Source organism: Brevundimonas sp., assembly GCF_019636155.1.
Taxonomy (GTDB): domain Bacteria; phylum Pseudomonadota; class Alphaproteobacteria; order Caulobacterales; family Caulobacteraceae; genus Brevundimonas.
Genome location: NZ_JAHBYB010000007.1, coordinates 1 through 54,401, shown reverse-complemented (window position 1 = coordinate 54,401; position 54,401 = coordinate 1). Strand labels below are relative to the sequence as shown.

The 54,401-nt window shown below is 69.4% G+C and carries 62 protein-coding genes and 1 riboswitch (1 of these 63 running past the window's edge); of the genes, 31 read left to right on the top strand and 31 right to left on the bottom strand.

All coding sequences use genetic code 11. From position 1 onward, the window contains the following. The 4 genes from purD to KF910_RS09355 form a co-directional block, all read left to right on the top strand. Positions 1-237, top strand: the 3' end of a protein-coding gene (gene purD / locus KF910_RS09370) for a phosphoribosylamine--glycine ligase (protein WP_292261022.1). 1,053 nt of this gene lie to the left of the window's left edge; only the last 237 of its 1,290 coding nucleotides appear in the window; the start codon falls outside the window, past its left edge; the stop codon is at positions 235-237. Between the two features lie 73 nt (positions 238-310). Further along, positions 311-514 (top strand): DUF2093 domain-containing protein, encoded by a 204-nt coding sequence (locus KF910_RS09365; protein WP_292261019.1) that lies wholly within the window; start codon positions 311-313, stop codon positions 512-514. Beyond that, positions 511-1,383: a M23 family metallopeptidase gene (locus KF910_RS09360; protein WP_292261017.1), complete on the top strand. Its 873-nt coding sequence runs from the start codon at positions 511-513 to the stop codon at positions 1,381-1,383. Before KF910_RS09365 ends, KF910_RS09360 begins: the two co-directional genes overlap by 4 nt. Before the next feature lie 76 nt (positions 1,384-1,459). Continuing rightward, complete coding sequence (locus KF910_RS09355) at positions 1,460-1,978, top strand: response regulator (protein ID WP_292261015.1); 519 nt, start codon at positions 1,460-1,462, stop codon at positions 1,976-1,978. Here the strand turns inward: KF910_RS09355 and KF910_RS09350 are convergent. Continuing rightward, positions 1,942-2,850 (bottom strand): lysophospholipid acyltransferase family protein, encoded by a 909-nt coding sequence (locus tag KF910_RS09350; RefSeq protein ID WP_292261014.1) that lies wholly within the window; start codon positions 2,848-2,850, stop codon positions 1,942-1,944. The two genes, KF910_RS09355 and KF910_RS09350, sit on opposite strands and share 37 nt — an antisense overlap. 13 nt (positions 2,851-2,863) lie before the next feature. After that, on the bottom strand, positions 2,864-3,634 hold the full coding sequence (locus tag KF910_RS09345; protein ID WP_292261012.1) for an SDR family NAD(P)-dependent oxidoreductase: 771 nt from the start codon (positions 3,632-3,634) through the stop codon (positions 2,864-2,866). Positions 3,635-3,733: 99 nt separating this feature from the next. Between KF910_RS09345 and KF910_RS09340 the strand changes: the two genes are divergently transcribed. Then, a complete protein-coding gene (locus KF910_RS09340) occupies positions 3,734-5,008 on the top strand; it encodes an EAL domain-containing protein (protein WP_292261010.1) in 1,275 nt (424 codons plus the stop codon). A gap of 4 nt (positions 5,009-5,012) precedes the next feature. On the opposite strand, the gene KF910_RS09335 is transcribed toward KF910_RS09340, so the two are convergent. Then, on the bottom strand, positions 5,013-5,372 hold the full coding sequence (locus tag KF910_RS09335) for a glycine zipper domain-containing protein (protein WP_292261009.1): 360 nt from the start codon (positions 5,370-5,372) through the stop codon (positions 5,013-5,015). Positions 5,373-5,473: 101 nt separating this feature from the next. Here KF910_RS09335 and KF910_RS09330 point away from each other — a divergent pair, with 101 nt between their 5' ends. From KF910_RS09330 to KF910_RS09320, 3 genes are read left to right on the top strand one after another with little or no spacing between them, the layout of a single operon-like run. Continuing rightward, a complete protein-coding gene (locus tag KF910_RS09330) occupies positions 5,474-6,346 on the top strand; it encodes a TIGR01459 family HAD-type hydrolase (protein WP_292261008.1) in 873 nt (290 codons plus the stop codon). Between the two features lie 38 nt (positions 6,347-6,384). After that, the gene (locus tag KF910_RS09325; RefSeq protein ID WP_416354695.1) at positions 6,385-6,846 is read left to right on the top strand and encodes a MaoC family dehydratase; all 462 of its coding nucleotides are present in this window, start codon (positions 6,385-6,387) and stop codon (positions 6,844-6,846) included. 1 nt (position 6,847) lies between these two features. Beyond that, positions 6,848-7,786, top strand: coding sequence for a bifunctional riboflavin kinase/FAD synthetase (locus KF910_RS09320; protein WP_292261006.1), 939 nt, complete (start codon positions 6,848-6,850; stop codon positions 7,784-7,786). Here KF910_RS09320 and KF910_RS09315 read toward each other — a convergent pair. The 3 genes from KF910_RS09315 to KF910_RS09305 all read right to left on the bottom strand — a co-directional run bounded on the left by KF910_RS09315 (position 7,779) and on the right by KF910_RS09305 (position 9,136). After that, the gene (locus KF910_RS09315; protein WP_292261004.1) at positions 7,779-8,306 is read right to left on the bottom strand and encodes a DUF3828 domain-containing protein; all 528 of its coding nucleotides are present in this window, start codon (positions 8,304-8,306) and stop codon (positions 7,779-7,781) included. The genes KF910_RS09320 and KF910_RS09315 overlap by 8 nt on opposite strands. 54 nt (positions 8,307-8,360) lie before the next feature. Next, positions 8,361-8,915 carry a DUF3828 domain-containing protein gene (locus tag KF910_RS09310; protein WP_292261002.1) on the bottom strand — a complete coding sequence of 185 codons (555 nt, stop codon included), beginning with the start codon at positions 8,913-8,915 and terminating at the stop codon, positions 8,361-8,363. A gap of 98 nt (positions 8,916-9,013) precedes the next feature. Then, complete coding sequence (locus KF910_RS09305) at positions 9,014-9,136, bottom strand: hypothetical protein (RefSeq protein ID WP_292261000.1); 123 nt, start codon at positions 9,134-9,136, stop codon at positions 9,014-9,016. Positions 9,137-9,158: 22 nt separating this feature from the next. Between KF910_RS09305 and ileS the strand changes: the two genes are divergently transcribed. From ileS to KF910_RS09270, 7 genes are all read left to right on the top strand, one after another. Next, positions 9,159-12,086 carry an isoleucine--tRNA ligase gene (gene ileS, locus KF910_RS09300; RefSeq protein ID WP_292260998.1) on the top strand — a complete coding sequence of 976 codons (2,928 nt, stop codon included), beginning with the start codon at positions 9,159-9,161 and terminating at the stop codon, positions 12,084-12,086. Between the two features lie 96 nt (positions 12,087-12,182). Continuing rightward, positions 12,183-12,887 (top strand): MgtC/SapB family protein, encoded by a 705-nt coding sequence (locus KF910_RS09295; RefSeq protein ID WP_292260996.1) that lies wholly within the window; start codon positions 12,183-12,185, stop codon positions 12,885-12,887. A gap of 58 nt (positions 12,888-12,945) precedes the next feature. After that, complete coding sequence (lspA, locus tag KF910_RS09290) at positions 12,946-13,449, top strand: signal peptidase II (RefSeq protein WP_292260995.1); 504 nt, start codon at positions 12,946-12,948, stop codon at positions 13,447-13,449. Between the two features lie 61 nt (positions 13,450-13,510). Beyond that, the gene (locus tag KF910_RS09285; protein ID WP_292260993.1) at positions 13,511-14,074 is read left to right on the top strand and encodes a DUF3035 domain-containing protein; all 564 of its coding nucleotides are present in this window, start codon (positions 13,511-13,513) and stop codon (positions 14,072-14,074) included. Between the two features lie 110 nt (positions 14,075-14,184). Next, positions 14,185-14,859, top strand: a complete 675-nt coding sequence (locus KF910_RS09280) for a Tat pathway signal sequence domain protein (protein WP_292260991.1) — start codon at positions 14,185-14,187, stop codon at positions 14,857-14,859. Next, positions 14,856-16,658: an arginine--tRNA ligase gene (gene argS, locus KF910_RS09275; RefSeq protein WP_292260989.1), complete on the top strand. Its 1,803-nt coding sequence runs from the start codon at positions 14,856-14,858 to the stop codon at positions 16,656-16,658. Before KF910_RS09280 ends, argS begins: the two co-directional genes overlap by 4 nt. A gap of 187 nt (positions 16,659-16,845) precedes the next feature. Next, positions 16,846-17,850, top strand: a complete 1,005-nt coding sequence (locus KF910_RS09270; RefSeq protein WP_292260987.1) for an adenosine deaminase — start codon at positions 16,846-16,848, stop codon at positions 17,848-17,850. 51 nt (positions 17,851-17,901) lie between these two features. On the opposite strand, the gene KF910_RS09265 is transcribed toward KF910_RS09270, so the two are convergent. Together KF910_RS09265 and KF910_RS09260 are read right to left on the bottom strand one after the other, a co-directional pair. Continuing rightward, positions 17,902-18,618, bottom strand: a complete 717-nt coding sequence (locus KF910_RS09265) for a hypothetical protein (protein WP_292260985.1) — start codon at positions 18,616-18,618, stop codon at positions 17,902-17,904. A 139-nt stretch (positions 18,619-18,757) separates the two neighbouring features. After that, positions 18,758-19,162 carry a hypothetical protein gene (locus tag KF910_RS09260; protein WP_292260982.1) on the bottom strand — a complete coding sequence of 135 codons (405 nt, stop codon included), beginning with the start codon at positions 19,160-19,162 and terminating at the stop codon, positions 18,758-18,760. Positions 19,163-19,182: 20 nt separating this feature from the next. Between KF910_RS09260 and KF910_RS09255 the strand changes: the two genes are divergently transcribed. The 3 genes from KF910_RS09255 to KF910_RS09245 all read left to right on the top strand — a co-directional run bounded on the left by KF910_RS09255 (position 19,183) and on the right by KF910_RS09245 (position 22,347). After that, on the top strand, positions 19,183-19,365 hold the full coding sequence (locus tag KF910_RS09255) for a hypothetical protein (RefSeq protein WP_292260980.1): 183 nt from the start codon (positions 19,183-19,185) through the stop codon (positions 19,363-19,365). Positions 19,366-19,447: 82 nt separating this feature from the next. Continuing rightward, positions 19,448-19,909: a hypothetical protein gene (locus tag KF910_RS09250; protein WP_292260978.1), complete on the top strand. Its 462-nt coding sequence runs from the start codon at positions 19,448-19,450 to the stop codon at positions 19,907-19,909. 53 nt (positions 19,910-19,962) lie between these two features. Next, positions 19,963-22,347 carry a serine/threonine-protein kinase gene (locus KF910_RS09245; protein ID WP_292260975.1) on the top strand — a complete coding sequence of 795 codons (2,385 nt, stop codon included), beginning with the start codon at positions 19,963-19,965 and terminating at the stop codon, positions 22,345-22,347. On the opposite strand, the gene KF910_RS09240 is transcribed toward KF910_RS09245, so the two are convergent. The 9 genes from KF910_RS09240 to KF910_RS09200 form a co-directional block, all read right to left on the bottom strand. After that, positions 22,322-22,918, bottom strand: coding sequence for an ECF-type sigma factor (locus KF910_RS09240; RefSeq protein ID WP_292260972.1), 597 nt, complete (start codon positions 22,916-22,918; stop codon positions 22,322-22,324). The genes KF910_RS09245 and KF910_RS09240 overlap by 26 nt on opposite strands. Before the next feature lie 74 nt (positions 22,919-22,992). Further along, positions 22,993-23,505, bottom strand: a complete 513-nt coding sequence (locus KF910_RS09235) for a hypothetical protein (RefSeq protein WP_292260969.1) — start codon at positions 23,503-23,505, stop codon at positions 22,993-22,995. 55 nt (positions 23,506-23,560) lie between these two features. Further along, positions 23,561-24,097 carry a hypothetical protein gene (locus tag KF910_RS09230; RefSeq protein WP_292260966.1) on the bottom strand — a complete coding sequence of 179 codons (537 nt, stop codon included), beginning with the start codon at positions 24,095-24,097 and terminating at the stop codon, positions 23,561-23,563. Positions 24,098-24,162: 65 nt separating this feature from the next. After that, complete coding sequence (locus tag KF910_RS09225; RefSeq protein ID WP_292260963.1) at positions 24,163-26,712, bottom strand: hypothetical protein; 2,550 nt, start codon at positions 26,710-26,712, stop codon at positions 24,163-24,165. 134 nt (positions 26,713-26,846) lie between these two features. Beyond that, positions 26,847-27,416 (bottom strand): hypothetical protein, encoded by a 570-nt coding sequence (locus tag KF910_RS09220; RefSeq protein ID WP_292260961.1) that lies wholly within the window; start codon positions 27,414-27,416, stop codon positions 26,847-26,849. A 64-nt stretch (positions 27,417-27,480) separates the two neighbouring features. Continuing rightward, positions 27,481-28,500: a beta/gamma crystallin-related protein gene (locus tag KF910_RS09215; protein ID WP_292260958.1), complete on the bottom strand. Its 1,020-nt coding sequence runs from the start codon at positions 28,498-28,500 to the stop codon at positions 27,481-27,483. A 140-nt stretch (positions 28,501-28,640) separates the two neighbouring features. After that, positions 28,641-28,853 carry a hypothetical protein gene (locus tag KF910_RS09210; protein ID WP_292260956.1) on the bottom strand — a complete coding sequence of 71 codons (213 nt, stop codon included), beginning with the start codon at positions 28,851-28,853 and terminating at the stop codon, positions 28,641-28,643. Positions 28,854-28,886: 33 nt separating this feature from the next. After that, positions 28,887-29,156 carry a hypothetical protein gene (locus KF910_RS09205; protein WP_292260953.1) on the bottom strand — a complete coding sequence of 90 codons (270 nt, stop codon included), beginning with the start codon at positions 29,154-29,156 and terminating at the stop codon, positions 28,887-28,889. Further along, positions 29,153-29,341 (bottom strand): hypothetical protein, encoded by a 189-nt coding sequence (locus KF910_RS09200; RefSeq protein ID WP_292260951.1) that lies wholly within the window; start codon positions 29,339-29,341, stop codon positions 29,153-29,155. The genes KF910_RS09205 and KF910_RS09200 overlap by 4 nt, the downstream gene beginning before the upstream one ends. A 145-nt stretch (positions 29,342-29,486) precedes the next feature. After that, a riboswitch (glycine riboswitch) is annotated at positions 29,487-29,582 on the top strand. Positions 29,583-29,719: 137 nt separating this feature from the next. On the opposite strand from KF910_RS09200, the gene gcvT reads away from it, so the two are divergent. The 5 genes from gcvT to KF910_RS09175 all read left to right on the top strand — a co-directional run bounded on the left by gcvT (position 29,720) and on the right by KF910_RS09175 (position 35,032). Beyond that, complete coding sequence (gcvT, locus tag KF910_RS09195) at positions 29,720-30,835, top strand: glycine cleavage system aminomethyltransferase GcvT (protein ID WP_292260948.1); 1,116 nt, start codon at positions 29,720-29,722, stop codon at positions 30,833-30,835. A 12-nt stretch (positions 30,836-30,847) separates the two neighbouring features. Then, complete coding sequence (gene gcvH, locus KF910_RS09190) at positions 30,848-31,213, top strand: glycine cleavage system protein GcvH (protein WP_292260945.1); 366 nt, start codon at positions 30,848-30,850, stop codon at positions 31,211-31,213. Positions 31,214-31,342: 129 nt separating this feature from the next. Continuing rightward, complete coding sequence (gene gcvPA, locus KF910_RS09185; RefSeq protein ID WP_292260942.1) at positions 31,343-32,689, top strand: aminomethyl-transferring glycine dehydrogenase subunit GcvPA; 1,347 nt, start codon at positions 31,343-31,345, stop codon at positions 32,687-32,689. 187 nt (positions 32,690-32,876) lie between these two features. Beyond that, positions 32,877-34,445, top strand: a complete 1,569-nt coding sequence (gene gcvPB, locus KF910_RS09180) for an aminomethyl-transferring glycine dehydrogenase subunit GcvPB (RefSeq protein ID WP_416354694.1) — start codon at positions 32,877-32,879, stop codon at positions 34,443-34,445. 122 nt (positions 34,446-34,567) lie between these two features. Beyond that, entirely contained in the window at positions 34,568-35,032 is a 465-nt protein-coding gene (locus KF910_RS09175; RefSeq protein WP_323805627.1) for a DUF6789 family protein, read from the top strand. A gap of 110 nt (positions 35,033-35,142) precedes the next feature. Here KF910_RS09175 and KF910_RS09170 read toward each other — a convergent pair whose 3' ends face one another. The 5 genes from KF910_RS09170 to KF910_RS09150 form a co-directional block, all read right to left on the bottom strand. Then, positions 35,143-35,655 (bottom strand): F0F1 ATP synthase subunit B, encoded by a 513-nt coding sequence (locus tag KF910_RS09170; RefSeq protein ID WP_292260937.1) that lies wholly within the window; start codon positions 35,653-35,655, stop codon positions 35,143-35,145. Next, positions 35,655-36,248, bottom strand: a complete 594-nt coding sequence (locus KF910_RS09165) for a hypothetical protein (protein WP_292260934.1) — start codon at positions 36,246-36,248, stop codon at positions 35,655-35,657. Before KF910_RS09165 ends, KF910_RS09170 begins: the two co-directional genes overlap by 1 nt. 71 nt (positions 36,249-36,319) lie before the next feature. Then, a complete protein-coding gene (locus KF910_RS09160) occupies positions 36,320-36,544 on the bottom strand; it encodes a F0F1 ATP synthase subunit C (RefSeq protein ID WP_056619394.1) in 225 nt (74 codons plus the stop codon). Between the two features lie 50 nt (positions 36,545-36,594). Continuing rightward, positions 36,595-37,374, bottom strand: coding sequence for a F0F1 ATP synthase subunit A (locus KF910_RS09155; protein WP_292260931.1), 780 nt, complete (start codon positions 37,372-37,374; stop codon positions 36,595-36,597). A gap of 7 nt (positions 37,375-37,381) precedes the next feature. Further along, positions 37,382-37,741, bottom strand: a complete 360-nt coding sequence (locus KF910_RS09150) for an AtpZ/AtpI family protein (RefSeq protein WP_292260928.1) — start codon at positions 37,739-37,741, stop codon at positions 37,382-37,384. A gap of 195 nt (positions 37,742-37,936) precedes the next feature. Here KF910_RS09150 and ispH point away from each other — a divergent pair, with 195 nt between their 5' ends. Then, positions 37,937-38,908 carry a 4-hydroxy-3-methylbut-2-enyl diphosphate reductase gene (gene ispH / locus KF910_RS09145; protein ID WP_292261288.1) on the top strand — a complete coding sequence of 324 codons (972 nt, stop codon included), beginning with the start codon at positions 37,937-37,939 and terminating at the stop codon, positions 38,906-38,908. 145 nt (positions 38,909-39,053) lie between these two features. On the opposite strand, the gene scpB is transcribed toward ispH, so the two are convergent. The 5 genes from scpB to KF910_RS09120 form a co-directional block, all read right to left on the bottom strand. Further along, positions 39,054-39,719: an SMC-Scp complex subunit ScpB gene (scpB, locus tag KF910_RS09140; RefSeq protein WP_292260926.1), complete on the bottom strand. Its 666-nt coding sequence runs from the start codon at positions 39,717-39,719 to the stop codon at positions 39,054-39,056. Next, positions 39,716-40,549, bottom strand: coding sequence for a segregation and condensation protein A (locus KF910_RS09135; RefSeq protein WP_292260923.1), 834 nt, complete (start codon positions 40,547-40,549; stop codon positions 39,716-39,718). The genes scpB and KF910_RS09135 overlap by 4 nt, the downstream gene beginning before the upstream one ends. Positions 40,550-40,727: 178 nt before the next feature. After that, a complete protein-coding gene (gene nagZ / locus KF910_RS09130; protein ID WP_292260920.1) occupies positions 40,728-41,777 on the bottom strand; it encodes a beta-N-acetylhexosaminidase in 1,050 nt (349 codons plus the stop codon). Further along, positions 41,774-42,526 carry an SPOR domain-containing protein gene (locus tag KF910_RS09125; RefSeq protein WP_292260917.1) on the bottom strand — a complete coding sequence of 251 codons (753 nt, stop codon included), beginning with the start codon at positions 42,524-42,526 and terminating at the stop codon, positions 41,774-41,776. Before KF910_RS09125 ends, nagZ begins: the two co-directional genes overlap by 4 nt. 80 nt (positions 42,527-42,606) lie before the next feature. Continuing rightward, a complete protein-coding gene (locus KF910_RS09120; RefSeq protein WP_292260914.1) occupies positions 42,607-43,791 on the bottom strand; it encodes a deoxyguanosinetriphosphate triphosphohydrolase in 1,185 nt (394 codons plus the stop codon). A 61-nt stretch (positions 43,792-43,852) separates the two neighbouring features. Here KF910_RS09120 and erpA point away from each other — a divergent pair, with 61 nt between their 5' ends. The 4 genes from erpA (at position 43,853) to KF910_RS09100 (ending at position 46,346) form a co-directional block, all read left to right on the top strand. Beyond that, on the top strand, positions 43,853-44,227 hold the full coding sequence (gene erpA / locus KF910_RS09115; protein WP_292260911.1) for an iron-sulfur cluster insertion protein ErpA: 375 nt from the start codon (positions 43,853-43,855) through the stop codon (positions 44,225-44,227). A gap of 196 nt (positions 44,228-44,423) precedes the next feature. Further along, entirely contained in the window at positions 44,424-44,714 is a 291-nt protein-coding gene (locus KF910_RS09110) for a metalloregulator ArsR/SmtB family transcription factor (RefSeq protein ID WP_292260908.1), read from the top strand. Further along, positions 44,711-45,376, top strand: coding sequence for an SdpI family protein (locus KF910_RS09105; RefSeq protein WP_292260906.1), 666 nt, complete (start codon positions 44,711-44,713; stop codon positions 45,374-45,376). The genes KF910_RS09110 and KF910_RS09105 overlap by 4 nt, the downstream gene beginning before the upstream one ends. Before the next feature lie 22 nt (positions 45,377-45,398). Next, complete coding sequence (locus KF910_RS09100) at positions 45,399-46,346, top strand: alpha/beta hydrolase (protein WP_292260904.1); 948 nt, start codon at positions 45,399-45,401, stop codon at positions 46,344-46,346. 15 nt (positions 46,347-46,361) lie between these two features. Here KF910_RS09100 and KF910_RS09095 read toward each other — a convergent pair whose 3' ends face one another. The 4 genes from KF910_RS09095 to KF910_RS09080 form a co-directional block, all read right to left on the bottom strand. After that, entirely contained in the window at positions 46,362-47,690 is a 1,329-nt protein-coding gene (locus KF910_RS09095; protein ID WP_292260902.1) for a dihydroorotase, read from the bottom strand. Between the two features lie 149 nt (positions 47,691-47,839). Next, positions 47,840-48,799 (bottom strand): glycosyltransferase family 9 protein, encoded by a 960-nt coding sequence (locus KF910_RS09090; RefSeq protein ID WP_292260899.1) that lies wholly within the window; start codon positions 48,797-48,799, stop codon positions 47,840-47,842. Positions 48,800-48,865: 66 nt separating this feature from the next. Continuing rightward, positions 48,866-50,674 carry a class I poly(R)-hydroxyalkanoic acid synthase gene (gene phaC / locus KF910_RS09085; RefSeq protein WP_292260896.1) on the bottom strand — a complete coding sequence of 603 codons (1,809 nt, stop codon included), beginning with the start codon at positions 50,672-50,674 and terminating at the stop codon, positions 48,866-48,868. 170 nt (positions 50,675-50,844) lie between these two features. Further along, on the bottom strand, positions 50,845-51,030 hold the full coding sequence (locus tag KF910_RS09080) for a hypothetical protein (RefSeq protein WP_292260893.1): 186 nt from the start codon (positions 51,028-51,030) through the stop codon (positions 50,845-50,847). A gap of 49 nt (positions 51,031-51,079) precedes the next feature. On the opposite strand from KF910_RS09080, the gene KF910_RS09075 reads away from it, so the two are divergent. From KF910_RS09075 to pyk, 3 genes are all read left to right on the top strand, one after another. Further along, positions 51,080-52,048 carry a LysR family transcriptional regulator gene (locus tag KF910_RS09075; RefSeq protein ID WP_292260891.1) on the top strand — a complete coding sequence of 323 codons (969 nt, stop codon included), beginning with the start codon at positions 51,080-51,082 and terminating at the stop codon, positions 52,046-52,048. A 101-nt stretch (positions 52,049-52,149) separates the two neighbouring features. After that, complete coding sequence (locus KF910_RS09070; protein WP_292260889.1) at positions 52,150-52,806, top strand: DedA family protein; 657 nt, start codon at positions 52,150-52,152, stop codon at positions 52,804-52,806. Between the two features lie 113 nt (positions 52,807-52,919). Further along, positions 52,920-54,356, top strand: coding sequence for a pyruvate kinase (pyk, locus tag KF910_RS09065; protein WP_292260887.1), 1,437 nt, complete (start codon positions 52,920-52,922; stop codon positions 54,354-54,356). Positions 54,357-54,401: the final 45 nt, after the last annotated feature.

The window sequence follows — 54,401 nt, the reverse complement described above, 5'->3', positions numbered from 1 at the left end:
TCGCAGGATTTCGGGCCGGATGTGCAGGTCTTCCACGCCGGGACGACGCGGCGAAAGGACGGCCAGCTGTGCGCCGCAGGGGGACGGGTGCTGAATGTCTGCGCGCGGGGCGACGACATCCGCCAGGCGCGCGAACGAGCCTATGCCGCCATCCGCAGGATCGACTGGCCCGGCGGTTTCCACCGCACCGACATCGGCTGGCGCGCGGTGGAGCGGGAGACGGCGGAGGAAGCGTAGCCTTCTTCCCCATCATCTCCCGTCAGGGGCGCAAGGCTTGGCGGGACCGACCCGTCGCCGTTATCGTGAGGCCATGACCGACACCCCCCCTTCCGGCCAGGCGACCGTCCATTATGGCGACGGCGAGTTCGTGGTCCTGAAACCCGGCCGCTACGTCACCTGCGCCGTGACGGAAAAGCCCATTCCGCTGGAGACCCTGCGCTATTGGAACCCCGACCGGCAGGAGGCCTATGTCGGCCCTCTGGAGGCGCTCAGCCGCATGGGGCCGATCGATTGAGCCTGGGTCGACGCCGCCTTCTGCTGGGCGCGGGCGCGGCCCTGGCCGCCGGGTCGGCGCGCGCCCTGCCGGTCCAGTCGAGCCCCGGCCTGACCCTCGGCGGCGAATGGCGACAGGGCGGCTTCGCCTTCGGCCGCACCTGGCCCCGCGCCCTGGTCTTCGTCGACGGAGAGGCCCTGACGGCGGCGTCGGAGGCGGGCCTGTTCGTCGTGGGGTTCGACCGCGACGCCCCCGGCTCGACCCGGATCGAGGCGCGCGCCCCGGACGGCCGGACGGCGGCCCGGACCCTGACCATCGCCCCCGGGCGCTTCCCTTCCACCGTCGTCAACGGCCTGCCCCCGGCCACGGTGACCCCGACCGACCCCGAGCTTCTGGCCCGCATCCAGCGCGAGGTGGCGCTGAAGACCGAGGGGTTCGCCAGCCGCGCGCCCGGCGACGCCTTCCGTGACGGCATGGCCTGGCCCCTGGACGCCTACCGGATCACCAGCGCCTGGGGCTCACAGAGGGTGCTGAACGGCACGCCGGCGCGGCCCCATTACGGCGTCGACCTGGCCGCGCCCCAGGGAACCGCGATCAAGGCGCCGGCCGACGGACGGGTGGCCCTGGCCCGCACCGGCCTGCATTTCGAGGGCGGCCTGACCCTGATCGACCACGGCCAGGGGCTGATCACCGCCTATCTGCACCAGTCGCGCATCGACGTCGAAACGGGCCAGAGGGTCGCGCGGGGCCAGGCCATCGGCCGCGTCGGCATGACCGGGCGCGCCACCGGCCCGCACCTGTGCTGGCGCATGAAATGGCGCGACCGCAACCTGAATCCCGCCCTGATGGTCGGCCGCTCGGCGCCGGGCCTGTTGTCCGGACAGGACTGAAATCACACTAAAATAACGATTGCAGTCTAGAGATTGACCTGACCGTCGATGCGTCGACCTTCTTTCCACGGCCCCAATGGCGTCCCTCGGCAACCTCAACATCCTGCTGGTCGATGACAACCAGCACATGCGCGCCATCACCTCGGCCATCCTGCAGTCCGCGGGCGTCCGACGGCTGAAGGAGGCGCCGGACGGCGCCGCCGCCCTGGAGGCCCTACGCAACCATCCGGTCGATCTGGCGATCGTCGACTTCAACATGTACCCGCTGGACGGGGTCGAATTCACCCGCCTGGTCCGCAACAGCCCCGACAGCGCCAATCCCTATCTGCCGATCATCATGATGACCGGCCATTCGGAAAAGAGCCGGGTGACCGAGGCGCGCGACGCCGGGGTCACCGAATTCGTCGTCAAGCCGATCACCGCCAAGGCGATCCTGGAGCGGATGCAGGCGGTGATCCTGCGGCCTCGGGCCTTCGTCAAGGCCGAGACCTATTTCGGCCCCGACCGGCGCCGGCGCGTCGCCGAAGGCTACCGGGGCCCGTTCCGCCGCGCGACCGATCAGGCCCGGTCGGATGCGGGGGCCAGCCCGGCGTAGACCGCATCGGGCCACCGCTTGTGGACCCAGAACCAGTCGATCGGATGTTCGCGCACCCGGTCTTCGACGAAAGTAGTCACCGCCTGGACGCCGCGGGCGATGTCGGCGGACTTGTCGCCGGTCGCGCGAAGGGCGATCGGCTCATGCACCGTCAGGCGGAACCGCACCCCCGGCAGGCGGGTCACCGACATCGGCTGCAGCACCGTGCCAAAGCGGAGGGCCAGGCGGCTGGGCCCCGGGGCGGCGTTCACCGGCTGGCCGAAGAAGGTCACTTCCGGCCCTTCGGAGAATTTCTGGTCGTTCATCAGGGCGACCGACTCGCCCCGCTGCAGGCCCGCCAGAAGTTCGCGCGCGCCGTCGCCCCCCTTGGGCGCGAACAGCTTGACCCCATAGCGGGCCCGGTTGGCGCGGATCATGGCGTCGACATAGGGGTTGTTGGCGGCGCGATAGGTCACCTGACACGGAATCCCGGCCGCCAGGATCACCGCCGGCATCAGTTCGAAATTGGCCAGGTGGCCCGAGACGAAGACCACCGGCCGGCCGCCGTCGCGGATGGCGTCCAGCCGTTCGCCGCCGACGATCTCGATCCGGCCCGAGGCGGGCGTCAGCCGGTCCATCATGGTCAGTTCGGCGAAGGTGCGGCCGGTCTGGTCCCACTGGTCCCGCGCCAGGCGCCGGCGCTGGGCCTCGTCCATGTCCGGAAAGGCGATGCGCAGGTTCCGCATCACCGTGCGCTGGGTCCCCGTGCGCGGCCCCAGGGTCCGCAGCAGCCAGCCGCCGAAGGCCGAGGCCCGTTCGACCCCCATCAGCCTGAGGGCGGCGATCAGCACGGCGAACCCCGCCGCCTCGGCCCGCCAGGCGAGGTCCTGCATCAGGCCGGGACGGTCACCAGGCAATGGTGACGCCGCCGTCCACGACCAGGGTCTGGCCGGTCATATAGGCCGAGGCCGGCGCCGCCAGATAGACGGCCGCCCCGGCGATCTCGTCCGGCTGGCCGATCCGCTTCAGCGGCGCGGGATCGGTCACCTGCTTCAGCAGTTCGGGGTTCTCCCACAGGTATTTGGCGAAGTCGGTCTGGACCAGGCCCGGAGCGATGCAGTTGACCCGCACGTTCGACGGCCCCCACTCGACCGCCAGGTTGCGCGCCATCTGCATGTCGGCGGCCTTGGACACATTGTAGGCTCCGATCAGGGCGTTGCCGCGCAGGCCGCCGATGGACGACAGCAGGATGATCGACCCGTCCTTCCGCTCCAGCATCTGGGGCGCGATCATCTGGATCAGCCAGTGGTTCGAAATGACGTTGTTCTGAAGGATCTTCTCGAACTGCTCGTCCGAGATGCCGGCCATCGGCCCGGCGTAGGGGTTGCTGGCGGCGTTGCAGACCAGGATGTCGATATGGCCCCAGGCGGCCATGGTCTGGTCGACCAGCCGCTGCAGATCCTCCTTGGAGCCGATGTTGGCGGGCACGGCCATGGCGCGGCCGGCGCCATATCGGGCGTTGATGGCGTCGGCCGCCTCCTCGCACGGGCCGGCCTTGCGCGACGAGATCACAACCTGGGCCCCGTGTTCGGCCAGCCGCTCGGCGATGGCCAGGCCGATGCCGCGCGACGAACCGGTGATGACGGCGACTTTTCCGGACAGGTCGAACAGTTGCATGGGGATTTCCTTGGCGATTCGCGGGAGGAGCACTAGCGGTGCGCTCCTGATACCCCGATACTCGGCCGATTCCATCCGGGAAGGCGTCGACGCGTCCCCATGCGCACCATCACCACCGCATTTCTGGCCTTTGCCTATCTGTTCCTGGCCCTGACGGTCGGGACCTTCATCTGGCGCGCGGGATTCGGCGCCGGTGCGGGCGCGGCCGGGGCCGTGGGCGCCCTGGCCCTGTTCAGCGCCGTCCACGGCCTGATCGCCCAGATGTCGGACCGCCGCGCCCTGAAGAAGGAGATCGACCAGGTGCGCGAGGCCCATCGCCTGCTGGCCGACGCCCTGGAAGAGACCCAGGGGGCCCTCAGCGGCCTGGCCAAGGCGGTCGAAAGCGGCGCCCTGGACCGCACCGAGGAACTGTCGGGCGAGGTGCGGATGCTGGAAGGCCTGGTCCAGCAGATGACCGAGACCCTGGAAGACCGGTTCCGCGCCGGCCCCGTGCCGGTCTCCGATCCCGTCGAGGCCCGCCGCCAGCAACAGTCCAACGCCCTGCTGCAGACGGTGCATGAGGCGCTAAGCGACAATCGCGTCGACCTGTATCTCCAGCCGGTGGTCTCCCTGCCCCAGCGCCGGACGATCTTCTACGAGAGCTTCACCCGCCTGCGCGACGCCTCGGGCCGGGTGATGATGCCGGCCGAATATCTGTCGGTGGCCGAGGGCGAGGGCCTGGCGCCGGTGATCGACAACCTGCTGCTGTTCCGCTGCGCCCAGATCGTGCGGCGGCTGGCGCGCCAGGACCGCAAGGTCGGGGTCTTCTGCAACATCGCCCTGACCAGCCTGGGGGACGAGACCTTCTTCCCGCAGTTCCTGGACTTCCTCAGCGAGAACCGCGACCTGAACCAGGCCCTGATCTTCGAACTGGGCCAGGCGGTGTTCGACGCCCGGGGCGCGGTCGAGGCGCGCAACATGGCCAAGCTGGCCGACCTGGGGTTCCGCTTCTCGATCGACAAGGTCCAGACCCTGGACCTGGACTTCGCCGACCTGCAGCGGTCGGACGTGAAATTCATGAAGGTGGCGGCCGATCTGCTGATCGAACAGCTGCTGGACCTGGACGGCGCGGCGCCCCTGCGCTCCATGCCCGATATCCAGGCGGCGGACTTCGCCGGCCTGACGCGCCGCTACGGCATCGAGCTGATCGCCGAAAAAGTCGAGAATGAGCGCCAGGTGGTCGACATCCTGGAACTGGACGTCGCCGCCGGCCAGGGCCATCTGTTCGGCGAGCCGCGCGCCATCAAGGAACAGGTCCTGGCCGAGACCGACCCGCCGCCGGAATTCCTGCGCTCGACCCTGCGCAGCGCCGAACAGCGCCGCCGCTTCGCCTGATCGGTCACCAGGGCCGGCGGCCGTCCCGCCAGTAGATCCGCTCGCGGCCATAGCGATGGTCGCGGTTGTAGCCGGCGAAGCCATAGCCGCAGGGGTCGTCCTCGGCCGACAGCTGGGCGCCCAGAAGGCCGCCGATGGCCGCCCCGATGGCGGCCCCGCGTTCCCGGTCGCCCGATCCCGCCAGGGCCGCCCCCGCCGCCGCGCCCAGCAGGGCGCCCGAGGCCGTCGCCTGCTGGCGGTTGCGCGCATAGTCGCGCTCGCACGCCGAGGCGTAGCCGTCCGTGGTGGCGCAGCCCGCCGCCGTCAGCCCCGCAAGGCCGCAGGCCGCCGCGACCGCCGTCAGCCGTCCCCAGTCCCGATCCATGTCCCGTCTCCTTCGCCGTCGATGCGGTCTGAACACGGCAGGGACGGCGCCTGTTCCGTCTTCGGCTTCTCGCGGCGCGGTTCAGCGGCTATCTCGGGCGCATGACCCTGCCCCATCCCCTGCCCCGCCTGTCGGCCGTCGCCGGCGATTACGATGTCCTGCTGTGCGACGTCTGGGGCGTGATCCACAACGGTCGCGAGGCCTGGGAGACGCCTTGCCGGGCCCTGGCCGCGTTCCGGGCCCGGGGCGGTTCGGTGGTGCTGATCTCCAACTCCCCGCGTCCCGCCGACGGAGTGATCGGCCAGATGGAGGGCCTGGGGGTCCCGCGCCAGGCCTGGGACGCCGTGGTCACCTCGGGCGACGCCACCCGCGCGGAACTGGCCCGGCGCGCGGCGTCCGGCCCCGCCTGGATCATCGGCCCGGACCGCGACCAGGCGCTTTATGAAGGCACGGGCCTCGTCCGCGCGTCGCGGCCCGAAGAGGCGGCCTTCATCTCCGTCACCGGACCCGAGAACGACGAAACCGAAACGCCAGAGGACTACCGCGACCGCTTCGTCCCCGCCGCAGCGCGCGATCTGGAGCTGATCTGCGCCAACCCCGACCGGGTGGTCCAGCGCGGCGATCGGCTGATCTACTGCGCCGGCGCCCTGGCGGACCTGTACGAAAGCCTGGGCGGGCGGGTGGTCATGGCCGGCAAGCCCTTCGGGCCGATCTACGAACTGGCCGTCGATGCGGCCGAACGCCTGCGTGGCGGGCCCATCGACCGGTCGCGCATCCTGTGCATCGGCGACGGAGTGGTGACCGACGTCATGGGCGCCAACCGCCAGGGTCTGGACTGCCTGTTCATCGCGCAAGGGATTCATGGCGACCAGGCGCGCGGCCCCGACGGCGCCCTGGACCCCGCCCACGCGGCCGATCTGCTGAAGGCCGAGACGACCTACGCCCGCTATGCGGCGCTGGAACTGGCGTGGTGACTGTGGCCAAGCGCCGCGGTCGGCGCTAACACCCGCCCATGAGCGATCTGGTCCAAGCCCATCCGTCCGGCGGCTATATCCTGGATGAACTGTTCGTCGGCATGACCGCCGAAAAGCGCGTCGAGATCACCGAGGCGCGCATCGTCCAGTTCGCCGAGGCGTCCGACGACTTCAACCCCGTGCACATGGACGAGGCCTATGCGGCCAAGACCGCCTATCGCGGGCGGATCGCCCACGGCCTGCTGTCGGCTTCGGTCGGTTCCGCGGTGGTCGGCACCATGCTGCCGGGCGCGGGGGCGATCTTCCTCAGCCAGACCCTGAGCTTCCACAAGCCGGTGCGGATCGGCGATGTCCTGATCGCGCGGGTGACGGTGGCCGAGGTCGATCCCGAAAGCGCCCGCGTGGTGCTGAAGGCGCAGGGCCTGGTCGGCGACGAGGTGGTGATGGACGGCGAGGCCCTGGTCCGGGTGCCGCGCCGCCGCCGGCCCGCGAAGGACTGACTTGGCCGCCCGGATCATCCCCGACTGGCGCGACCTGCCGTCCGACCTGAAGGGCGCCGCCGTGGCCGTGGGCGCCTTCGACGGGGTTCACCAGGGTCATCAGGCGGTCATCGCCGACGCGGCCCGCGCGGCCCGCGACCTGGACGCCCCCCTGGGCGTCGTCAGTTTCGCCCCGCATCCGCGCCGATTCTTCCAGCCCGACGCCGCCCCCTTCGGCCTGATGACGCCGGACCAGATGGCGGCGGCCCTGGGCGAGCTTGGGGTCGAGCGCCTGTATCTGCTGCCCTTCGACGCCGAGATGGCGGCCATGAGCGACCGGGATTTCGCCGAACAGGTCCTGGCCGACGGCCTGGGGGTGCGCCATGCGGCGGTCGGCTTCGACTTCACCTTCGGCAAGGGGCGGTCCGGTTCGCCCGAGGCCCTGCGCGCCTATGGCGCCGAGCTGGGCTTTTCGGTCTCGATGACCCCGCGGATCGACGATCCGGACGGGCTGAAACTGTCGTCCAGCGCGGTGCGAGAGGCGCTGAAGGCGGGGGACATGGACCGCGCCGCCGCCATCCTGGGCCGCCCCTTCGCCATCGCCGGCGAGGTGGTGCACGGCGACAAGCGCGGCCGGACCCTCGGCGTCCCCACCGCCAACGTGACCCTGGGCGGCTATATGCGCCCGGCCTTCGGCGTCTATGCGACCCGCACCCGCCTGGCCGACGGCCGGGTGTTCGACGGGGTCGCCAGCCTGGGCGTCCGGCCGATGTGGCGCACGCCCGAGCCGATGCTGGAGGTCTGGCTGTTCGACTTCGACGGCGACCTGTACGGCCAGACCATCGAGACCCAGTTGATCGCCTTCCTGCGGCCCGAGATGACGTTCGACGGGCTTGAGGCCCTGAAAGCCCAGATCGAGGCCGACGCCGAACGGGCGCGACAGGTGCTGTCGACTATCTGAGGGTGGCGATGATCCGTTCGCGCAGCGAGGTCTCGCCCGCCGGGATCACGTCGGCGATCCGCCAGCTGGGGCCTTCCTGCTCCAGTTTCAGCACCTGGGACCGGGCCTGGCCGTCGACGGTGAAGGCGACCTGGGCGTCCGCCTTGAACCGTTCGGTCGGGATCACCGTGACCGAGGTCAGCCGCACCTGGCCGTCCTGGCAGCCGCAGACCGCATCGAAATTCAGGAAGGGGACCTGGCCCTGGTTCTGGCGGAAGTCCTCACCCATGGCGGCGTTGAAGATGCGGCCGTACAGCGGGTCGCGGCCGGGCGCCGGGGGCTCTCCGGCCGCATTGGCCTCATACATGGCGTAGAGCGCCCGGACGAAGGCTTCCGGCCCCTCGGTCGCGGCCTGATAGACGGCCGGCCGTCCGGGCGGCAGGGCCGCGGCGGCCGAGGCGTCGGCCGGTTCGGTCGCATCCGGGTCGGAACAGGCGGCCGCCGCCAGGGCGACGCCGATTAGCAGGACGAGATGGCGCATGGCGGGCTCCCTTTCGCCGCGACTATCCGCGCGCGCCGGCCGCCGGGCAAGCGGTCAGTCGCGGTCCAGCGCCTTTCGCCCCGCCTCGATCCGGGCGTTGGACTCCGCCAGGTTCTGGGCCAGGGACGGATGGCCGGGGTTCATAACGTCATCGACCCGCCAGCCGTCGGCCTCGCGTTTCAGCTTCAGCAGGGCCGTCTTGTCCTCGCCGCCGTTGACGAAGCGCACGGTCGCCTCGACCGAGCCGTCGGCGCCGACCGGCGACAGGGCCACCGCGCGCACCGCCAGCCGCTCCCAGTCCTGGCAGTCGCAGATCGGGTCGGCGTCCAGATAGGGCAGATCCTCGGTGGCCAGTTCGGCGTCGCGGCGCACCAGGGCGTTCATCCGCGCGGACCAGACCCGGTCGCCCGACCAGGGCCGGGCGTCGTCCCCGTCGGCATAGCTGGCGTAGAGGGCGCGCACGAAGGTCTCGGCCCCCGCCCCGTCCTCGGCCTGGGCCGCCGGCGCGGCCATGGCGATCAGGGTCGCGGTCTTGGGCGGCTGGGCCTCGGCCGCGCGGTCGCAGGCGGCCAAGCCCAGGAAGATCAGGGCGACGAGGGTCAGGCGCATGGTCATCCTCCGGCTGACGCCACCGTGCGGCCGCGACAGGCGCGCGCCAACCCTGCGGTTCCTGACGATCCGCGCTGGCGTCGCCCCCCCGGCCTCTGCTAGACCGCCCGGACCATGACCGTCCGCGTCGTTCGCCCGATTTCGATTAGCCGCCCGGCGTAGCGCCGCAGGGCCAAGGCCCCGTGCACGCCGGGATCGAGATCGACACGCGAACGGATCATTTTAGACGCCGAGACTGAACTCATGGCCGACGCCAAAGACACCCCTTCCACCGGCCGCGATTACCGCGACACCGTCTTCCTGCCCGAGACGCCCTTTCCCATGCGCGGCGGCCTGCCGCAGAAGGAGCCGGCGATCCTGGAACAGTGGGGCGACCTGTACGGCGACCTGCGCGCGCTGCGCCAGTCGCAGAAGGCGCCCCTGTATGTGCTGCACGACGGTCCGCCCTATGCGAACGGCGACATCCATATCGGCCACGCGCTGAACAAGACGCTGAAGGACTTCGTCGTCCGGTCGCGGTTCCTGCTGGGCTATGATGTCGACTATGTCCCCGGCTGGGACTGCCACGGCCTGCCGATCGAATGGAAGATCGAAGAGAAGTTCCGCGCCCAGGGCAAGCGCAAGGACGAGGTGTCCAAGGCCGCCTTCCGCGCCGCCTGCCGCGAATACGCCACCGGCTGGATCGAGGTTCAGCGCGAACAGTTCAAGCGGCTGGGCGTCATCGGCGACTGGGACAATCGCTACGCCACCATGGACTTCGGCACCGAGGCGGCCATCGTGCAGGAATTCCACAAGTTCAAGACCTCGGGCCAGCTGTACCGCGGGTCCAAGCCGGTGATGTGGTCGCCGGTCGAGCGCACGGCCCTGGCCGACGCCGAGGTGGAGTATCACGACCATGTCAGCCCCACGATCTGGGTGAAATTCCCGGTCACGGGGGCCGGCGACGACCAGCCCGACGACCTGCTGGCCTTCCGCCACGCCACCCCGTCGATCGTGATCTGGACCACCACGCCGTGGACCATCCCCGCCAACCGGGCCATCAGCTATGGGCCCGAGATCGCCTATGGCCTGTATGAGGTCACGGCCATGGAGACGGGGCTGGAGTTCGAGCCCTGGGCCAGGCCGGGCGAGCGGTTCATCGTCGCCGACAAACTGGCGGACGACGTGCGCAAGGCGGCCAAGATCGCCGAATGGACCCGGCTGGACGCCATCAATCCGTCGGGGCTGGAGTGCGCCCACCCTCTGGCGCCGCTGCATCCCGGCTATGGCTTCGCCGTGCCCCTGCTGGCGGGGGACCACGTGACCGACGACGCGGGCACGGGCTTCGTGCATACCGCCCCCGGCCACGGCGCCGACGACTTCGAGGTGTGGAAGGCCCACGGCCATCACGAGGTGCCCGACACGGTCGATCCCGACGGCGCCTATTATGAGCACGTCCCCCTGTTCGCCGGCCTGAAGGTGCTGGAGACCGAGGGCAAGAAGACCGGCAAATTCGGTCCGGCCAACGGCGCGGTGATGGACCGGCTGATCGAGGTCGGCGCCCTTCTGGCGCGGGGCCGGATGGAGCATTCCTATCCGCACAGCTGGCGTTCGCGCGCGCCCGTGATCTTCAGGAACACACCGCAGTGGTTCATCCGCATGGATGAGGAACTGGCGGGCGGCGACACCCTGCGCGAGATCGCCCTGCGCTCTATCGACGACACCGCCTTCCACCCGGCGGCGGGCAAGAACCGCATCCGCGCGATGGTCGAGGGGCGGCCCGACTGGCTGATCAGCCGCCAGCGCGCCTGGGGCACGCCCCTGGCCATGTTCGTGGACAAACAGACCGGCCACCCCCTGCATGATCCGCAGGTCGACGCCCGCATCGTTCAGGCCATCCGCAGCGGCGGCGCCGACGCCTGGTTCGAGACGCCCGACGCCGACTTCCTGGGCGCCCACGATCCGGCCCGGTACGAGAAGGTCGAGGACATCCTGGACGTCTGGTTCGACAGCGGCTGCACCCACGCCTTCACCCTGGAGCCGCGCACCCCGGAACAGGGCTATACCGGCGACCGCCCGTCGCACTGGCCCGCCGACCTGTATCTGGAAGGCTCGGACCAGCATCGCGGCTGGTTCCAGTCCAACATGCTGGAAGGCTCGGGCACCCGTGGCCGCGCGCCCTACAAGGCCGTGCTGACCCATGGGTTCACCCAGGACGAGAACGGCGAGAAGATGTCCAAGTCCAAGGGCAACACCGTCGATCCGGCGGTGGTGATCAAGGAGAGTGGGGCCGACATCCTGCGGCTGTGGGTCGCCCTGGTGGACTATGCCGAGGACCAGCGGATCGGAAAGCAGATCCTTCAGACCACGGTCGACGCCTATCGCAAGCTGAGGAACACCGTCCGTTACCTGCTGGGCGCCCTGAACGGGTTCGAGGAGGCCGAACGCCTGCCGCTGGACCAGATGCCGCCGCTGGAGCGGTTCATCCTGCATCGCCTGTGGGAGTTGGATGGCCAGGTGCGGGCCGCCTACGCCGACTATCGCTTCCAGGACGTGGTGCGGCCGGTGCTGGAGTTCTGCTCCGGCGACCTGTCGGCCCTGTATTTCGACATTCGCAAGGACAGCCTGTACTGCGACCGGCCCGACGCGGTGCGCCGCCGCGCCGCGCGCACGGTGATGGACGAAGTCTTCCTGCGCCTGACCGCCTGGCTGGCGCCTCTGACGCCCTTCACCATGGAAGAGGCCTGGACGACACGGTTCCCCGAGGGCGGCTCGAACTGCGCCCGGGTGATCCCCGAGACGCCGGCCCAGTGGCGCAACGATGCGGAGGCCCAGCGGTGGGGCCGCGTCAACGCCGTGCTGGAGATCGTCAACGAGGCGCTGGAAACGGCGCGGCGGGACAAGGTGATCGGCGGCGCCCTGGACGCCTGGCCGCGCGTGACCGGCCCGGCCGAATCCCTGTCGGCGTTCGAGGGTCTGGATGCGGCCGAGGTGTTCCGCACCTCCGGCGCCGAACTGTTCCCCGGCGGAGAGGCGGTGACGGCGGAGGTCCGGCTGGCCGAATACGCCAAATGCGCCCGGTCCTGGCGTCGCGTGCCGGATGTCGGCTCGGACCCGGACTATCCGGACCTGTCCGCCCGCGACGCCGATGCGGTGCGCTGGCTGGACGCGCGACAGCGGGCGGGAAGCTGAAACTCGATCCGTGATCGGATCAAAAACTTTCCTCTCGCGGCGCGATCCTGATACCCTTCCTTCCCCCCGGCCCGCGGGGGAACGGAGGAATGCGCCATGCTGTCGAACGCCGAACTGATCCTGCGCCTGCTGCTGGCGGCCGGTTTCGGCAGCGTCATCGGGGTGGAGCGCGAGCGCCAGCTGTGGTCCGCGGGCCTGCGCACCCACATGCTGGTCAGCGTCGGCTCCTGCCTGCTGATGATCGTCTCGTCCTGGGGCTTTCAGGACATTCTGGGCCAGCCCCATGTGGTCCTGGACCCCTCGCGCGTCGCGGCCCAGGTGGTGTCGGGCATCGGCTTCCTGGGGGCCGGTTCGATCCTGCTGCGCGGCGAGGTCATCAAGGGGCTGACCACGGCGGCCAGCATCTGGGCCGTGGCGGCGATCGGCCTGGCGGTGGGCGGCGGCCTCTATGCCGCGGCGGTGGCGGCCACGGTGACGATCCTGGTCATCCTGACCCTGATGCGGCCGGTGGGACAGGTGGTCCGCCGCCGGCGCCAGCCCGCCGGCCTGCTGGTGCGGGCCGATACGGGGAGCCTGCCGCTCAGCGCCGTCGAACGCGCCCTGGGCCCCCGCTTCGCCGCCGTGTCCCAACTGGTCCTGGCCCCGTCGCCGGACGGCCTGCAAGACGTTCTGCGTCTGCGGCTCAGGGGCGCCGCGCCCGGGGTCGGCGACGCGATCCGGGCCGATCTGGCCGCCCTGCCGGGCGTGGTCGAGATCCGCGACATCGAGCAGCGTCGCAAATCGCGGCGAACCGCGGACTGAGCCGCCCTCCGGCGGATTTTCGCTTCGCCCCGCGCGCGGTTCCTGCTACCGGCGCGGAATGAAGATCACTCGCCTCGCGGTCACCGCCTACGCCTTCGCGGCCGTCATCATCCTGGTCGACCAGCTGACCAAGCTGTGGGTCCTGGACGGGCTGGACATAGCCGAGCGCGGGGTGATTCCGGTCCTGCCCTTCTTCCGGCTAAGCCTGGTTCACAACGACGGGGTCAGTTTCGGCCTGTTCGGCGGCGGCTCGGCGCGCTGGGTGCTGACGGTCTTTTCCCTGGCGGTCGCGGGCCTGCTGGCCTGGTGGGCCAACCGCACCGACCGTCGCCTGATGACGGCCGCCATCGGCCTGGTCATGGGCGGCGCCCTGGGCAATGTCATCGACCGCATCCGCTTCGGCCATGTGATCGACTTCCTGGACTTCTCCCAGACCGGCGTCTTCCCCTGGGTCTTCAACGTGGCCGACAGCGCCATCACCGTGGGGGTGATCCTGCTGGTCCTGGACAGCCTGCGTTCCGAACAGGCGGCCAAGGTTGGCGCGGCCCCCGAAAAGTCGTAATGACGCGGTCTTGCTGAGACCGAGATCGCGCGCACGCCGCGCCTGGGAGCCCGAACCGTCCATGCGAATCCGTCGCTTCGCCGTCCTGTCCCTGATCGTCGCCGCCGGCCTGCCCCTGGCCGCCTGCGGCAGCTTCAGCCGGGCCCTGGGCGCGACCAAGGTGGTGCCGGACGAGTTCGTGACCGTCTCGACCGCTCCGCTCAGCGTGCCGCCGGAATACGGGCTTCTGCCGCCCGCGCCCGGCCAGCCCCGGCCCCAGGAACTGGCCCCCGAAAGCGCCGCCCGCCAGATTCTTCTGGGCCAGCGTCAGGCCGTGACCCGCACCCCCGGCGAACAGATGCTGGCCGCCCAGGCCGGCGCCGACCGGGCCGATCCCCTGGCCCGCTATGTGATCGACGACGAATTCGGCGACCTGGCCCACAAGGACTCCAGCTTCGCGGACCGCGTCCTGTTCTGGCGCCGCAACGACCCGGCGACCCAGGCCCCGACCCAGACCCAGACCGCGTCCGGCGCCGTCACCATCGATGCGGCGGCCGAACAGGCGCGTCTGCAGGCCCTGACCGGCGATCGCGGCGCCATCGTCTTCGCCCCGCGCCGCAGCGGCTTCAAGCTGCCGGGCCTCTGAACCCGGGGCGCCGTTTGCCGCGCCTCGCTTTAGCCGCTATCAGCAAACAGCGTGGCCGAACCGACGCCGGTTGGGGCGTCGCGTCCCATGCCCTCTGCCGGATGACCCCGATGCGTCGCGTCCTTCTCGCCCTCGCCGTAACCGCCCTGGCCTCGGGCGCCCTGGTGGACGCCGCCAGCGCCCAGACCCGTTCGCGCGACCGCTCGGACCGCCAGCAGGACCGGCCCCAGCCGGACGATCCGCGCCAGCAGCGCGGCGAACGCCAGCTGCGCCCGCTGAACAACCGGGTCAACGCCGGCCCCTGCCCCTTCGTGAAGATTCTCTACGACGGCGCCCGCTACGTCGAGATCAGCGGCGATCAGCCCAGCCTTCAGTCGGTCGGCTTCACCGGCGAGATCGAGGGGGTGACCTCGGATTGCTCCTATCGCGACGAACAGCCGATCACCCTGGCCGTCAACACCCTGTTCAACCTGGGTCGCGGCCCGATGGCCCAGGGGAACAGCCATACCTACCGCTACTGGATCGCGGTGACCGAGCGGGACAAGGCCGTACTGGCCAAGGAATATTTCGACCTGCCGGTCAATTTCGAGGGCGGCCAGACCGCCTCGGTGACCCGGGAACAGACGATCACCATCCCGCGCGCCTCGGCCACCGTTTCGGGCGCGAATTTCGAGGTTCTGATCGGTTTTGAGGTCACCCCCGAAATGGCCGAGTTCAACCGTTCGGGCAGCCGCTTCCGCATCCAGGCCGGGCCGCCCCAGACCGGGACCGCCAGCGCCCAATGACCGCTCTCAGAACCGCCCTGGGCGAAGCGGTCACCGCCGCCTTCGCCGCCGAAGGCGTGGCGGGATCGAACGTCCGCGTCACCGCCTCCGACCGCCCCGACCTGGCGGATTTCCAGTCGAACGGCGCCCTGGCCGCCGCCAAGTCGGTGGGCGCCAATCCGCGCGACCTGGCCGCCCGTGTCGCGGCGCGCCTGGCCGGCGACCCGCGCCTGGCCTCGGTCGATGTGGCGGGACCCGGCTTCATCAATCTGAAGATGTCCGACGCGACCCTGGCCGCGCGGGCGGCCGAGGCGGCGGCCGACGCAGACCACGCCGGCGCCTCCGTCGTGGCTGTCCCGCGCAAGGTGCTGATCGACTACGCCGGCCCGAACGTGGCCAAGCCGATGCATGTCGGCCATCTGCGCAGCTCCATCATCGGCGAGAGCCTGAAGCGGCTGTTCCGCTTCCGCGGCGACACGGTCTGGGGCGACGCCCATTTCGGCGACTGGGGCTTCCAGATGGGGCTGCTGATCGTCGCCGCAGCCGACGAGGGCAAGGCTGACGCCTTCCTGGCCGAGGGCGACGGCCCCTTCCCGGCCGACAGTCCGGTGACCCTGGAAGACCTGGAGCGGCTGTATCCCCAGGCCGCCGCCAGGGCCAAGGAAGACCCCGCCTTCCGCGACCGCGCCCGCAAGGCGACAGCCGAGCTTCAGGCCGGACGCCCCGGCTATCGCGCCCTGTGGGCCCATTTCGTCGCCGTCAGCCGCACCGCGCTGGAGCGCGAGTTCGGCGCCCTGGGCGTGACCTTCGATCTGTGGAACGGCGAATCCGACGCCGATCCCCGCATGGCCGAAATGATCGCCCATCTGGAAAAGACCGGCCTGCTGGTCCAGGACGACGGCGCCCGGGTGGTCCACGTCGCCGGGCCGGGCGAGACCCGCAAGAAGAAGCTGGCCGACGGCACGGTGATCGAGGCGCCCAGCCCGCCGCCCCTGCTGGTCATCAGTTCCGAAGGCTCGGCCATGTACGGGACCACCGACCTGGCCACCATCCTGGACCGCAAGATCGCCATCGGCCCGGACCTGATCCTCTATGTCGTGGACGAGCGCCAGGCCGAGCATTTCGAACAGGTGTTCCGCGCCGCCCGCCTGGCCGGCTATGCGACCGACGGCATGCTGGAGCACCTGGGCTTCGGCACCATGAACGGGCCGGACGGCAAGCCCTTCAAGACCCGCGCCGGCGGGGTGCTGAAGCTGCACGACCTGATCACCATGGCGGTGGACAAGGCGCGCGAGCGTCTGCGCGAGGCCAAGCTGGGCGACGATCTGCCGCCCGAAGAGTTCGAGGCCATCGCCCACAAGGTGGCGGTCGCGGCGCTGAAATTCGCCGACCTGTCGAACGCCCGGACCACCAGCTATGTCTTCGACCTGGACCGGTTCATGTCGTTCGAGGGCAAGACCGGGCCGTATCTGCTGTACCAGGCCGTCCGCATCAAATCCCTGCTGCGCAAGGCGGTGGACCAGGGCCTGATCCCCGGCGCCATCGTCGTGGCCGAGCCGGCCGAGCGCGACCTGGCCCTGACCCTGGACGCCTTCGACCCGGCGGTCGCCGACGCCTATGACAAGCGGATGCCGCATCTGATCGCGGAACACGCCTATCGGCTGGCGCAGTCGTTCTCGAAATTCTACGCCGCCTGCCCGGTGCTGGTCGCGCCGGATGAAGCGACCCGCGCCTCGCGCCTGGCCCTGTCGAAGGCGGCGCTGGTCCAGCTTGAGATCGCCCTGGACCTGCTGGGGATCGAGACGCCGGACCGGATGTGATCCCTCGTCTCCTCCCCATTCCATGGGGAGGGGGACCGCGAAGCGGTGGAGGGGCTCTTCGTGACACGAAGACAAGACCCCCTCCGTCTCGGTCGCTTCGCGCCCGATCCACCTCCCCATCGCTACGCGACAGGGAGGAGACGTTTTGCCGCGCCTTGGTTAAGCTGGCGGCCGAGAGGAGAACGCCATGTCCCTTGACGCCTATATCGACGGCCTGCCCAAGGCCGAGCTGCATCTGCATATCGAGGGCAGTCTCGAGCCCGAACTGATGTTCGAACTGGCCCGGCGCAACGGCGTCTCCATTCCGTTCGACAGCGTCGAGGCCGTGCGGGCGGCCTATGACTTTTCGAACCTTCAGGACTTTCTCGACATCTATTACGCGGGCGCCGCGGTCCTGCTGACCCGGCGGGACTTCGAGGATCTGGCCTTCGCCTATTTCCAGCGCGCCGCCGCCGACAATGTGCGCCACGCCGAAATCTTCTTCGACCCCCAGACCCACACCGACCGGGGCGTGTCGATGGAGACCGTCATCGAGGGGCTGTGGGACGGCATGAAGCGCGCCGAGACCGAACTGGGTGTGACGTCCAAACTGATCCTGTGCTTCCTGCGCCATCTGGACGAGGACGCCGCCATGGGGACGCTGGAGGCCGCCCTGCCCTGGCGCGACCGGTTCGCGGGGGTAGGCCTGGATTCGTCGGAGGTCGGCCATCCGCCGTCGAAATTCCAGCGTGTCTTCGCCCGCGCCCGCGACCTGGGGTTCAAACTGTGCGCCCATGCGGGGGAAGAGGGGCCGCCCGCCTATGTGCATGAGGCGCTGGACCTGCTGCACATCGACCGCATGGACCACGGCAACCGCTCCATGGAGGACGAGGGGCTGATCCGGCGTCTGGCCAACGAACAGATGACCCTGACCGTCTGCCCCCTGTCGAACCTGAAACTGTGCGTCGTGCATGACCTGAAGGACCATCCGGTCCCCGAGATGCTGCGCCGGGGTCTGCACGTCACCCTGAACTCGGACGATCCGGCCTATTTCGGGGGCTATGTGAACGCCAACTACAAACAGCTGGCCTCGGCGGTCGGCCTGACCCGCGAACAGGTGACGCAGATCGCCAGGAACAGTTTCGAGGGCAGTTTCCTGACCGAGGCCGAAAAGGCCCGGCGCATCGCCGAGATCGACGCCTACGCCGGATAAGGGAAAGGCCCCGGCGAACCGGGGCCTCTCGATCCGGACGCCAGGGCGGGATCAGTCCTTCTTGGCGTCCTTCTGGCTGCCGACGCCGCCGTCCGACACGTCGCCGACGACCGGATTCTCGGCCCGGCTGCTGCGCCAGCTGTCGAAATCGGACGAGAATTTCTGGCGCCGTTCGTTGCGCCAGTCGTCATAGTCGCGGTCGAATTTCGACATCTGCTGCTCGCGCCAATGCAGATAGTCCGGCTCGTGGTCTGGCCGACCCATATCGCGGCCGGACCCCTGCCAGATCTGGGCGCCCGGCGCATACCCCTGGGCCTCGTAGTCGCGGCCCGAGCCATAGGTCCGGGCGGGACCCCTGCCCTGATCATGGTCGCGGCCATAGGCGCGGTTGACGCCATAGTCGCGGCCGAACTCGCCTCCGCGCGGGGCCTGTTCGAACCGGCCCGGACCCCGGCCCCAGGTCTCGCCCGAGCCATAGGACCGGGACGGTTCGTAGCCCTGGGCGCCATAGCCGTAGGCGTCCTGGGACGAACGCCCGCCCCAGTCGGCCCGGTCGCGATAGGCGCGGTCACGATAGGCGCTGGCGTCGTCGTCGCGGGCGTATTGCCCACCGCCCTGCGGACGATAGCCTTCGTTGCGCTGGAAATCGCGGTCGCCGGCCCAGCTGCGGCTCTCGTCGCGGCTGCGGTCGCGGTCGTTCCAGTTGATGTCGTCTTCGCGGCGGGCGCCTTCGGTCCAGCGCGTTCGGTGATCCTGGCGGTTCGGCATGTCCATCTCTCCTGCTCGGTCCCGACGGACGCCCCTGCGCCCATCGTCGATGACAGGCAAACGAACGCCCCCCGCCCGGCCGTTCCATACGCTGAAGGTTCGCGGTAGTGCCCTAGTTTGAATCTGGGTCATGAGTCGCCTAGAGGCGGCGGCCGAGGTTGAAGCGCCGGCCCAGGCAGATGTTGCACACCGACGTCCGGCCAGGCGCGACGTCCTCGCCCATCGCCCGTGCGTTTTCGAGGCCCGTCACTTGGGTCCATTCGCCGCTGCGTCCCACCTCGCCTCCGTGACCGGCACCCTTGCGGGCATGGGCGCAGGAGGCCTTGTGGATGCGAACGCTGTGCTGGGCGAAGTTGCGGTAGAGCCAGAGGGGCTCAGCCTGATCATCGGCAGGCGCCGGAACTTCATCGACAGCCGCAGGCGTGATGACCACGTCCTCGTTGAAGGTCAGCAGGCCTTCTTCGATAGCGCGGGCCTGATAGCGCGCGATCATGCGGACCACGAAGGCCGCGTCATAGAGTCGGGTGACAACACCCGCCTCCATGGCCGGAGTGACCTTCCGAGTTGAGCGGCGGTCTTGGGCTCCGGCCCGATCTGGACGATCATCAGCGGTTTGCCGATCCGATCGACGAGCCGCATCCCCAGGACATCCAGGCTGATGAAAAAGCCGGATTCAGCGCCCGCCTCCTCGATCAGAAGTCCGATGTCATTGTCCAGCGTCGGGGGCTCGCCGTCGGAACTGTGTGAAGCGACCCGGTTTAGCCGTTTGTCCGGATTGCCCCCTGGTTCTCGTATGGATCATCGAATCCTCGATCCACGGGAGCCAACCATGCGTATCCTCGAACTGTCCTGCCTGGTCGCCTTGACCTGCGCATTGACCGGCTGCGGCGAGCGCGAGACGCGCGTTCATGCCAATCCGGAGACCGGCGAGAACGTCACGCTCCGGACAGGGAGCGCCATCGCCGCGCCGAGAAACATGCCCGATTTCGCGCCGCTCTATCCGGGCGCACGGATCGAAAGCGTCCTGGAAGGAAACGGTTCGGCGGGTAACCGGGGCGGCATGGTGGCCTTCCGGACCGCCGACTCAACCGGTCGGGTGGCCGCCTTCTATCGGGACCGCCTGGATGCGTCCGGGCTCAGCGAACGCAACGACGCCGATATGAACGGCTCGCTGATCCTGACGGCCAGCGCCACGGGCGATGTTGATCGTGGCGTCCAGGTCACCATCGCGCCGACGGCGGACGCCCCAGGCAGCTATGTGACCATGACCTACAACCTCGGCGGAGGTTGACGGCCAGGCGGCCGAAGGACACCGTCGTTCCACAGACAGGCTTGGGGGCCAGGATGGATTGGGCCAGGATCGAAGCCGTTCTGGATGAAGCGCTGGACGTCGAACCGGTCGAACGCGACGCCCTCGTGCGGAACCGGCTGGGCGATGATCCCGCGCTGGAACGAGAAGCCCTGTCCCTGCTGGCGGCCGCCGAGACGTCCTCAGACTTTTTGACCATTCCCCCGGCGTCGCCTGTGACGGAGTTCGAATCCGGCGCGCGCTTCGGCGCCTGGCGCATCACCGCTCCCCTTGGCGTCGGCGGCATGGGCGAGGTCTATCTGGTCGAACGGGCCGACGGCGAATACCGCCAGCAGGCGGCGCTGAAGCTGATGCGTCCCCTTCCGACCGCCTATTGGAGCCGGTTTCAGGCCGAGCGACAGATTCTGGCGGAGTTGGAGCACCCGGGCGTCGCGCGCCTTCTCGATGGGGGACTCAGCGCCGACGGACGCCCCTTCATGGTGCTGGAGTATGTCGATGGGGCGCCCATCGACATCTGGGCGGCTCGAAACGGAGCAGACATCCGGCGCAAGGTCGCGCTGATCCTGGAGACCTGTGAGGCCACGGCCCATGCGAACGCAAAGCTGATCGTCCACCGGGACATCAAGCCGTCCAACATCCTGGTGACTGAGGATGGACGCGCGCGGCTGATTGATTTCGGCGTCGCGCGCCTTCTGGCGCCTGCTGTCGGCGCATGGACCGAAACGCCCGTCTCGATCGAGTATGCGGCGCCGGAACTGCTGGAAGGCGCCGCCGCGACGGTGATGACCGACGTCTATGGCCTGGCCGCGACCCTGTATGAACTGCTGAGCGGCCGCGCCCCGATCAGGGTGGATGGGGAGCCGATCGCTCTGGCGGTGCGAAAGGTCGCCGATGAGGTTCCGCCCCGGTTGGCCTCTCAGGTTACAGCGGGGTTCGGACAGAAGGCCCTGATCCACGACCTCGACGCCATCCTCGCCAAGGCCCTTCGCAAGGAACCGGCCGCCCGATACGCGACCGTCGACGCTTTCGCCGCCGATCTGCGGGACGCGCTCGAAGGCAGGCCTGTGGCGGCGCGGGCGGGCGAGCGGGGCTATGCGATGAGACGTTTCGTGCGCCGCCGTCGCTGGCCCATCGCGGCGGCGGCGGCGGTCATGCTCAGTCTGACCGGTGGCCTGGGGCTGGCGCTCGATCAGGCCCAGCGGGCCGAGCGCGAGCGCGACGCCGCCCTGCGCGAACAGGCGCGGATGGAAGCGGTTCAGCAGTATCTCTATTTCATGCTGCGCAACGCCGCCGAAACCGGCGGCGCCGATCCGAACGCCGAGCAGATTCTCGACAACGCCGCCGCCCAGGTCCTGGCGCAGTTCGAGGCGGACCCGGCCAGGGGCGGACCAGTCGTCCGGTCGCTCGGCGAACTCTACTTCTATCTGAACGACTACGAGGCCGCCGAGCCGCTTTTGACCCGTCTGATGACGGCGCGGGGCGTCGATCCCGCCATCGTGGCCTCGGCCGCGTATGACCTGGCCCAGGTGAAGCTGAGGCAGTCTGATCCGGACGCCGCCGCCCGCTTCCTGGCCCAGGCCCAGAGGTTCTGGGCAGCCGATCCCGAACGCTGGCGGTCCCAGTTGGTCGACAGCCGCCTGGGAGAGGCCCGATTGCTACGCGACCAGGGCAAGGTCGAGGAGGCCGTCGCCCTGTTGCAGGCCAACCTGCCCGCCCGCCTCGCCATCAGCGGGGTCAACCATCGGGACACCGGCGCCCACTATAACGACCTGGGCGTCATGCTGGCGGCGGCGGGGCGGAACGACGAGGCGATTCCGATGTTCCGCTCGGCGTTGGGCGTGTGGGAGGCCACCGGTCTCTCGCAGGGGCCGGACGCCCTGAACACCCTGAACAATCTGGCGGCGCTTGAGGTGCTGTCGGGTCGCCCGGATCGGGCGGAGCCGCTGTTCGCCCAGGCGGTGGAGGTTCGGCGGCGGATGTATGGAGCCTCTGCGGCGACGGCGGCCCTGATCAGCAACTATGGCAAGACGCTGCTGCTGCTCGACCGGCCCAGGGAGGCGGTCCCCCTGCTGCAAGAGGCCGTCGCCATGGCGCGGGAACATGCGGGCGTGGGCAGCCTGCATTATGCATCGGCCCTGGCGGGACTCAGCGAGGCGCAACTGAAGTCGGGCGCTCTCGACCAGGCGGCGCGGCTCAGCGAGCAGGGCCTGGCCGAGGTCCGGGCCGAACTGGGCGCCGCACATCCCGCATCGGCCATCGTGGCGATCTCTCTGGGCCGGGTGCGCGCCGCCCAGGGGCGCCGTGTCGAAGCCGGGAGGTTGCTGGATGAAGCGGAAGCCGTTCTGACCGCGCTGGGACCGGCCGGCGCGTCGCAGATCAGGGCGATCAATCAGATCAGGACGGAATACCGGCTTCGCTGAACCTTGCGTTCAACGCGCTGTCGTCGCCGTTCAGTTCGCGAAACAGCCAGGCTCGCGCCTTGACCCAGTCGCGTCGGACCGTGCGGTCCGTGACTCCCATGACCCTGGCGGTCTGCTCGTCGCTGTAGCCCGCGAAGAAACGGAACTCGATCACCTGCGCCAGGCGGGGATTCAGCCGCGAAAGCCGCCCCAGGGCCTCGTCCAGCTCGACCAGCCGCGCATCGCTTTCCCAGAAGGGTTCGATGTCGTCGGTCAGCGCATCGACCTTGCCGTTTCCCCGTTTGGCGGCCAGGCGGGCGCGGGCGTGATCGACCAGCACATGACGCATGGCCAGGGCGGCGGCATGGAGGAAATGGCCGTCGTCCAGCCAGTCCTCGCTACGGCGCAGCCTGAGCCAGGCCTCGCTGATCAGAGCGGTGGTCCGCAGCGTCTCGCCGGCCTTGACCCGAAATCGCTCGCGCTTGGCGATCTTGCGCAGTTCGCCCCACAGTTCAGAGGCGAGACGATCGGCGGCGCCCCGCACGGGTTCCGGTGCGATGGCATAAGACGTCTCGATCGGAACCGCACTCATGTCGTCACCCCAAGCCTCGCAGCAGCCTGAAGCATATTACGGGGAATGGGCTGTCGCGCCAGCAGGGCTTTCGATCAGCCCTTCTCGTCCGCATAGTTGAGCTGCACGATCATATCGGGTTCAGACTTGTCGATGATGTTGATCGACAGGCTGGACCTTCCGTCCGCGGTCCTGCCCTCGAACCGGGTTTCGATATAGTCACGCACGGGGTGAACCGTGGCCTCCGTGACCGTCATGCCGTGCCGTTCGAGCGAAGCGCGGTGAAAGGCCACCACATCGGCGAGCGGCCCCGGCGCGCTATACATCACCATGCCGCCCGCGCGCTGGTCGTTGCTGAACCTCATGCCGGTCAGGTATCGCCCACCCTCTCGCGTTTCGACATAGTCGGGCAGGCCGTCACGGGGGATAGGACGACCAGCGGCTGCGGACCCGAGGGTTTCGGCAATGCCCGATGCAGCAGCCTCGGCCGCGCTCGGCGACGACGGCGCGGCATCGCCATCCATAGTCCCGGACGGTTGGCCACAGCCTGCAAGCAGGACCAGGGAGGCAAGTGTGACCAAGGCGGGTCCAAAAGGTTTCAGGGTCATGTCTTTCTCTCGACGCGGAACTGGTTGAACTCGGAAAAGGGTTTCTGGCCGGAGGTTAGTCAGGCGCCCGGGTCAGAATTACAGGCACCCCTTCGGTCTCGCCGGGCGCGAAGTAGGTCCCGTTCAGCGGGCCGGCGGCAGGCTCGATTTTGAACACCAGTCGGTGATCCTGCCCGTCGGCGCCGGGAGCGAAGATAAGTGTCGCCAGGGTGTCGATCACCTCGCCCCTGATGTCCGCCGACACGCCGTCGAACTCGCACGTCTCGGCCCCCGCTTGCACCGGCGGCAGGTCGATGCCGCAGAACGGCTGATAGAGGACATAGCTGCCCTCGATCAGCGGCCTATCGTGGATCGCATGGACCAGCATGATGGCTGCGTCCGACGGATCGTTCGGGCGGGTCACGCGCCAGTTGCCCTGTAGCGGCCCTGCCGGGGTCAGGGCCGCAGCGTCCTCGCCCATGCCTGGATCGGGGTCGGGATCGACGGCAACCTGGAATGGGGCGGTGTCCTGCCCGGACACGCTGGAGTCCTGGGCCGAACAGCCGCCCGCCGCCATCAACAGGAACGCAACGGCCACGAGGGCCCGGCTCATCTTCCCGGTACGTCCAGAGTGCGCTGAGACGGGCGTCGTCTCAGCCTTCCTTGATCTCTCCAACATCAGGATCGCCCCATGATGTTGCAGATCATCTGTTCGGTGAAGGTCCAGTTCTCCAGCAGTTGGCCCCGAATCTCGGACCGTTGCGCCGAAGAGAGCCCGGAGACCTGTCCGTAGGTTTCCTGGAACCAGGCGTCAAACTCGCCACGCGTGATGGTGCAGGTTCCGGTCGCCCCTGTCGACACGCCGGGACTGCCGCCCTCGCTACGGGAAGGCGGCTCGTCCTGCCCTTCATCACGCCGCATATCGGCCACGGCATCGCGCAGGGCGTCGGCAATGTCCCCGGTGCTCATACCGGCGCGCGCCAGACCGATGAAAAAGTCGGTGGGCAGCATGGCCGACGGATCCTCCGGCGCCTGCTTGTCGCCCGCCGGTTCGTCGTGGACGATCCCCATGCAGAACTGGCCTTCGATCCGCCCCCGGAAGATCGCATCGACATTCTGGCTGCCTCGGCTGAAGTCGGCCGAGAAACTGCCCATCACAGCGCCTTCGTTCCTGGACGTGATGGTGACCTGGACCGCGTCGGTTTCGACTCGGACGCCGGGCGAGACCCCGTATTGCGCCAGAGCGACATAGGCGGGCTCGTACCATTCGGCCGCGACCTCGGCGCCTGCGACCGGGCCTATATGATCCAGCGCCAAGGTCGGCATAGCCAGTTCAACGCGCAATGACCGCATCATCGCCTGACCCATCTCTGCGGTGCGGGGACCACCGAGAACCGGTCTGCCTGCGGCTCCGATCGCGGCCTGCTCACCATCCTCATTCTCCCGCGAGACCGCCATCAAGCTCGCCGTGTCGAGCGAGTCGTTCACCATGCGGACGACATCGGCGTTCTTGATCAGGACCAGAGTTGTCTTTTCCGAACCAATCTCCACCGGCACAATGGGCAGTTGCTCCGGTCCTCTCGGCGCGACCGACGGCGGGACATGGACCGGGGGCCCCTCCGCCCTTTCCACCGGCGGCGGATGATAGCTGGGCTGGCCCGTCGAACTGGCGACTTGAAGGCTGACCGTGACGCGGATTCGCACCGGTCTGGTGGTCGATGGGTCGGGCGCAACATTGATAAAGGACAACACGGTCTCGTTATTGACCTTGCTTCGGTTCAACGGCGTGGCCTTTACGCTGCTCCAACGACGAACCCTGCCGTGGCGCCCGGGCTGGGAGTGTCCGTTGGCCAGGCATTGGCCGCGCAAGCCGACATGGATGTTGTCGATGGGGTTGGATTGACCGCTGCCGTCCAGAACCGAAACGCTGATGGTGACCGGCGCATATTCATCGCCCGCGACGCTGAACACTGGCGGCGTCTCGAACCGGATCGCCTTGGCCGCCAGCGGCAGGATTGTCAGATCGACGGTAATGTCCTTGTTGGGTGTCAGCTCATGTTTGTCGACGCCGTCCATGAACAAACAGTCGAGCCACTTCTGATGGGCCAGATAGCCAGACCGGCTCTTGACCACCTGATCGGGCCACTCGACGAAGTGGGCGATGAAGGCCGGGAAGGCGCGATGCAGCCCCGTCGCGCCCCATGTGGGGTGGTGGTCCCGCAGAAAGTCGTCCAGGGCGGGGATGCCCGTATCGACCCACTCGGAGTTGGCTCGGGCCTTGTTGATGTGCGTCCCCACGATCTGAATCGTTCGCAGGACGGGAAACAGCTCGAATGCACCGGGTCGTGTGCCGCCTCCGTCAAGTTTGACCGGCGCTTCTTCCTTGTAGAGGAAGCGCCAGAAACTGGACGTGAAATAGGTAGCGTTGTAGTTCCAAAAGTCGTCAGCGGCCTCGGCCGCGTCCGCCGCATCTGCGGGAGTCGGCAGCCCTGCACTGACCCAAACCGGCATCCGCCGTGGAACACCTTTCAGCGTCAGCGGGTAGTCATAGGGCCGTGCGCCGATGTTCTTGGTGTGGCTCCGCGCGCCGTGTTTGAGCGTGTTCTCCGGAACATAGCCCAGCGTTTGAAAGGCGTACTGCGGCGCTGAATCTGTGCTGCCTTCCGACCACCATTTGTTGACACCCTCGAGGATGCCATCCTTCGGCCCGTCTGTGATCACCATATATTGGTCGATCGCGTGGACCATCTCATGGGCGATCGTGATCTTGCTGGAAAATGGATGATCCGCATACGGCGCGAAATACTCCAGCGAGTTCAGCATCAGGTGCGTCCCTTCGGGGACGATCGCGGCGCCGGCGGGTGTTGCGCCTTCGACGGGATCGGCGGCAAGGGCCAGGCCGGTGGCCCCGGCCGCATGCTCCATGTTGCTGAGCACGAAGACGTAGAACTTTCCGTCGGCGATCGGCAGTTTGGGCGCCGCCATTCCCAGCTTCTGGAAGTAGACAGCCGCCGTGTTCAGCGCCTGTTTGGCGTCAGCCAGTTGCTCGTAGGTCAGTTGGACGCCGCGAGAGTTCCTTTCGGCCGCAGTAGCGCTCGCGGGGACAGGATGGGGCCTGACCTTGCCTTCGTACTGCATGTCGACAAAGTCGATAACCTCGAACCAGGCCCCGCCGCGACGATTCCATATCTCATCGGCTGTTCTGCGATTCCAGGTCAGTCCAGCCAAGGTCGCCATCAGCCCAGCGAGGGCCGTTTCCGGATCCTGAGCCGCGCTTGCCTGTTCGGGCCGACTGGCGACGTAGGCTGCGGCAGTAGCCAGAAGCGCCCGGCGTGATAGTTGAGTCACGAGGCTGTCTCTCTTTAGGGCATCTGGGCGACGACGGCGGCCGCGATGACCGGGTCACGGCGTACGAAGGCGCCGTTCCAGCGGTCGAGGGGCGCGCCTTCGCAATGGCCGTAGAAGCCGATGAAGTCGTTGCTGTCGCGTGCGAAATTGAACTGGATCCGTCCCCAGAAGCGGGTTCCGTTCCGGGGCTCGTCGCACGGCTGCGCGCCTGTTGGAGCGTACCAGAAACCCTCAAGCCGATCGTGTCCGGCCACGGGGTCGTCGGCAGGCTGGACCACGCCGTCGAAGGTTCCGGCACCGGCCCCATCGGTCTCCTGCCCTGAATAACGACCCGCGGCGCCTTCGGTGTCGTAGCGGTCGATGATCATTTGACCGAAGTCGGTGTCGTAGACCCGGCCGATCATCTCGGGGCGGTAGTCGAGGCGGTAGCGGTGTCCCGGCGGCGGCGCCTCACCCTCGACTGTCGGCGAGGATGAAGCAGCTTCAGGCGCCCCCTCTTGCTGTCCGGCGGCGCCCTCTCGGCTACAGGCGCCAACGAGAAGCAAAGGGGCCACGGCAACCAGCACGACGAATTTGTATCTCATGGTTCAATCCTTTCTTCCGAACTTGAACCAGGGCGGCGCGAAGCCGCAGCATTAGGCGATCCCATCAAAACAACCGGCCGACGCCTTCGCGGATGCGGTCATGGACACGCCGCTCCGCCTCATCAGCCGCAGTCTGCGCCGCCCGATCGACCACGCCCGGCAACGGTCGGCCTTGTGCACCTACGGGACCGGGAGGCGCCTCGCCGGGCTGTCCGCCTCGGACGGCGGCCTGTCCGCCCGGTTGACCGGCCAATTGCGCGTTCACGGCAGCTTCGATAGTGGTATCGCGGCCGACGTAGGTTCCGTTCCAGCGGTCCAGTGGCGTGCCCTCGCAATGGCCGTAAAAACCCAGGAAATCATTGCTTTCGCGAGGAAAGTTAAACTGAAGCCGACCCCAGTAGTAGGTGCCGTTACGCGCGCTATCGCACCGCTGAGCGGCTGTTTGCTGGAACCAGTAGCCCTCGACGGTGTCATAGCCGTCCGCTTGGTGGTCCGCCGGATCGACACGCGCTTCAAACGTGCCTGCACCCGACCCGTCGTTATCATTTCCGACATAGTGCCCGGCGGCGCCGGCTCGGTCGTAACGATGCAGGACCAACCGCCCGAAGTCGGTCTCATAGATCCCGCCGATCATGTCGGGCCGATAGTCCACGCGGTAGGTCGGGCCGTCGTACGACTGGCCGACACCGCCCGCCGAAGGCCCGCCTCCTACGCCCGCGCCATTGGCCTGAATTCCGCCCGCGTCCCCACCAGCGCCCCAGTCGGCCGGCCCCAGGTATCGGACCGACGAGACCCTCGCGTTCCAGTCGCCCATGTCGCTGACCCGGCCCTGAACCACCCGGCAGCCGCCCCGATAGCCTGCATCCAGGCAGACCTCCCAGCGCCCCTCGGCGATCATGCTGCGCGCCCGGTCGCCGAACCGCACCGTGTTCAGGTTCTCGACGCCCCGGTCGACACGATGAGAATCCCCCGCGAAGCCCGTCTCGGCATACAGCCGGAGCGCCGGTCCGTTCTGGGCCGCCACGATGGTCGGCGTCAGAACCGCGATCGTGATCGCGCCGATGCCTGCTGCTGTTCGTTTCATGTTCCGTATCCTGTCCAGGGAGCCCCCACGGACAAGAACGTGATCCAGCGCTCAGGCCGGACATCGTCGATGCAAGATCGACATGGAAAGCATCGGGACGACCTAACCGGAGCCGGCGGCCCGCCTTGTTCGCCGAAGGTCTAGCGGCGTTTCATGCGACGGCGGCGATTGGCGATCATCTTCTCGACCAGTTCCTCGATCTCCCTGTCCTCATCGGACAGGGGCGCGGGGCTGGTGGTGTCTCCGTTCGTCGGTTGACGGTTGGGCGCGGCCGGTTGCTCCGCCTCCGTGGGAGGCAGGGTGGATGGTCCGGTCTGTAGCGGTGACGCGGGGTTCTTGCCCTGCCGAGTCATCGGTTGCTCCTGACAGATGGTTGAATTCTGGTCTCAGCAGGCCGCGCCCGCCATAGGGTTCGGCGACGTATCCTGGGCCTGCCGGCGGTATTGGGCCGATGGTTGCAACAGCATCGCCACGACATCAGCTTTCGCCGAGCCCGTTGCGACCGCCATCCCGTCCTTCAGCCCAAGGAAGCGCGCGCGCATCGGCGAGCCCTCGATCCCCGCAGCGCCTGCGGGAATTGCGACGACCTCAAAAAGCGCCCCACCGAGTCGAAACCAGACATGTTCGACGCCGCCTTGGTGCATCGACCCGGTCATTGCAGCACCCGGTGAATGGCGCGGCGCAGCAACGCGCTGACCGCTGCCTCACGGCTGGGCGCCGACACGCACTGGCTTCCGTCGATGATCCCGACGTAGAAGGCGCGGCCATCCGACCATTGCTGGTGAACGCTCAGCTTGGGCCAACCGATAGGGGACGTTATGGTATGGATGCGGTGACGCATTACGTTGCTCCTGTGTGGTCACAGGAACTGTGTCAGCCGCTCGATCCCTTGCATGCAAAGGGACTCATGACCCAGATTCAAACTAGGGCACTACCAGGTTCGCAGCCTCGCTTGACTCCGACCCGTGAGTCAGGCCCTTAGCTCAACCGCTCTCGCGGGAGAGACCGGGCCACGCTTCGGACCCGGAGCCGAAGGCGCAACCGCCCCGGAAACGCTCAGGCAAAAGGACCGCGAGGGCGCACGGACGCTGGAAAGAACCCGGCCGGGTTCGCCGACGGAGCAAGGCGCTTTCACGGGCGCCGGAATCTCTCAGGCTTCAGGACAGCGGGGGCGCTTCACCGGCGGGAAACCGCCCGAACAGGCGACCGCGAGGCCCAGATGTCCGACGAACAGCTGAAGACCACTCCCCTGAACGCCGCGCACCGCGCGCTTGGCGCCCGCATGGTCGGCTTCGGCGGCTATGACATGCCGGTCCAGTATGAGGGCGTGCTGGCCGAACACCGCTGGACGCGCGAACACGCCGGCCTGTTCGACGTGTCGCACATGGGCCAGGCGCGCATTGTCGGCGCCGACGCCGTGGCCGCCTTCGAGGCCCTGGTCCCCGGCGACTATGCGATCCTGAAGGACGGCAAGCAGAAATACAGCCTGCTGCTGAACGACGCCGGCGGCATCATGGACGACCTGATGGCCGGAAAGCCGGACCACACGGGCCTTTATGTCGTGGTCAACGCTGGCAACAAGGACGCCGACTTCGCCCATATCCAGGCGAAACTGGCCGGCGACGCCAGGCTGGAGATCCTGGCCGACCGCGCCCTGCTGGCCATTCAGGGGCCCGAGGCGGCCGAGGTGATGGCGGCGCACGAGCCAGCCCTGGCCGAGATGGGCTTCATGGATTCGGCCCGGCTGATGCTGTTCGGCGTCGATTGCTACGTCTCGCGCTCGGGCTACACCGGCGAGGACGGGTACGAGATTTCGGTCCCGGCCGCCGACGCCGAGCGGGTGTGGAGCACCCTGTTGCAGGACGCGCGGGTCAAGCCGATCGGCCTTGGCGCGCGCGACAGTCTGCGCCTAGAAGCCGGCCTGCCGCTGCATGGCCACGACATCGACGCCGGAACCAGTCCGGTCGAGGCGGCCCTGACCTTCGCCCTGTCCAAGGCGCGCAAGGAACGCGCCGACTTCCCCGGCGCCGCCACGATCAACGCCCAACTGGCCGACGGTCCGGCCCGCGTGCGCGTCGGCCTGATCGTCAAGGAAGGCGCCCCGGCCCGCGAAGGCGCCGAGATCGCCGATGCGGACGGCGCGGTCATCGGCGTGGTCACCTCGGGCGGGCCGTCGCCGACCCTGGGTAAGAACATCGCCATGGGCTATGTCCCGCCAGCCTTCGCCGAGTTGGGGACCGCGCTTCAGGTCATCGTGCGCGGCCGCGCCGCCGCCGCCGAGGTCGTGGCCATGCCGTTCGTCGCGTCGCGTTACTATCGCAAACCGAAAGTCTGAGAGGGGTCAGCCATGAAATTCACCAAGGATCACGAGTGGGTTCGCCTGGACGGCGACGTCGCCACCATCGGCATCACCAAACACGCCGCCGACGCCCTGGGCGATGTGGTGTTCGTCGAGGCGCCGCAGGTCGGCAAGACCGTGGGCAAGGGCGACGGCTTCGCCGTGGTCGAGAGCGTCAAGGCCGCCTCCGACGTCTACGCCCCCGTCTCGGGCGAGGTGGTCGAGGCCAATGACGCCCTGTCGGGCGCCCCGGAAACCGTCAACGCCGACCCCGAAGGCGAAGGCTGGTTCGGCAAGATCAAGGTCTCGGACGCTAGCCAGCTGGAAGCCCTGATGGATCGCGCCGCCTACGACCAGTATCTGACGACGCTCTGAAGACCCCTCTCCCATAGGGAGAGGGCAGGGTGAGGGGTTCGGCTGCCGCAAGGTCCACACAAACCCCCACACATCGTAACCCCTCATCCCAACCCTTCTCCCCCTGGGAGAAGGGCTAGGAACCGAACCATGCGCTACCTCCCCCTGACGCCCGACGACCGCGCCGCCATGCTGGCGGCCATCGGGGCCAAATCCATCGACGATCTGTTCGTGGACGTGCCGCAAGGCGCGCGGCGCGAGGGCCTGGTCGATCTGCCGCGCGTGGCGGGCGAGCTTGAGGTCGAGCGGGCCCTGGGCGCCCTGGCGGGCAAGAACGTCGCGGCCGGATCGGTTCCCTTCTTCTGCGGGGCCGGGGCCTATCGTCACCATGTGCCGGCGACGGTGGACCACATCATCCAGCGCTCGGAGTTCCTGACCAGCTACACCCCCTATCAGCCGGAAATCGCCCAGGGGACGCTGCAGTATCTGTATGAGTTCCAGACCCAGGTGGCGAACCTGACCGGGATGCAGGTCGCCAACGCCAGCCTCTATGACGGCTCGACCGCCATGGCCGAAGGCGTGCTGATGGCCACGCGGGTGACGCGCCGGAACAAGGCCGTCATCTCGGGCGGGGTGCATCCCCACTATGTCCGCGCCACCGAGACGGTGGTCCACGCCGTCGGCGTTCAGACCCAGGCCCTGCCCCCCGCCATCGACGCCGAGGACGCCGTGATCGCCGCTATCGGGCCGGACACGGCCTGCGTGGTGGTGCAGACGCCGAACGTCTTCGGCACGGCCACGGACGTGACGAAGATCGCCGAGGCGGCCCAGGCGGCGGGCGCCCTGCTGATCGTGGTGGTGACCGAGGCGGTGTCGATGGGCCTGCTGAAGTCGCCCGGCGAAATGGGCGCCGACATCGTGGCGGCCGAGGGCCAGTCGATCGGCAACGCCCTGAATTTCGGCGGCCCCTATGTGGGCCTGTTCGCCACGCGCGAGAAACTGCTGCGCCAGACGCCCGGCCGTTACTGCGGCGAGACGGTGGACGCCGAGGGGCGGCGCGGCTTCGTTCTGACCCTGTCGACACGCGAACAGCATATCCGCCGGGACAAGGCGACCTCGAACATCTGCACCAATTCCGGGCTGTGCACCCTGGCCTTCAGCATCCACATGAGCCTGCTGGGCGAGACAGGCCTGCGCCGCCTGGCCCTGCTGAACCACGAAAAGGCCGTGGCGACGCGCGACGCCCTGGCGGCCATTCCCGGCGTCGAAATCCTGACCCCGCGCCTCTTCAACGAGTTCGCGGTGCGCCTGTCCAAGAACGCCGCCGAGGTGGTCGAACGCCTGGCCCAGCAGCGGATCCTGGCGGGCGTGCCCTATAGCCGCCTGGCGCCTGAGGCGGGCCTGGACGACGTGCTGCTGGTCGCCGCCACCGAGACGACGACGGATGGCGATATCGACGCCCTGGCCGATGCCCTGAAGAAGGCGCTGGTGCGATGACCGCTCTCCTCCCTTCCCGTCGGCGGATGGGGGAAGGGCCGGGGATTGGGGTGACACCCTGTCCAACGGCCCTCTACAGGCGAAACACGCACTGCCGTTTCGTCCGCGCCACTCTCGTCAGCCGGTTTCACCCCCATCCCAACCCTTCCCCCATCAAGGGGGAAGGGCTCTGCAGCGGAGCCTCCGCATGAGCACCATGAACACCGTCGGCCGTCCGACCACGCCCAATGCGGTTGAGACCAAACCCGCCACCCTGACCGGCGCGCGCGGCTTGTTGCAGGACGAGGCCCTGATCTTCGAGGTCGGCCGCTGGGACGTGACGGGCGTCGACCTGCCCGCGCCCGCCGGCGACGGCTCGGATCTGGGTGACCTGGTGCGGCGCGATCCGATTGGCCTGCCCGGCCTGTCGGAGCCGGAAGCCATGCGCCACTATGTGCGGCTGAGCCAGAAGAACCACGCCATCGACCTGGCCATCTATCCGCTGGGCTCGTGCACGATGAAGCACAACCCGCGCCTGAACGAGAAGATGGCCCGCCTGCCCGGCTTCTCGGACATCCACCCGCTGCAGCCCCAGTCGACGGTGCAGGGCGCCCTGGCCCTGATGGACAGCCTGGCCCACTGGCTGACAACCCTGACCGGCATGCCCGCCGTCGCGTTGTCGCCCAAGGCCGGCGCCCATGGCGAACTGTGCGGCCTGATGGCCATCCGCGCGGCCCACGAGGCCAAGGGCGAGCATGAGCAGCGCCGCAAGGTTCTGGTCCCGACCAGCGCCCACGGCACCAACCCGGCCACGGCCGCCTTCGTCGGCTATTCGGTGGTCGAGGTGGCCCAGACCGACGACGGCCGTGTGGACGTGGCCGATCTGGCGGCCAAGCTGGGGCCGGACGTGGCCGCCATCATGGTGACCAACCCCAACACCTGCGGCCTGTTCGAGCGCGACATCCTGGAAATCAGCCGCCTGACGCACGAGGCGGGGGCCTATTTCTATTGCGACGGGGCCAATTTCAACGCCATCGTCGGCCGGGTGCGGCCCGGCGACCTGGGCGTCGACGCCATGCACATCAACCTGCACAAGACCTTCTCGACGCCCCACGGCGGCGGCGGGCCGGGCGCGGGTCCGGTGGTGCTGTCCGAAGCGCTTGCCCCCTTCGCCCCGGCCCCCTGGATCGTGGCCGATGGTGAAGGCTTCAAGCTGGTCGAGCGCGAGGAAGACGAGGCGGCCCAGGCCCTCGGCCGGCTGTGCGCCTTCCAGGGCCAGATGGGCATGTATGTCCGCGCCCTGTCTTACATGATGAGCCATGGCTCGGACGGCCTGCGCCAAGTGGCCGAGGATGCGGTGCTGAACGCCAACTACATCAAGGCCCGGCTGCAGGACCTGATGAGCCCGGCCTTCCCCGACGGCCCCTGCATGCACGAGGCCCTGTTCGACGACGAATGGCTGAAGGGCACGGACATCACCACCCTGGACTTCGCCAAGGCGATGATCGACGAGGGCTTCCACCCCATGACCATGTATTTCCCCCTGGTCGTGCACGGGGCCATGCTGATCGAGCCGACCGAGACCGAGTCCAAGGCCGAACTGGACCGCTTCATCGACGCCATGCGCGCCCTGGCGACGGCGGCGAAGGCCGGTGACGCCGACCGCTTCAAGGGCGCGCCCTTCCACGCCCCCCTGCGCCGCCTGGACGAGACCCGCGCCGCCCGCCAGCCTGTCCTGCGCTGGACGGCTCCGGAAGGGTCCAACGCCGCCGCCTGACCGGCCCCTCAATCGGCCTCTGCGGCCCGCGCACGGCAATGTGAACGGCGCGGGCGCAAACCGGCGTATGCTGATCCCTGCGTAAGTCGGGAACGAGCAGGCGTTGGGAGGCGCTATCGGTCATGATGTCACGCGTACAAAAGGGATTGGTCGCCGGTTTGGCCGCCACCCTGGCTATCGCGGCCCTGGAGGCCGTGAACATACTGGCGCTGAAGTGGTTTGCGCCCTTTCCCCTGATCCTGGCCAATCTGGTCGGACTGCCGGGCAATCTGGCGGTCGGATGGGTGTTGCACATGGTCGCGGGGATCTTCGTCCTGGGGCCGCTGTTCGGCATCCTGTGCCCACGCCTGCCGACGGACACGCCTGAAACCAAGGGCATCGTCTTCGCGGTCGGCGCCTTCGTGGTGCTGATGATCGGCCTGGTCCTGCTGGGCGATGGCGGGGTCTTCGGACGCAGTTTCGGCACCATCGGCTGGCTGGTCGCCACCCATGCGGTGTTCGGCATCGTCCTGGGCAATGTCTATGCCCGGCTGGTGGCGCGCGACCGGCGTGTCGAGGCCCCGGCGGGCGTCGCCCCGGCGCACTGAGACCGGCGCCGGCCTGAACGACAAAGGCCCCTGTCGCGGGACAGGGGCCTTGAAGCGTTTCACTGGGCCGCGATCAGAAGGCTCGCGCCTTCTCGACCCGACGCCGCCTGTCAGTTCAGCCGCTGGCCGATCTGGGCGATGGCGGCGTCCAGCAGGGGGTCGGCCTTCTGGGCGGCGGCGCGCTGGGTCAGGATATGTTCGGCGGCCTTGGCGGCCAGGTCGGCGGCGGCGGCCTTCACCTCGGCGGCGGCCTGGGCCTCGGCCTGGGCGATGCGGCGTTCGGCCAGCGCCTGGCGACGGGCCAGGCTCTCTTCCAGCTTGGCGCGCGATTCCTGTTCCAGCCGGCGGGCGTCGGCCTCGGCGGCCTTCAGCATCTCGGCGGCCTGGGCCTCGGCCTCGGCCTTCTCCTTGCGGATCTGGGCCAGCATGGCTTCCGCCTCGGCCCGCAGGCGCGCGGCCTCGTCCAGCTCGCCCTGGATCTTGGCGGCCTTGGCGTCCAGTTGGCCGCCGATCAGTCTGGGCGCGCCGGCGAAGACGACGATGGCGAAGAACAGCACCAGGCCGATGGCGACCCAGAGCTCGGGATTGTCCCAGGCGTAGAGGTGCGGATTGAAGAATTCCATCAGGCGGCTCCCTTGACCGCGGCGGCGGCCTCGGCGGCCGTCGGCGCCTTGCCGGTCAGGCGTTCGACGATGGCGCCGGCGGTGTCCGAAGCGATGGTCGAGACATTGGTCATGGCGGCGTCGCGGGTCTTGGCGATGGCGGCCTCGGCCTCGGCGATACGGGCCGAGACGGCGGCTTCCTCGGCCGCGGCGCGGGCCTTGGCTTCCTCGGCCACGCGGGCCGAGGCGGCGGAGGCGGTGCCCCGGGCCGAGGCGCGGGCGTCCTCGACCTCGCGCTTGGCGGCCTCGGCCTGGCCGGCGGCCTCGGCCTGAACCTGACGGGCCGCCTCGACGGCGCCCGAGATGGTGGCCGACCGCTCGTCGAACACGCGACGCATGCGCGGCGCGAAGATCTTGGCGATCAGGAAATACAGGATGGCGAACAGGAAGATCAGATAGACGATCTGCCCGAACCAGTGCTGGAACTCGAACTGCGGCAGGCCGCCGGATTCGTGCTCGGCGCCCGTGGCGTGTTCGGTCGTGGCGTGCGTGTCCTCGACCGCCACCGGGTGGGGGGCGTCAAGGGGCGTCGCGGTTTGGGCTTGAACGGTCATCGGTCGCCTGGAGGGTCTGCGTAAAGGGCGTCAGCGGGCGGCGCGGCGATCCGCGCCGCCGCCGAAACGGATCACGAAATCCAGATCAGGATGCCCATGACGAAGGCCAGGATGCCCAGGGCCTCGGCCAGGGCGGCGCCGACGAACAGGTTGCCGATCTGCGAGCCGGCGGCCGACGGGTTGCGCAGGGCGCCCGCCAGGAACTGGCCGAAGATGTTGCCGACGCCGATGCCGGCGCCGATCATGCCGCACATCGCGATGCCGGCGCCGATGAGTTTGGCGGCTTGAGGGTCCATGGTCGTAAGTCCTGTTCAGGTGGGGTTGGTAGGGATGAAAAGGCCGGGCCTTAGTGGCCGTGGCCCAGATTGACCACATCGTTGAGATAGATGCAGGTCAGAACCGCGAAGACGAAGGCCTGCAGGAAGGCCACGAGGAACTCCAGCGCCGTCAGCCCGACCGTCATGCCCAGCGACAGCGGGAAGATCAGCACGCCGAACCAGCCGGCGGCGCCGACCACGGCCGTGGCCACGAAGCCGGCGAACACCTTCAGGGCGATGTGGCCGCCCATCATGTTGCCGAACAGACGCAGCGTCAGGGTGACGGGACGCAGCAGGAAGGAGAAGAACTCGATCAGGCCGACGACCGGCCGCATCACCAGCGGCGCCCCCGTGGGCCAGAACAGCTTCAGGAAGCCCACGCCGTTCTTGACGATGCCGACGATGACCACCAGGCCGAAGGTCAGCAGGCCGAAGGTGGCCGTCACCGCCAGCTGCGAGGTGGCGGTGAAGCTCAGGAACATGCCCAGAAGGTTCATGCCCAGGATGAAGGTGAAGATGGCGAAGACGAAGGGGAAATACTTCTTGCCGTCGTGGCCGATGATCGATTCCGTCAGGCCGTCGATCAGGCCGAATAGCCCTTCGCCCACGACCTGAAGCCGGCCCGGCACCACCTTGGCGCCCGAGGTGACGGCGGTCAGGAAGCCGACGACGAGCAGGAAGCCGATGGTCATGGCCAGGTGCGAATTGGTGAAGGCCAGATGCACCGTGCCGACGACCGGCAGGGTGACTTCGCCGAAGTCGAGGCCCGGAAGGGGCTGAACCTGAAACTGGTGTAGCGGATCGGCCATCGGTCGATCAGGCTCCTTCGTCTTCGTCGTCGAAGGGAACCGACTGCGGCTCCCCGTGCGTGTTGGCCTCGGCCATCAGACGCTGCGCCGTGCGCCACGCCATCCAGACCGAAATGGCGAAGCCCAGAAGGACGCCGCCGATAAGTCCCACCGGCGTCGTGCCGGCGAAATGATCCACCGCCCAGCCCAGGGCCAGACCCACGAACACCCCGCCGAGCAGGTCGGCGATGATCTTCCAGGCCTGGCTGGCCGCCGCCTGCCCCGCCGCCTCCTGCGAGACCTTGGGGGTCGTGCGCGCCTCCAGATCGGATGCGCTTTTCTGGAGACGAGCGATCGCCTCTTCGCGCGATTCCGGTGTTTGGGGCATGGCGGCCTCAGCGCTCCGACGCGGGCGCCGAAGGGGGTCTGAATTCGGCGCGGAACCTATAGGCGGGGGTCGATTTGGTCAAGGACAGTATGGTGAGATGCAAAACACTGTCTTTGCTCATATTTCCTGCCCATCGAACAAGGCGCGGCGAACGGCCGCTGGCGGGGGCAGGCCGGAGGCCCTAGTTTGCCGTCCATGGACGCCGCCTCGACCTTCGCCGCCGATTCCCGCCGCCCGATCACGGTGCGGCTGGCGACCCCGCGCGGCTTCTGCGCCGGGGTGGACCGGGCCATCCAGATCGTCGAGCGGGCCATCGAACGGTTCGGCGCTCCGGTCTATGTGCGGCACGAGATCGTGCACAACCGCCATGTGGTCGAGCGTCTGAAGGCCCTGGGCGCCGTTTTCGTCAAGGAGCTGGACGAATGCCCCGACGACCGGCCGGTGGTCTTCTCGGCCCACGGGGTGCCCAAGTCGGTGCCGGCGGCGGCCCGGTCGCGCCAGATGCTGTTCCTGGACGCCACCTGCCCCCTGGTGTCCAAGGTCCATGTCGAGGCCGAGCGCCACCATGCGGCGGGCCGCCACATCATCCTGATCGGCCACGCCGGCCACCCCGAGGTGGTCGGCACCATGGGCCAGTTGCCGGCCGAGGCCATCAGCCTGATCGAGACGGTGGGCGACGCTGAGACGTTTGCACGGCCCGGCGACGCCCCCCTGGCCTATGTCACCCAGACCACACTGTCGGTCGACGACACGGCCGAGGTTCTGGCGGTGCTGAAGCGGCGCTTTCCGGAACTGCCCGACCCGCACAAGGAAGACATCTGCTACGCCACCACCAATCGTCAGGAAGCGGTCAAGCGGCTGGCCGACGGGTCGGACCTGGTGCTGGTGGTCGGCTCGCCCAACTCGTCCAACTCGGTGCGACTGGTGGAGGTGGCCCTGCGCGCCGGCGCCCGCGACGCCCGCCTGGTCGACGACGCCAGCCACGTCGACTGGTCCTGGTTCGATGGGGTGCGGACGGTCGGCGTCACCGCCGGCGCCTCGGCCCCCGAACCCCTGATCGAGGCCCTGATCGAAGCCCTCCGCGCCCGCTTCGACGCCACCGTGGTCGAAGACGACGGCGAGCGCGAGACGGTGGCCTTCAAGCTCCCGAGGGCGCTGACGGCCTGATCCATCGTCTCCTCCCCATTCCATGGGGAGGGGGACCGCCGCAGGCGGTGGAGGGGCCGTTCGCAACACGAAGACAGAACCCCTCCGTCTCGGCCGCTGCGCGTCCGATCCACCTCCCCATCGCTGCGCGACAGGGAGGAGACGCCTACTCCTCCCCCACGAAATCTTGGGCGAACTCGGGGCTGTCCTGGTCGAGGTCGGTCAGCAGGTCTTCCTCCTCCTCCGCGCCGCGGCCGGGGTCGGGCACTTCGAAGCCGGCGGGCATGGACAGGTCCAGCAGGCCCGCCGCCCGCATGTCCTGCACCCCAGGCAGGTCGTGCACGCTGGCCAGGCCGAAATGCTCCAGGAAACCGTCCGAGGTCGCATAGGTCACCGGCCGCCCCGGCGTCCGACGCCGTCCGCGCAGCCGCACGAACCCCATCTCCAGCAGCAGGTCCAGCGTCCCGCGCGACAGGGACACGCCGCGCACGCTCTCGATCTCGGCGCGGGTGCAGGGCTGGTGATAGGCGATGATGGCCAGGGTCTCCAAGGCCGCCTTGGACAGGCGGCGCGGCTCCTCGCGCTCCTGGGTCATCATGAAACTCAGGTCCGGCGCCGTGCGGAAACGCCAGCGGTCGGCGACGCACTCCAGCTCGACCCCCCGCCCCTCATACCGCGCGCGCAGGGCAGCGATGGCCGCACCGACATCGGCGTCTTCGGGCAGACGGCGCGCGATCTCGGCCGCCGACAGCGGTCCGGCGGCGGCGAACAACAGGGCCTCGACCCGGCGCTCGATCTCGGCCTCGTCCGGCTTGAACTCCAGGTCGCTCACGGCGTCAGCTCCATCGGCTGGCCGCCATCCGGCCCCTGGGCGCGGCGGCGCAGATACAGCGGGTCGAAGACCGCCGTCTGTTTCACATCCATGCCGCCCTCCTTCACCAGCTCCAGGCTGGCCGACAGGGTGGAGGCAACGTAGCTGGCCGTCGAGGGGCCGCCCTCGCCCTCCCCCTGCGGCGCCACCTGGTCCAGCGGGGTCCAGTCGTCCAGGCGCGGCATGATCTGGCGCAGCCAGTCGCGCGCGGCCTCCAGCGGGAAGGCCTCGACCCGCTGGGTCGGATTGTAGTGGCGGGCCTGTTCGCGGCGCCGCTGGACCACATAGGCGGCCATCAGATCGTACAGGCTGGCGTCGATCCGGTCGGACGGGATGATGACCGTGGCCTCGGGGTCGCCGCGGGTGAAGACGTCGCGCTTCAGCTGCGGCCGGCCGGTGATGGCCTCGACCGCCGTGCGCATGGCCTCCAGCTTCTGCAGGCGAAAGGCCAGGGCGGCGGCCATCAGCTCGGCCGGGGGCTCCTCGGCCTTGCCCTTCTCGGTGCGCGGCAGCAGCAGGCGCGATTTCAGATAGGCCAGCCACGACGCCATCACCAGATAGTCCGCCGCCAGGGCGAAATTGCGCCGCCGCGCCTCGTGGATGAAGGCCAGATACTGTTCCGCCAGCCGGGTGATCGACAGTTTCAGCAGATCGACCTTCTGGGTTCGCGCCAGGGCCAGAAGGACATGCAGCGGCCCTTCGTAGCCCTCCAGATCGACGACGAAGGCCTCGCCCTCCTCCACCTGATCGGCGGCGGCGAAATCCAGATTGGGCTGGAAGACGTCGGTCATACAAATCCTCCCTTCCCCCCTCGCGGGGGAAGGTGGGCGGCGGAGCCGCTCGGATGGGGGGGCGGGTTCAACATGCAGATCGTCAGACGATCGAGGCGAGGCTCGCAGCCCCCCCATCCGTCTCGCTCCGCGAGCCACCTTCCCCCGCGAGGGGGGAAGGAAATGACAGCGCCTCCGGTCATGATTGCGCCTCGCCCACATCCGGCCCGCGCTGCGCCTCCAGCTTGCCGGCCAGCATGGCCTCGAACCGCGCCCGCGCCGCCTCGACATCCAGAGGCTCCACCTCGCGCACGATGCGGGCCAGCGCCGCCTCGGCCCGCGCCTTCGATGCGCCTTTCAGACGGCCGACCGCGCCCGCGACCTGCCTCATCTCGCCCATGTCGCCGTTGCAGTGCAGGGCGATGTCGCATCCGGCCTTCATCGCCGCCGCCGCCCGCTCGGCCAGGCTTCCCGACAGGGCCTGCATCGACAGGTCGTCGGTCAGGATCAGGCCCGAAAACCCCAGCCCCTCGCGCATCAGCCGCACCGCCTTTTTCGACACCGTCGCGGGCCGCTTGGCGTCGATGGCGGTGAAGACGACGTGGGCCGTCATGGCCATGGGCATGTCGCTGAGCGCGCGGAAGGGCGGGAAGTCCCAGGCCTCCAGGTCTTCCAGCGGCGTCTCGACCACCGGCAGATCCTTGTGGCTGTCGGCGAAGGCGCGGCCGTGGCCGGGCATGTGTTTGATCACCGGCAGGACGCCCCCGGCCATCAGCCCCTCGGCCTGCGCCCGCGCCAGGGGGATCAGCCCCGCCGGGCTGTCGGCGAAGGCGCGGTCGCCGATGATGTCGTGGGCGCCGGGCACGGGGGCGTCCAGCACCGGGGCGCAGTCCACGGTGATCCCCACCGCCCGCAGGTCATGGGCCATCAGCCGCCCGCCCAGCCGCGCCAGCTCGCGCGCCGCCAGCGGATCGTTCGCCGCCTTCAAATAGGCGTTCGCCGGCGGATATCTGGACCAGTGCGGCGGGCCCAGCCGCTGGACCCGCCCGCCTTCCTGGTCGACCAGGACGGGGGCGTCCGGGTCATCGATCGTCTCGCGCAGGGCCTGGGTCAGGGCGCGCACCTGGTCCGGCCCGTCGACGTTGCGGCGGAACAGGATGAAGCCCCACGGCCGCGCGTCGCGGAAGAAGGCGCGTTCGTCCGCCGTCAGCCGATGGCCCGAACAGCCGAAGACGGCGGCCGATCTCACCGGACCAGGCAGTCCCGCCCGGCCGACCGCAGGGCGGCGCAGAAGGCCGTGGCCCGGTCGCGGCTCAGGCCGGTGAAGGTGGTGCGATAGACGGTCTGGCCCTTGGAATCGACCACCTCCTGAACCCGCTTGCCCGCCCCTTGCGCGAACTGGGGGAAACGGGCGGCGACGGCGGCGTATTCGCGGTCGGCCAGGGCGGTCGAGGAGAAGGCGCCGATCTGGACCGCCGACGACCCTGTGGCGGCCGGCGGCGCGGCGGCGGTCTCGGCCGGGGCGGCGGGCGCCGGGCGCGCGGGCGTGGGCGCGGCACGTTCGACCGGCGGCAAGGGCGCCGCCTCGACGGGAGCGGTCGGGCGCGGCAGGGGCGCCTCGGGCGGCGGGGTGAAGACGGGCGGCGCATCGGCGGCCGGGTCGCCGTCGCGATAGACGCGGATGCCGGCCTCGGGATCGACGGGCTGGGCCTCTATCGGCGCCTCGACCTTCAGGGTTCCGACCGGCTGGCCCACGGCGGGCGGGGCGTCGTTGGGCCCGCGCGCCCCGCTGCGATAGACCAGCACCACCGCGACGATCAGCAGCAGCAGAACGACAGCCGAGACGATCAGGGTCACCGGCGGCGCCCCGGCGCCCCCGCCCGTGCGGCGCGGCCCGCGTGCGTCATAGCCGCCGCTGCGGCGATACGGCAGGTCGTCGTCCGTGGGGGGCGTATAGGCGCCGCGCTCGCGGGACCGGGGATCGTCTTCATAGGACATGGGGGGCGCTCCGCATCAGGCCCCGCCCGCGAATCGCGCGGCCGGGGCGTCATCCTAACCCGCCCAGCGGCCCTTACGAATCACAGATGCAGCACCGGGTCGAGGGTGAACAGCTTGCGGTGGGTCTCTATGGCGTAGCGGTCGGTCATGCCGGCGATGTAGTCGCAGACGGCGCGCGCCGTCCGGGCCTGGTCCCCGACCGCCCGGGCCTGCCATTCGGGGGGCATGACCTCCGGCTCGGCCATGAACAGGACGAACATCTCGGCGATGATCCGCCGCGCCTGGGACCGCATCCGGTTGACGCGATAGTGGCGGTACATCCGCTCGAACAGAAAGGCCCTCAGCACCGCCAGGTCGGCCAGCATGGCGTCCGAGAACTGGACCAGGATCCGCCCCGCCGCCCGCACCGCCTCGACCGAACCGATCCGGTCCTGCGCCAGGCGCCGCTCCGTCTCGGCCAGCACGTCCTGGACCATGGCGCCGATCATGCGCCGCACGGCCTCCATCCGCACCATCCGGTCGTCCAGCCCCGGCCAGTCCGCGCGAACCCCCGCCAGGATCGGCCCGATCAGGGGAACCTCATCCAGATGCTCCAGGGTGAACAGTCCCGCCTGCACTCCGTCGTCCACGTCGTGGTTGTTGTAGGCGATGTCGTCGGCGATGGCCGCGCACTGGGCCTCCAGCGAGGCGAAACTGTCCAGCCGCAGATCCCAGCCGCCCTTCACTCCATATTCGGCGATGGCCTGCCAGGCGGGCTCGTCCAGCCGGTGCGCCACCGGGCCGTTGTGCTTGATGACCCCTTCCAGGGTCTCCCAGGTCAGGTTCAGCCCCTCGAAGGCCGGATAGCGCCGCTCCAGCTTGGTCACCAGGCGGAAGGTCTGGACGTTGTGGTCAAAGCCGCCGAACCCCGCCATCCGGGCCTGCAACTCGTCCTCGCCGGCGTGGCCGAAGGGCGGATGGCCCAGGTCGTGGGCCAGGGCCACGGTCTCGGCCAGGTCGACGTCCAGCTTCAGGGCGTGGGCCAGGGACCGGGCGATCTGGGCCACCTCCAGGCTGTGGGTCAGGCGGGTGCGGTAATGGTCGCCCTCATGCGCCACGAAGACCTGGGTCTTCTCCTTCAGGCGGCGGAAGGCGGTGGTGTGGATGATGCGGTCGCGGTCGCGGGCGAAGGCCGGGCGGGTGCGGCTGGGGCCTTCGGGGAAACGGCGCCCGCGCGAGGCGGCCGGGGTCTCGGCGAAGGGGGCGCGGTCAGGGGTCGCGGTCACGAAGGCGCTCGATCGGGCGCGGGCCTTTGCGATCGCCCGCCTGCCGCTCATATAGAGAGCCGTGAGCAGCGTCGAATCCCCCACCTTCCAGATTTCGCGTCCCGGCGAGGGTCCCGGTCTGACGCTGGACGCCTCGGCCGCGCGGCGTCTGGCGGCCCTGTCCGGGGCCGAGGGCCGGCCGGTCATGCTGCGCGTGGCGGTGGACGGCGGCGGCTGCTCGGGCTTCCAGTATCGGTTCGAACTGGTCGAGACGGCCGCGGCCGACGACCTGTCGATCACCGCCGCCGGCCAGACGGCCCTGGTGGACCCGGTGTCCCTGCCCTTCCTGGTCGGGTCCGAGATCGCCTTCGTCGACGACCTGTCCGGCGCCCAGTTCGTGGTCCGCAACCCCAACGCCGCCTCCAGCTGCGGCTGCGGCGTCAGCTTCTCGATCTGAACTTCCTTTTCCCCTCCGGGGGAGAAGGTGTCATGCCAAGCATGACGGATGAGGGGGATGCCCGGTCCAAGCTCGTCCATGGGAGCGCTCGCGGCGCCCTACCCCTCATCCGAGCCGCTCTGCGGCCCACCTTCTCCCCCAAGGGGAGAAGGGATTCAGCTTGCACTTAGTCGTTTTCCTAATTAGTCTCTTCCCTATGAACGCCCTGTTCAAGGCCCTGTCGCACCCCGTCCGGCGCCGCATCATCGAGATGCTGCGCGCCGGGCCGATGGCGTCCGGCGACATCGCCGCCGTCTTCGACATGAGCTGGCCCACGGTCACCGGCCACCTGAACGCCCTGAAGGACGCCGGCCTGGTCAGTCCCGAGCGCGAAGGGGCCTCCATCCGCTACCGGCTGGAGATCTCGGCGGTGGAGGAGGCCATGGCCTTCCTGATGGACATCGCCGGCGCGGGGCGCAACGCGGACAAGGAGACGACCGGATCATGAAACGCCCCACCCTGCTCGACGGCCTGAGCGGCGTCGCCGTCGTCGGCCTGCTCAGCCTGGCGGCCTGGATCGCCCTGGCCGGGCCCGAAGGCCCCCTGCCGATGCATTTCGACGCCTCGGGCCAGGTCGACCGCTGGGGCGACCGCACCCAGCTGGCCCTGCTGATCGGCGGCCTGGGCCTGCTGGCGGCGGTGATCTCGGGCCTGACGGGCCTGGCGGTCGCCCGCGCCGAGGACCCGGCCCGCCGCCGCGGCCTGATCAGCAGCCAGGCGGTCGGGCTGATCGCCGTGGTCGGGGTCGCCCTGATGGCGGCGGCGCTCGGCCTGAACGGCGCCGGCGATCTCCAGCCCGCCCTGCCCATGGCCCTGATCTCCCTGCTGCTGGCCGCCATCGGCGCCGCGGCCGGGCGGATCGGCCCCAATCCGGTCATCGGCGTCCGCACGCCCTGGAGCTACAAGAGCCGCCGCGCCTGGGACCGCTCAAACCGCCTGATGGGCCGGCTGTTCTTCTGGATCGGCCTGGCCGGCCTGGCCGCAGCCCCCTTCGCGCCCCAGCCCCTGGGTCTCAGCGCCCTGATCGTCGCCCTCCTGGCCGCCGCCGCCCTGGCGGTGTTCGAGAGCTGGCGCGTCTGGCGCGACGATCCCGACCGCCAGCCCTTCTGATCCCGCCCCAAGGACGCCCCCGATGATCCTCGCCGCCGCCCTTCCTACCCTGGTCCTGTCGACCCTGGCCCTGGCCGGCCCGACCGAAACCCCCGTCAGCGTCGCCGCCGACCCCGCGCCCCTGCACGGAACCCTGCTGAGGCCCGAGGGCGCGCCGCGCGCCGTGGCCCTGATGCTGCCCGGCTCCGGCCCCACCGACCGGGACGGAAACAGCCCCCTGGGCGTCGCCGCCGCCTCGACCCGCCTGCTGGCCCAGGGCCTGGCCGATCACGGCGTCGCCAGCCTGCGGTTCGACAAGCGCGGCGTCGGCCAGAGCGCGGCCGCCGCCCCTTCAGAGGCCGAGATGACCTTTGACCTGAATATCGCCGACGCCCGTCTGTGGATCGACCGCGCCCTGTCCGAAACCGGCCTGTCCTGCGTCTGGCTGGTGGGGCACAGCGAGGGCGCCCTGGTCGCCCTGGCGGCGGCGAGGGACAATGATCCGCGCATCTGCGGCCTGGTCCTCCTGGCCGGGGCGGGGCGCAAGGCCTGCGACGTGCTGCGCGAACAGCTGGAGGCCGCCCCCATGCCCGAAGACCTGAAGAACCAGGCCTTCGCCGCCATCCTGGATCTGGAAGACGGCAAGACCACCCAGGCGCCGCCCGCCCTGGCCAGCCTGTTCCGGCCCTCGGTCCAGCCCTATATGATCAGCTGGCTGGCCCTGGACCCGGCCGACCTGATCGTCGATTTCAACGGCCCCATCCTGATCGGCCAGGGCTCGACCGACCTTCAGACGACCCGTCAGGACGCCGAGACCCTGCACGCCGCCAACTGGAACACCCGGCTGGTGGTCTGGGAAGGGGTCAACCACGTGCTGAAGACCGCCCCGGCCGACCGCGCCGCCAACCTGGCCACCTATGCCGACCCCGCCCTGCCCCTGGCCTCCGGCGTGGTCGATGATGTGGCCGGCTTCATCCTCCAGCCGCGCTGAGCGGCCGGGCCGGCCTCACAGCGTTTCCATGAAACGCACGGGCCGGCCGTGCGCCGTCCCGATCAGCTCGCCGTCGCGCATCACCACCCGGCCGCGCACGATGGTCGCCATGGGCCAGCCGGTCGCCTCGAACCCGTCGAAGGGCGTCCAGCCGCAGCGGCTGGCGCCGTCCGCGTTGCGGATCACCCGCTTCGCCTTCAGGTCCACGAGGGTCAGGTCGGCGTCATAGCCCTCGGCCATCCGCCCCTTGTTGGCCGTGCCGAACACCCGCTGGGCCCCCGCCGAGGTCAGGTCGATGAACCGTTCAAGGCTCAGCCGCCCGGCCGCCACATGGGTCAGCATGATGGGAACCAGGGTCTGCACCCCCGGCATGCCCGAGGGCGAGGCCGGATAGGGCCGGGCCTTCTCCTCCAGCGTATGGGGCGCGTGGTCGGACCCCAGGACGTCGGCCACCCCCTGGTCGATGCCCCGCCACAGGCCCGCGACATGCTCGGCCGAGCGGATCGGCGGGTTCATCTGGGCCAGACCCTTCAGCCGCTCATAGGCCTCGGGCGCCGTCAGGGTCAGGTGCTGGGGCGTCAGTTCGACCGTGGCCACGTCCTTGTTCTGGGCCAGGAACTCGATCTCCTGCGCCGTCGTGACGTGCAGGACGTGGATGCGCCGCCCCACCTCGCGCGCCAGGCCGACCAGGCGGCGGGTCGACATGATGGCGCTCTCGGCGTCGCGCACCTCCGGGTGGCTGGTCCAATCGCCGGGCCGGGCCAGGGGGCGGCGGTCGACCAGGCGATATTCGTCCTCGGAATGGAAGGTGGCGCGGCGGTTGGTGTGGCGCAGCACCTCGCGCACCCCATCGTCGTCGGCGACCAGCAGGGTGCCGGTCGAGGCGCCCATGAACACCTTGACCCCGCAACAGCCGGGCAGCCGCTCCAGCTCGCCCAGGAAGCGGGCGTTCTCATGCGTGCCGCCGACATAGAAGGCGTGGTCGGTCCACATCCGGTCGCGCGCCCGGGCCAGCTTGTCGGCCATCGTATCCGGGTCGGTGGTGTTCGGTTCGGTGTTCGGCATTTCGAACACGGCCACGACCCCGCCCAGGGCGGCGGCGCGCGATCCGGTCTCCAGGTCTTCCTTCCACTCCAGACCGGGCTCGCGGAAATGCACCTGGGTATCGATGACGCCGGGCAGGACCGTCAGGCCCGAGGCGTCGAACACCTCCTCGGCCGAGGCCTGGGACAGGTCGCCGATGCGCGCGATGCGGCCGTCGATCACCCCCACGTCCGCCGGTCCATGCCCGGCGTGGTTGGCCACCTGGCCCCCGCGCACGATCAGGTCATAGCTGTTCGACATACCCAAAATCTCCGTCACCCTCGGGCTTGTCCCGAGGGCCCATGGCGGCCTCGGGCGCAGACGAAGGTGGAAAGGTGCGGCGCCGGATCGGCGATGCTCCGCATATGCGGAACGATGGGCCCTCGGGACAAGCCCGAGGGTGACGAGTTCTACGGCGTCGACCGTTCGGCCAGCAGCTTCCGCGCCGCCTTCAACACCCTTTCGTAGGGCAGGTCCATCATGTGCTGGATGGCCTGGTTCAGGCGGGGGTCCAGGGCCTTGAACTCCTCCAGGCTGCGCGGGCCGCGCACCGAGGCGCCCCGCCAGGGTCCGCGCATCGCTTCGTCGGACGGGCCGAACACCGCCACCGACGGAACGCCCGCCGCCACGGCCAGCTGGGTCCACAGGCTGTCATTGCCGACATAGAGTTTGGCGTGACGCAGGGCCGCCGCCGTCTGAAGCGGCGTCAGTTTTCCCTGCAGTTCGATCACCCGCGCGCGCGGCACGGCGAAGCGGATGGTGTGGGCCGCGTCGCGCTCGATCTCCTCGCCGACGATCATCAGTCGCCCGCCCGCCAGCGGCCCGTCGTCGGCCAGAAGCGGCGTCGCCACCTTGGCGAACCGTTCGGCGGGCCAGCGCTTGCCCATCCATTCCACTCCCGGCCCCACCGCCAGGATCGGCCGGTCGTCCGGCTTGATCAGGGCGTCGGCGACCGCCTGGGTCTCCTCCCCGACGAACAGTTTGGGCGCCGGGATCTCGTCCAGCTTCAGCACGGCGGCGGCGGCCTCCACGGCGTGCAGGCCCGGCGCGTCCTCGCCCCGTTCCGCCCGCTTCTGGCGCGTCAGCTTGGTCGCCAGCCCGGTGCGGCGCATGTCGACCACCAGGCCCCAGCGCGTGCGCCGCAGCCGGTTCCACAGCCCGATCCAGTCCAGCGCCCCTTCCTTCTCCAGCACGATCAGCCGGTCCAGCCGCGGCGTATCGGCGAACAGGGGCGCGCTCTGGGGCGAACCGACGATGGTGAAGCCGGCATGGCCGATCGTCTCGACCAGATGCGCCAGAACGCCCGAGGACAGCACCGCTTCCTCCGGGTCCGCCTCGGCCAGCCAAAGGATCGGAAACCGCCCGCTCATCGGAATCCTCCTTACAAGGATTCTCGCCCCATTGATCCTCCCCATCGGGGAGGATTCATTGCCCGGTCACTTCACCCGCACATAGCTTCCCGGCGCGGCCTCCAGGGCCTTCAGCTTGCCGGCGCCGGGCTTGCGCGCCTTGACCTTGTCGTCGGTCGCCGCGGCGTCCAGCCAGCCCTGCCACTCGGGCCACCAGGACCCCGGCCTCTGCTCGGCCCCGGCCAGCCAGGCCTCGGCGTCCGCCGGCGCGTCGTCATTGGTCCAATAGCCGTGCTTGTTGGCCGCCGGCGGATTGATCATCCCCGCATTGTGGCCCGATCCGCCCAGGATGAAGCGCGTCGGACCGCCGAAATGGCCGCGCCCGCCATAGGTCGCCTTCCAGGCCGAGACGTGATCGTCCTTCAGGGCCACGATCATCACCGGCGTCGTGACCGCCTTCAGGTCCAGGGCCACTCCGTCGATGGTGATCCCGCCCGCTTCCTTCAGGCGGTTGGCCTTCAGGACTTCGGACGAATACTGCTTCAGGAAGGCCGCCGGGATGCGCGCCCCGTCGTCGAACCACCACAGCAGGTCCGACGCCCGCGCCTCGTCGCCCAGCAGATAGTGGGTCACCACCGAGGACCAGATCAGGTCGTTGGCCCGCACCGTCGAGAACAGCCGCGCCAGGTCGTGCGCCTCGACATAGCCCTTGCCGTCCAGATAGCGGTGGAAGGCCTTCAGGTCCTGGTCGGCGGTGAAGACCGCCCATTCGCCGATGTCGGCGAAATCCACCAGGGAGGCGATCAGGGTCGCCGAGGCGATGCGATCCCCCTGACCCTTGCCCGTCAGATAGGCCAGGGTCATGGCCGTCAGGGTGCCGCCCAGGCAGTAGGAGACCAGGTCGACGTCCGCCTCGCCCGTCGCCTTGCCGACCGCGTCCATGGCCGCGACGATCCCGTCGACGACATAGGCGTCCATCCCCTTGTCGGCCTGGCCCTCGTCCGGGTTGGCCCAGGACACGACGAAGACCGTATGGCCCTGATCCACCAGCCATTTCAGATAGCTGGCCTTGGGCGTCAGATCGAACAGATAGTATTTGTTGACCAGGGGCGGGACGAACAGCAGCGGCCGGCGATAGACCGTCTCGGTCGTCGGCGCATACTGGATCAGCTCCAGCAGCTCGTTGCGGAACACCACCGCGCCGGGGGTCGCGGCGACGTTGACGCCCAGTTCGAAATCGTTCGGCGCGCGGCGGCCGACCAGTCCCTGCCCCCTGGCCACGTCCTCCAGCACGTTCGACAGGCCGGTCAGCAGGTTCAGCCCCCCGCTCTCGATCGTCTTGCGCGCCACCGTCGGATTGGTCGCGGCGAAATTGGCGGGCGACAGGGCGGCGATCAGCTGGCGCGACAGGAAGTCGACCTGGCTCCGCGTCGCCTCGTCCACCGGGGCGGTCGCCACCAGGTCCTGCATCTGTCTGGCCGACAGCAAATAGGCCTGTTTCAGCCAGTCATAGACCGGTTCCTCGCTCCATTCCGGGGCCGAGAAGCGGCGGTCGCCCCTGGCCGGCGCCGCGACCGGCTCGGCCGCGCCGGTCACCATCCGCTCGCCCATGGCGCGCCACAGGGCGGTCCAGTCGGTCCAGGCCCGGGCCTGGGCCTCCATCAGGCTGGCCGGCTGGGTCATCAGGGCCGTGTTGAAGGCCATGACCGCCCTGGGCAGGGTCATCGGATCGTAGGGCAGAGGCTGCGGGCTGGCCGCCTGGGCCAGGGCCGTCTTCATGGCCTCCGCGGCATTGGCGGCCAGGCCGGTCAGGGTCTCGGCCACCACCAGGGGATCGGGCCAGCCCGCCGTCGGGGCGAAAACGGTCTCGTGGGTCTGGGGTTTTTCGGCGGCCACGGACGGCTCCACTCTCTGCATCGTAAAAGCACGTCACCCTCGGGGATGTCCCGAGGGCCTATTCGTCCGCCGGCGCGACCGAAGACGCATCATCCATCCGGCCGCGTCGCCGACAATCGCCTTCTGACCGCCATGGGCCCTCGGGACAAGCCCGAGGGTGACGGAGGGCGTTACAGCGCCGTCAGGACGTCGACGGCCTCGCAGTCCTGCGCCGCCACGAACAGCAGAGCCAGCGCCCGATCCGGATTCTCGGCCGTCCAGCGCGGGCAGGGCGCAGGGGCGGCGTCGATCAGAGCCGTAAAGGTCTGGCCGGCGGGGGTCTGGGCGACGGGATAGTGGGCGGCGTCGAAAGCCATGGCGCGAGGTCCGGTTCAGGGGGTCCAGTTCGATGACCGGCGCTATCGCATGGCGTTTCTGCCTTATCCATGCCAGGATACGCGCAATCATCGTGCATTTCTGCACAACGAGGCCACCCTGTCCGATTTCAACTGGAACGACCTGCGCGCCTTCCTGGGCGTGGCCCGCACCGGCCGCCTGACCACGGCCGCGGCGCGCCTGGGCATGGACCACACCACGGTCGGCCGCCGGATCACGGCCCTGGAGGCCGGACTGGGCGCCCGGCTGTTCGACCGCAGCCCCCAGGGCTACGCCCTGACCCGCCATGGCGAGCGGCTGATGCCGACGGCCGAACATATCGAAAGTCTGACCCTGCGCGCCGCCGCCGACCTGGGCCAGGCGGACCAGACCGTCGGCGGGGTGGTCCGTATCGGCGCGCCCGAGGGGTTCGGCTCCTATGTCCTGGCGCCCCTGATGGCCGATCTGGCCGACCGCCACCCCGGCCTGGACATCCAGCTGGTGGCCATCTCGGGCGTGCTCAGCCTGTCCAAGCGCGAGGCCGACATCGCCGTCACCCTGTCGCCCCCGCGCGAGGGCCGGCTGGTGACGCGCAAGCTGACCGACTACGGCCTCAGCCTCTACGCCGCCCCGGCCTATCTGGACGCCCGCCCGCCGATCCGGACCCGCGCCGACATGGCCGGCCACCGCTTCGTCGGCTATATCGACGACCTGCTGTATGCGCCCGAGCTGGACTATATGCAGGCGCCCGACGTGGACATCCATGTCTCGCTGCAGAGCTCCAACCTGATCGCCCAGCTTCAGGCGACCCTGGCCGGGGCGGGGCTGTGCGTCCTGCCCGACTTCATCGCCGCGCGCGATCCGCGCCTGGTCCGGGTCCTGCCCGAGGCGGTCCATCTCCAGCGCAGCCTGTGGCTGGTCGTCCACGCCGACCTGAAGGCCCTGGCCCGCATCCGCGTCGTCACCCGGATGATCGTCTCCGCGGTCCGCAGCGATCGGTCGCTGTTCAAGGCCGGATGACGCGGGGCGGTTCTGTCCCTACTTAAGGGGGCCTGCCCCCTGCGAAAGCCTCCGTCGTGACCCTGCCCGCCCCTTCCGCCGCCGCCCGGAGCCGCCGCTAGATGGAGCATCTGGCCTCGGACATCGGCGCCTTCATCGCCCGCAACGCCGTCTGGGGCGGCCCCCTGCTGGGGCTGATCACCTTCGGCGAATCCATGGTCGTGATCGGGGCCTTCTTCCCGGCCACGGCCCTGATGCTGGTCGCCGGGGGCCTGGTCGCGGCGGGCGTTCTGGACGGGCCGACCGTCCTGGCCTGGTGCATCGCCGGGGCCGTCCTGGGCGACGCCGTCTCCTATGTTCTGGGCCGCCGGTTCGGCGGACGCATCTGGCGCGTCGCGGCCCTGAAGCCCCATCGCACCATCATGGCGCGGGCTCGGCTGTTCTTCCGCCGCTATGGGGTCGCCTCCATCTATCTGTGCCGCTTCATGGGGCCGGTGCGGGCCTTCGTGCCCCTGATCGCCGGCGCCACCGGCATGGCCCACCTCAGGTTCCAGCTGGCCAATCTCGGCTCGGCCGTGATCTGGGTTCCGGTGATGCTGGCGCCCGGCTATCTGGCCGGAAAGGGCGCCCGGATGATCGGCGGCGAGCATGCCCTGGAGTGGGCCCTGGGCGGACTGGCCGCCGCCGCGGCCCTGGCCCTGGTCCTGCATGCCCTGCGCCAGCGCCGCGCCAGCCGGCCCGACCCTTCGCTGGACGCCCTGGAGGATCCCCAGGCCTGACCCCAAGACTGACCCGGCCATGACTTTGTGTTTCGCGCCCTGAACCGGCCTTAACGCCCGGCGGTTTCGACGTCACAAAGGGCCCTGGCCCTCACCGAACTCCGGATTCCCTGATGATCAGAGCCAGACGCGCGCGCATCGTCGCCACCCTCGGCCCCGCCAGCCGCGCCCCCGGCATGGTCAAGGCCCTGGCCCAGGCCGGCGCCGACGTCTTCCGCCTGAACTTCAGCCACGGGACCCACGAGGATCACGCCGCCGCCCTCAAGGCCGTGCGCGGCGCCGAGATGGCGCTTCAGCGTCCCCTGGGCGTCCTGGCCGACCTGCAGGGCCCCAAGCTTCGCCTGGGCAAATTCCGCGACGGCGCCATCGATGTGAAGCCGGGCCACGTCCTGCGCCTCGACCTGGACCCGACGCCTGGTGACGCCACGCGGGTCCAGATGCCCCATCCGGAGATCTTCAGCGCCCTGCGCCCCGGCATGGCCCTGCTGATCGACGACGGCCGGGTGCGGCTGCGCGTGGGCCAGGGCGGCGCCGACTGGGCCGAGGTCACGGTCGAGAGCGGGACCCGCCTGTCCGACCGCAAGGGGGTCGCCGTCCCCGACTGCGTCATCCCCGTCTCGGCCCTGACGCCCAAGGACCGCGAGGACCTGGCCTTCGCCCTGCGCCTGGGCGTCGACTGGGTGGCCCTCAGCTTCGTCCAGAAGGCCGAGGACATGGCGGAGCTGAAGCGGCTGGTCGCCGGCAAGGCCGCCTGCCTGGCCAAGATCGAAAAGCCCCAGGCCCTGGACGACCTGGAGTCCATCCTCGACTACTGCGACGGGGTCATGGTGGCGCGCGGCGACCTGGGGGTCGAGCTTCCGCCCGAGGACGTGCCCGTGGCCCAGAAACAGATCCTGCGCGCGGCCCGCAATCGGGGCGTCCCGGCCATTGTCGCCACCCAGATGCTGGAATCCATGACCAGCGCCCCGGCCCCGACCCGGGCCGAGGCCTCGGACGTGGCCAACGCGGTCTATGAGGGCGCCGACGCCCTGATGCTGTCGGCCGAGACGGCCTCCGGCGACTATCCGCTGGAGACCGTGGGCATCATGAGCCGGATCATCGAGCGGGTCGAAAAGGACCCCCTGTGGCCCAGCCTGATGGACGCCGAACACGCCGGGATGGACGAACATGACGTCGACGCCCTGGTCGCCGCCGCCCGCAAGGCGGCCGAGGCCCAGGCCACCGCCTGTCTGGTGGTCTTCACCACCCTGGGCGGGACGGCGCGGCGGATGTCGCGCGAGCGGCCGCTCCAGCCCATCCTGGCCCTGACCCCCAATCCCGACACGGCGCGGCGCCTGGCCCTGGTCTGGGGCCTGGAATCCCGCCTGGGCAAGCAGCCGGAGTCGCTGGAGATGGTCACCGACGACGCCGTCGCCGGCGCCGTGCAATACGGCCTGGCCCAGCCGGGCCAGCGCATCCTGATCCTGGCCGGCACCCCCTTCGGGGCCCCCGGCGCCGCCAACCTCCTGCGCCTGGCCCACGCCCCTGCTCCTCGGAAACGCGGCCGCTGACCACCCTGTCCCGCCTCCTCCCAGTCGCGCAGCGATGGGGAGGTG

Coding starts and splice junctions, on each gene's coding strand:
- KF910_RS09365 (WP_292261019.1), top strand. CDS start 311: ATGACCGACACCCCCCCTTCCGGCCAGGCGACCGTCCATTATGGCGAC.
- KF910_RS09355 (WP_292261015.1), top strand. CDS start 1,460: ATGGCGTCCCTCGGCAACCTCAACATCCTGCTGGTCGATGACAACCAG.
- KF910_RS09350 (WP_292261014.1), bottom strand. CDS start 2,850: ATGCAGGACCTCGCCTGGCGGGCCGAGGCGGCGGGGTTCGCCGTGCTG.
- KF910_RS09345 (WP_292261012.1), bottom strand. CDS start 3,634: ATGCAACTGTTCGACCTGTCCGGAAAAGTCGCCGTCATCACCGGTTCG.
- KF910_RS09340 (WP_292261010.1), top strand. CDS start 3,734: ATGCGCACCATCACCACCGCATTTCTGGCCTTTGCCTATCTGTTCCTG.
- KF910_RS09335 (WP_292261009.1), bottom strand. CDS start 5,372: ATGGATCGGGACTGGGGACGGCTGACGGCGGTCGCGGCGGCCTGCGGC.
- KF910_RS09330 (WP_292261008.1), top strand. CDS start 5,474: ATGACCCTGCCCCATCCCCTGCCCCGCCTGTCGGCCGTCGCCGGCGAT.
- KF910_RS09325 (WP_416354695.1), top strand. CDS start 6,385: ATGAGCGATCTGGTCCAAGCCCATCCGTCCGGCGGCTATATCCTGGAT.
- KF910_RS09315 (WP_292261004.1), bottom strand. CDS start 8,306: ATGCGCCATCTCGTCCTGCTAATCGGCGTCGCCCTGGCGGCGGCCGCC.
- KF910_RS09310 (WP_292261002.1), bottom strand. CDS start 8,915: ATGCGCCTGACCCTCGTCGCCCTGATCTTCCTGGGCTTGGCCGCCTGC.
- KF910_RS09305 (WP_292261000.1), bottom strand. CDS start 9,136: ATGATCCGTTCGCGTGTCGATCTCGATCCCGGCGTGCACGGGGCCTTG.
- ileS (WP_292260998.1), top strand. CDS start 9,159: ATGGCCGACGCCAAAGACACCCCTTCCACCGGCCGCGATTACCGCGAC.
- KF910_RS09295 (WP_292260996.1), top strand. CDS start 12,183: ATGCTGTCGAACGCCGAACTGATCCTGCGCCTGCTGCTGGCGGCCGGT.
- lspA (WP_292260995.1), top strand. CDS start 12,946: ATGAAGATCACTCGCCTCGCGGTCACCGCCTACGCCTTCGCGGCCGTC.
- KF910_RS09285 (WP_292260993.1), top strand. CDS start 13,511: ATGCGAATCCGTCGCTTCGCCGTCCTGTCCCTGATCGTCGCCGCCGGC.
- KF910_RS09280 (WP_292260991.1), top strand. CDS start 14,185: ATGCGTCGCGTCCTTCTCGCCCTCGCCGTAACCGCCCTGGCCTCGGGC.
- argS (WP_292260989.1), top strand. CDS start 14,856: ATGACCGCTCTCAGAACCGCCCTGGGCGAAGCGGTCACCGCCGCCTTC.
- KF910_RS09270 (WP_292260987.1), top strand. CDS start 16,846: ATGTCCCTTGACGCCTATATCGACGGCCTGCCCAAGGCCGAGCTGCAT.
- KF910_RS09265 (WP_292260985.1), bottom strand. CDS start 18,618: ATGCCGAACCGCCAGGATCACCGAACGCGCTGGACCGAAGGCGCCCGC.
- KF910_RS09260 (WP_292260982.1), bottom strand. CDS start 19,162: ATGGAGGCGGGTGTTGTCACCCGACTCTATGACGCGGCCTTCGTGGTC.
- KF910_RS09250 (WP_292260978.1), top strand. CDS start 19,448: ATGCGTATCCTCGAACTGTCCTGCCTGGTCGCCTTGACCTGCGCATTG.
- KF910_RS09245 (WP_292260975.1), top strand. CDS start 19,963: ATGGATTGGGCCAGGATCGAAGCCGTTCTGGATGAAGCGCTGGACGTC.
- KF910_RS09240 (WP_292260972.1), bottom strand. CDS start 22,918: ATGAGTGCGGTTCCGATCGAGACGTCTTATGCCATCGCACCGGAACCC.
- KF910_RS09235 (WP_292260969.1), bottom strand. CDS start 23,505: ATGACCCTGAAACCTTTTGGACCCGCCTTGGTCACACTTGCCTCCCTG.
- KF910_RS09230 (WP_292260966.1), bottom strand. CDS start 24,097: ATGAGCCGGGCCCTCGTGGCCGTTGCGTTCCTGTTGATGGCGGCGGGC.
- KF910_RS09220 (WP_292260961.1), bottom strand. CDS start 27,416: ATGAGATACAAATTCGTCGTGCTGGTTGCCGTGGCCCCTTTGCTTCTC.
- KF910_RS09215 (WP_292260958.1), bottom strand. CDS start 28,500: ATGAAACGAACAGCAGCAGGCATCGGCGCGATCACGATCGCGGTTCTG.
- KF910_RS09210 (WP_292260956.1), bottom strand. CDS start 28,853: ATGACTCGGCAGGGCAAGAACCCCGCGTCACCGCTACAGACCGGACCA.
- KF910_RS09205 (WP_292260953.1), bottom strand. CDS start 29,156: ATGACCGGGTCGATGCACCAAGGCGGCGTCGAACATGTCTGGTTTCGA.
- KF910_RS09200 (WP_292260951.1), bottom strand. CDS start 29,341: ATGCGTCACCGCATCCATACCATAACGTCCCCTATCGGTTGGCCCAAG.
- gcvT (WP_292260948.1), top strand. CDS start 29,720: ATGTCCGACGAACAGCTGAAGACCACTCCCCTGAACGCCGCGCACCGC.
- gcvH (WP_292260945.1), top strand. CDS start 30,848: ATGAAATTCACCAAGGATCACGAGTGGGTTCGCCTGGACGGCGACGTC.
- gcvPA (WP_292260942.1), top strand. CDS start 31,343: ATGCGCTACCTCCCCCTGACGCCCGACGACCGCGCCGCCATGCTGGCG.
- gcvPB (WP_416354694.1), top strand. CDS start 32,877: ATGAGCACCATGAACACCGTCGGCCGTCCGACCACGCCCAATGCGGTT.
- KF910_RS09175 (WP_323805627.1), top strand. CDS start 34,568: ATGATGTCACGCGTACAAAAGGGATTGGTCGCCGGTTTGGCCGCCACC.
- KF910_RS09170 (WP_292260937.1), bottom strand. CDS start 35,655: ATGGAATTCTTCAATCCGCACCTCTACGCCTGGGACAATCCCGAGCTC.
- KF910_RS09165 (WP_292260934.1), bottom strand. CDS start 36,248: ATGACCGTTCAAGCCCAAACCGCGACGCCCCTTGACGCCCCCCACCCG.
- KF910_RS09160 (WP_056619394.1), bottom strand. CDS start 36,544: ATGGACCCTCAAGCCGCCAAACTCATCGGCGCCGGCATCGCGATGTGC.
- KF910_RS09155 (WP_292260931.1), bottom strand. CDS start 37,374: ATGGCCGATCCGCTACACCAGTTTCAGGTTCAGCCCCTTCCGGGCCTC.
- KF910_RS09150 (WP_292260928.1), bottom strand. CDS start 37,741: ATGCCCCAAACACCGGAATCGCGCGAAGAGGCGATCGCTCGTCTCCAG.
- ispH (WP_292261288.1), top strand. CDS start 37,937: ATGGACGCCGCCTCGACCTTCGCCGCCGATTCCCGCCGCCCGATCACG.
- KF910_RS09135 (WP_292260923.1), bottom strand. CDS start 40,549: ATGACCGACGTCTTCCAGCCCAATCTGGATTTCGCCGCCGCCGATCAG.
- KF910_RS09125 (WP_292260917.1), bottom strand. CDS start 42,526: ATGTCCTATGAAGACGATCCCCGGTCCCGCGAGCGCGGCGCCTATACG.
- KF910_RS09110 (WP_292260908.1), top strand. CDS start 44,424: ATGAACGCCCTGTTCAAGGCCCTGTCGCACCCCGTCCGGCGCCGCATC.
- KF910_RS09105 (WP_292260906.1), top strand. CDS start 44,711: ATGAAACGCCCCACCCTGCTCGACGGCCTGAGCGGCGTCGCCGTCGTC.
- KF910_RS09100 (WP_292260904.1), top strand. CDS start 45,399: ATGATCCTCGCCGCCGCCCTTCCTACCCTGGTCCTGTCGACCCTGGCC.
- KF910_RS09095 (WP_292260902.1), bottom strand. CDS start 47,690: ATGTCGAACAGCTATGACCTGATCGTGCGCGGGGGCCAGGTGGCCAAC.
- KF910_RS09090 (WP_292260899.1), bottom strand. CDS start 48,799: ATGAGCGGGCGGTTTCCGATCCTTTGGCTGGCCGAGGCGGACCCGGAG.
- KF910_RS09080 (WP_292260893.1), bottom strand. CDS start 51,030: ATGGCTTTCGACGCCGCCCACTATCCCGTCGCCCAGACCCCCGCCGGC.
- KF910_RS09075 (WP_292260891.1), top strand. CDS start 51,080: ATGGCGTTTCTGCCTTATCCATGCCAGGATACGCGCAATCATCGTGCA.
- KF910_RS09070 (WP_292260889.1), top strand. CDS start 52,150: ATGGAGCATCTGGCCTCGGACATCGGCGCCTTCATCGCCCGCAACGCC.
- pyk (WP_292260887.1), top strand. CDS start 52,920: ATGATCAGAGCCAGACGCGCGCGCATCGTCGCCACCCTCGGCCCCGCC.